Origin of the sequence: Streptomyces sp. NPDC000983 (assembly GCF_040299205.1) — a bacterium.
Taxonomy (GTDB): Bacteria; Actinomycetota; Actinomycetes; order Streptomycetales; family Streptomycetaceae; genus Streptomyces.
In genome coordinates, this window is the sequence record NZ_JBEPBM010000020.1 from 70633 (window position 1) to 127591 (window position 56959).

General features: G+C 71.7%; 48 protein-coding genes, 1 other RNA gene and 1 riboswitch (2 of these 50 running past the window's edge). Of the genes, 19 read left to right on the forward strand and 30 right to left on the reverse strand.

The window, feature by feature from the left end; genetic code table 11:
- From ABT296_RS23125 to ABT296_RS23155, 7 genes are all read right to left on the reverse strand, one after another.
- On the reverse strand, positions 1-437 hold the 5' portion of the coding sequence (locus ABT296_RS23125; protein WP_351930267.1) for a hypothetical protein. It extends 361 nt beyond the left edge of the window; the window shows 437 of its 798 coding nt (coding positions 1-437); it begins with the start codon at positions 435-437; the stop codon falls past the left edge of the window.
- Positions 438-529: 92 nt separating this feature from the next.
- Positions 530-946, reverse strand: a complete 417-nt coding sequence (locus ABT296_RS23130; RefSeq protein WP_351930269.1) for an aggregation-promoting factor C-terminal-like domain-containing protein — start codon at positions 944-946, stop codon at positions 530-532.
- Between the two features lie 334 nt (positions 947-1280).
- Positions 1281-2135 carry an ECF transporter S component gene (locus ABT296_RS23135; RefSeq protein WP_351930271.1) on the reverse strand — a complete coding sequence of 285 codons (855 nt, stop codon included), beginning with the start codon at positions 2133-2135 and terminating at the stop codon, positions 1281-1283.
- Positions 2132-3859, reverse strand: coding sequence for an ABC transporter ATP-binding protein (locus ABT296_RS23140; protein WP_351930273.1), 1728 nt, complete (start codon positions 3857-3859; stop codon positions 2132-2134). The genes ABT296_RS23135 and ABT296_RS23140 overlap by 4 nt, the downstream gene beginning before the upstream one ends.
- Positions 3856-5154 (reverse strand): energy-coupling factor transporter transmembrane component T, encoded by a 1299-nt coding sequence (locus ABT296_RS23145; RefSeq protein WP_351930275.1) that lies wholly within the window; start codon positions 5152-5154, stop codon positions 3856-3858. Before ABT296_RS23145 ends, ABT296_RS23140 begins: the two co-directional genes overlap by 4 nt.
- Positions 5147-5770, reverse strand: a complete 624-nt coding sequence (locus tag ABT296_RS23150; protein WP_351930277.1) for an SCO2322 family protein — start codon at positions 5768-5770, stop codon at positions 5147-5149. Before ABT296_RS23150 ends, ABT296_RS23145 begins: the two co-directional genes overlap by 8 nt.
- Positions 5767-6975, reverse strand: a complete 1209-nt coding sequence (locus ABT296_RS23155; RefSeq protein WP_351930279.1) for an SCO2321 family membrane protein — start codon at positions 6973-6975, stop codon at positions 5767-5769. Before ABT296_RS23155 ends, ABT296_RS23150 begins: the two co-directional genes overlap by 4 nt.
- A gap of 75 nt (positions 6976-7050) precedes the next feature.
- Positions 7051-7231, reverse strand: a riboswitch (cobalamin riboswitch).
- Between the two features lie 37 nt (positions 7232-7268).
- On the opposite strand from ABT296_RS23155, the gene ABT296_RS23160 reads away from it, so the two are divergent.
- A complete protein-coding gene (locus ABT296_RS23160; protein ID WP_351930281.1) occupies positions 7269-7931 on the forward strand; it encodes a phosphotransferase in 663 nt (220 codons plus the stop codon).
- A 152-nt stretch (positions 7932-8083) separates the two neighbouring features.
- On the opposite strand, the gene ABT296_RS23165 is transcribed toward ABT296_RS23160, so the two are convergent.
- Positions 8084-9109 (reverse strand): Strvi_7410 family MBL fold metallo-hydrolase, encoded by a 1026-nt coding sequence (locus ABT296_RS23165; protein WP_351930283.1) that lies wholly within the window; start codon positions 9107-9109, stop codon positions 8084-8086.
- A 131-nt stretch (positions 9110-9240) separates the two neighbouring features.
- Here ABT296_RS23165 and ABT296_RS23170 point away from each other — a divergent pair, with 131 nt between their 5' ends.
- Entirely contained in the window at positions 9241-10698 is a 1458-nt protein-coding gene (locus tag ABT296_RS23170) for an aldehyde dehydrogenase (RefSeq protein WP_351930285.1), read from the forward strand.
- A gap of 3 nt (positions 10699-10701) precedes the next feature.
- The gene (locus tag ABT296_RS23175) at positions 10702-10935 is read left to right on the forward strand and encodes a ferredoxin (RefSeq protein WP_351930287.1); all 234 of its coding nucleotides are present in this window, start codon (positions 10702-10704) and stop codon (positions 10933-10935) included.
- A 326-nt stretch (positions 10936-11261) separates the two neighbouring features.
- On the opposite strand, the gene ABT296_RS23180 is transcribed toward ABT296_RS23175, so the two are convergent.
- Complete coding sequence (locus tag ABT296_RS23180; RefSeq protein WP_351930289.1) at positions 11262-11933, reverse strand: TetR family transcriptional regulator; 672 nt, start codon at positions 11931-11933, stop codon at positions 11262-11264.
- Positions 11934-12153: 220 nt separating this feature from the next.
- On the opposite strand from ABT296_RS23180, the gene ABT296_RS23185 reads away from it, so the two are divergent.
- Genes ABT296_RS23185 through ABT296_RS23195 form a run of 3 tightly spaced genes read left to right on the forward strand, consistent with a single transcriptional unit; the run spans position 12154 to position 15346 of the window.
- Positions 12154-13524, forward strand: a complete 1371-nt coding sequence (locus ABT296_RS23185) for a glycosyltransferase family 4 protein (protein WP_351930291.1) — start codon at positions 12154-12156, stop codon at positions 13522-13524.
- Complete coding sequence (locus ABT296_RS23190) at positions 13518-14279, forward strand: class I SAM-dependent methyltransferase (protein ID WP_351930293.1); 762 nt, start codon at positions 13518-13520, stop codon at positions 14277-14279. Before ABT296_RS23185 ends, ABT296_RS23190 begins: the two co-directional genes overlap by 7 nt.
- Positions 14276-15346 carry a prenyltransferase/squalene oxidase repeat-containing protein gene (locus tag ABT296_RS23195; RefSeq protein ID WP_351930295.1) on the forward strand — a complete coding sequence of 357 codons (1071 nt, stop codon included), beginning with the start codon at positions 14276-14278 and terminating at the stop codon, positions 15344-15346. Before ABT296_RS23190 ends, ABT296_RS23195 begins: the two co-directional genes overlap by 4 nt.
- Before the next feature lie 2 nt (positions 15347-15348).
- On the opposite strand, the gene ABT296_RS23200 is transcribed toward ABT296_RS23195, so the two are convergent.
- From ABT296_RS23200 to ABT296_RS23225, 6 genes are all read right to left on the reverse strand, one after another.
- Positions 15349-15639, reverse strand: coding sequence for a hypothetical protein (locus tag ABT296_RS23200; RefSeq protein ID WP_351930297.1), 291 nt, complete (start codon positions 15637-15639; stop codon positions 15349-15351).
- Positions 15640-15676: 37 nt separating this feature from the next.
- Positions 15677-16684 carry an LLM class F420-dependent oxidoreductase gene (locus ABT296_RS23205; protein ID WP_351930299.1) on the reverse strand — a complete coding sequence of 336 codons (1008 nt, stop codon included), beginning with the start codon at positions 16682-16684 and terminating at the stop codon, positions 15677-15679.
- Positions 16685-16786: 102 nt separating this feature from the next.
- A complete protein-coding gene (locus tag ABT296_RS23210; protein ID WP_351930300.1) occupies positions 16787-17575 on the reverse strand; it encodes a DUF5336 domain-containing protein in 789 nt (262 codons plus the stop codon).
- A 158-nt stretch (positions 17576-17733) separates the two neighbouring features.
- Positions 17734-18681: an N-acetylmuramoyl-L-alanine amidase gene (locus ABT296_RS23215; protein ID WP_351930302.1), complete on the reverse strand. Its 948-nt coding sequence runs from the start codon at positions 18679-18681 to the stop codon at positions 17734-17736.
- A gap of 22 nt (positions 18682-18703) precedes the next feature.
- Positions 18704-19354, reverse strand: a complete 651-nt coding sequence (locus tag ABT296_RS23220) for a class I SAM-dependent methyltransferase (protein WP_351930304.1) — start codon at positions 19352-19354, stop codon at positions 18704-18706.
- A gap of 92 nt (positions 19355-19446) precedes the next feature.
- Positions 19447-21186 carry an MFS transporter gene (locus tag ABT296_RS23225; RefSeq protein ID WP_351930306.1) on the reverse strand — a complete coding sequence of 580 codons (1740 nt, stop codon included), beginning with the start codon at positions 21184-21186 and terminating at the stop codon, positions 19447-19449.
- Between the two features lie 184 nt (positions 21187-21370).
- Here ABT296_RS23225 and ABT296_RS23230 point away from each other — a divergent pair, with 184 nt between their 5' ends.
- From ABT296_RS23230 to ABT296_RS23240, 3 genes are all read left to right on the forward strand, one after another.
- Complete coding sequence (locus ABT296_RS23230) at positions 21371-22804, forward strand: MFS transporter (RefSeq protein WP_351930308.1); 1434 nt, start codon at positions 21371-21373, stop codon at positions 22802-22804.
- 63 nt (positions 22805-22867) lie between these two features.
- On the forward strand, positions 22868-23407 hold the full coding sequence (locus ABT296_RS23235) for a SigE family RNA polymerase sigma factor (RefSeq protein WP_351930310.1): 540 nt from the start codon (positions 22868-22870) through the stop codon (positions 23405-23407).
- Positions 23407-24225 (forward strand): hypothetical protein, encoded by an 819-nt coding sequence (locus tag ABT296_RS23240; RefSeq protein ID WP_351930312.1) that lies wholly within the window; start codon positions 23407-23409, stop codon positions 24223-24225. The genes ABT296_RS23235 and ABT296_RS23240 overlap by 1 nt, the downstream gene beginning before the upstream one ends.
- A gap of 42 nt (positions 24226-24267) precedes the next feature.
- Here ABT296_RS23240 and ABT296_RS23245 read toward each other — a convergent pair whose 3' ends face one another.
- Together ABT296_RS23245 and ABT296_RS23250 are read right to left on the reverse strand one after the other, a co-directional pair.
- Positions 24268-24900, reverse strand: a complete 633-nt coding sequence (locus ABT296_RS23245) for a response regulator (protein WP_351930380.1) — start codon at positions 24898-24900, stop codon at positions 24268-24270.
- Between the two features lie 5 nt (positions 24901-24905).
- Positions 24906-26354 (reverse strand): sensor histidine kinase, encoded by a 1449-nt coding sequence (locus ABT296_RS23250; protein ID WP_351930314.1) that lies wholly within the window; start codon positions 26352-26354, stop codon positions 24906-24908.
- A 266-nt stretch (positions 26355-26620) separates the two neighbouring features.
- Between ABT296_RS23250 and chsH3 the strand changes: the two genes are divergently transcribed.
- The 3 genes from chsH3 to ABT296_RS23265 are packed head-to-tail and all read left to right on the forward strand — an operon-like array spanning position 26621 to position 29553.
- Positions 26621-27478, forward strand: a complete 858-nt coding sequence (gene chsH3, locus ABT296_RS23255) for an enoyl-CoA hydratase ChsH3 (RefSeq protein WP_351930316.1) — start codon at positions 26621-26623, stop codon at positions 27476-27478.
- Positions 27479-27514: 36 nt separating this feature from the next.
- Positions 27515-28591 carry a Zn-dependent alcohol dehydrogenase gene (locus ABT296_RS23260; RefSeq protein ID WP_351930318.1) on the forward strand — a complete coding sequence of 359 codons (1077 nt, stop codon included), beginning with the start codon at positions 27515-27517 and terminating at the stop codon, positions 28589-28591.
- Complete coding sequence (locus ABT296_RS23265; protein ID WP_351930320.1) at positions 28588-29553, forward strand: 3-oxoacyl-ACP reductase; 966 nt, start codon at positions 28588-28590, stop codon at positions 29551-29553. The genes ABT296_RS23260 and ABT296_RS23265 overlap by 4 nt, the downstream gene beginning before the upstream one ends.
- A 76-nt stretch (positions 29554-29629) precedes the next feature.
- On the opposite strand, the gene ABT296_RS23270 is transcribed toward ABT296_RS23265, so the two are convergent.
- Both ABT296_RS23270 and ABT296_RS23275 read right to left on the reverse strand, forming a co-directional pair.
- Positions 29630-29785 (reverse strand): hypothetical protein, encoded by a 156-nt coding sequence (locus tag ABT296_RS23270; RefSeq protein ID WP_351930322.1) that lies wholly within the window; start codon positions 29783-29785, stop codon positions 29630-29632.
- A 143-nt stretch (positions 29786-29928) separates the two neighbouring features.
- A complete protein-coding gene (locus tag ABT296_RS23275; RefSeq protein ID WP_351930324.1) occupies positions 29929-31113 on the reverse strand; it encodes a hypothetical protein in 1185 nt (394 codons plus the stop codon).
- A 198-nt stretch (positions 31114-31311) separates the two neighbouring features.
- Here ABT296_RS23275 and ABT296_RS23280 point away from each other — a divergent pair, with 198 nt between their 5' ends.
- From ABT296_RS23280 to ABT296_RS23290, 3 genes are read left to right on the forward strand one after another with little or no spacing between them, the layout of a single operon-like run.
- A complete protein-coding gene (locus ABT296_RS23280) occupies positions 31312-32151 on the forward strand; it encodes a Nif3-like dinuclear metal center hexameric protein (RefSeq protein ID WP_351930326.1) in 840 nt (279 codons plus the stop codon).
- Complete coding sequence (locus ABT296_RS23285; protein ID WP_351930382.1) at positions 32148-32891, forward strand: zinc ribbon domain-containing protein; 744 nt, start codon at positions 32148-32150, stop codon at positions 32889-32891. Before ABT296_RS23280 ends, ABT296_RS23285 begins: the two co-directional genes overlap by 4 nt.
- Positions 32892-32929: 38 nt before the next feature.
- Positions 32930-34606, forward strand: coding sequence for a bifunctional RNase H/acid phosphatase (locus ABT296_RS23290; protein ID WP_351930328.1), 1677 nt, complete (start codon positions 32930-32932; stop codon positions 34604-34606).
- Here the strand turns inward: ABT296_RS23290 and ABT296_RS23295 are convergent.
- The gene (locus ABT296_RS23295; protein ID WP_351930330.1) at positions 34581-35213 is read right to left on the reverse strand and encodes a bifunctional 4-hydroxy-2-oxoglutarate aldolase/2-dehydro-3-deoxy-phosphogluconate aldolase; all 633 of its coding nucleotides are present in this window, start codon (positions 35211-35213) and stop codon (positions 34581-34583) included. The genes ABT296_RS23290 and ABT296_RS23295 overlap by 26 nt on opposite strands.
- 82 nt (positions 35214-35295) lie before the next feature.
- Entirely contained in the window at positions 35296-36078 is a 783-nt protein-coding gene (gene yaaA / locus ABT296_RS23300) for a peroxide stress protein YaaA (protein WP_351930332.1), read from the reverse strand.
- A 76-nt stretch (positions 36079-36154) separates the two neighbouring features.
- Between yaaA and ABT296_RS23305 the strand changes: the two genes are divergently transcribed.
- The 3 genes from ABT296_RS23305 (at position 36155) to rnpB (ending at position 38724) form a co-directional block, all read left to right on the forward strand.
- Positions 36155-37591 (forward strand): RNB domain-containing ribonuclease, encoded by a 1437-nt coding sequence (locus ABT296_RS23305; protein ID WP_351930334.1) that lies wholly within the window; start codon positions 36155-36157, stop codon positions 37589-37591.
- A 117-nt stretch (positions 37592-37708) separates the two neighbouring features.
- Positions 37709-38287, forward strand: coding sequence for a Uma2 family endonuclease (locus ABT296_RS23310; protein WP_351930336.1), 579 nt, complete (start codon positions 37709-37711; stop codon positions 38285-38287).
- Between the two features lie 33 nt (positions 38288-38320).
- An RNA gene (gene rnpB / locus ABT296_RS23315) (RNase P RNA component class A) lies at positions 38321-38724 on the forward strand.
- A gap of 256 nt (positions 38725-38980) precedes the next feature.
- On the opposite strand, the gene ABT296_RS23320 is transcribed toward rnpB, so the two are convergent.
- Both ABT296_RS23320 and ABT296_RS23325 read right to left on the reverse strand, forming a co-directional pair.
- Positions 38981-41242: a UvrD-helicase domain-containing protein gene (locus ABT296_RS23320; RefSeq protein ID WP_351930338.1), complete on the reverse strand. Its 2262-nt coding sequence runs from the start codon at positions 41240-41242 to the stop codon at positions 38981-38983.
- A complete protein-coding gene (locus ABT296_RS23325; RefSeq protein WP_351930340.1) occupies positions 41239-48300 on the reverse strand; it encodes a DEAD/DEAH box helicase in 7062 nt (2353 codons plus the stop codon). Before ABT296_RS23325 ends, ABT296_RS23320 begins: the two co-directional genes overlap by 4 nt.
- Before the next feature lie 270 nt (positions 48301-48570).
- Between ABT296_RS23325 and ABT296_RS23330 the strand changes: the two genes are divergently transcribed.
- The gene (locus tag ABT296_RS23330) at positions 48571-49611 is read left to right on the forward strand and encodes a beta family protein (RefSeq protein WP_351930342.1); all 1041 of its coding nucleotides are present in this window, start codon (positions 48571-48573) and stop codon (positions 49609-49611) included.
- Between the two features lie 47 nt (positions 49612-49658).
- Here the strand turns inward: ABT296_RS23330 and ABT296_RS23335 are convergent, their stop codons facing one another.
- The 7 genes from ABT296_RS23335 to ABT296_RS23365 form a co-directional block, all read right to left on the reverse strand.
- A complete protein-coding gene (locus tag ABT296_RS23335; RefSeq protein WP_351930343.1) occupies positions 49659-51113 on the reverse strand; it encodes a hypothetical protein in 1455 nt (484 codons plus the stop codon).
- Between the two features lie 18 nt (positions 51114-51131).
- Positions 51132-51644 carry an ATP-binding protein gene (locus tag ABT296_RS23340; protein ID WP_502977307.1) on the reverse strand — a complete coding sequence of 171 codons (513 nt, stop codon included), beginning with the start codon at positions 51642-51644 and terminating at the stop codon, positions 51132-51134.
- 115 nt (positions 51645-51759) lie between these two features.
- Positions 51760-53172 (reverse strand): CBS domain-containing anti-phage protein, encoded by a 1413-nt coding sequence (locus ABT296_RS23345; protein ID WP_351930345.1) that lies wholly within the window; start codon positions 53170-53172, stop codon positions 51760-51762.
- Between the two features lie 20 nt (positions 53173-53192).
- Positions 53193-54047 (reverse strand): hypothetical protein, encoded by an 855-nt coding sequence (locus tag ABT296_RS23350; protein WP_351930347.1) that lies wholly within the window; start codon positions 54045-54047, stop codon positions 53193-53195.
- 144 nt (positions 54048-54191) lie between these two features.
- Entirely contained in the window at positions 54192-55331 is a 1140-nt protein-coding gene (locus ABT296_RS23355) for an AAA family ATPase (protein WP_351930349.1), read from the reverse strand.
- Positions 55324-56532, reverse strand: coding sequence for a GmrSD restriction endonuclease domain-containing protein (locus ABT296_RS23360; protein WP_351930351.1), 1209 nt, complete (start codon positions 56530-56532; stop codon positions 55324-55326). Before ABT296_RS23360 ends, ABT296_RS23355 begins: the two co-directional genes overlap by 8 nt.
- Before the next feature lie 128 nt (positions 56533-56660).
- A protein-coding gene (locus ABT296_RS23365; RefSeq protein WP_351930353.1) for a DUF3761 domain-containing protein crosses the window boundary here: on the reverse strand, positions 56661-56959 show its 3' portion. It continues 238 nt past the right edge of the window; only the last 299 of its 537 coding nucleotides appear in the window; its start codon lies beyond the right edge, outside the window — the gene reads right to left on this strand; the stop codon is at positions 56661-56663.

A 56959-nucleotide genomic window follows, 5' to 3' on the forward strand; every position in this document is an offset into this window, starting at 1 on the left:
TCGAAGAAGCGGCCGAGGAATTCGAGCCAGTCCCGCCACTCGCACAGTGACGCGGCGACCCGGTCGAAGGTCTCGTCGGGGTCGGTGATCGAGTGCAGGGCGCAGCACCAGCCGCCGACCGGCCCGCCGCTGAGGTCCCCCTCGTCGTGTGACCAGCGCCATCCGGTGCTCCACGACCCGTACCGCGCGACGAGGTCCTCGGTCACGGCTCGGCACCAGTCCCAGCCCTCGTCGCGAGCCCACTGGCAGAGCTTCCGGTAGTCCTCGTACATCTCGTCGCGGTCCGAGGTGGCTCTCCGGGGCGGCCGCACGGGGAGTCGGCCCGCCGAGGCCAGGGCCCGGACGGTGTCATGTGCCGTCGCGTTGTCGAAGGGGTGCGTCGCGGGGTCGACCTCGGGCCAGGTCAGGCCGTAGGGGAGCAGCTCCATGTCCACCACACGGATGTTCCACGACGCGAGGGTGCCTCGGCAACGAAAAAACCGCACCGTGCGTGCACGGGTGCGGTCAGTTCGTCGGTTCGGCGGTCGGCTCAGTACCAGCCGTTGGCCTGCCAGAAGCTCCAGGCGTCGCAGGCGCTGCCGTAGCGGTCCTTCATGTAGTCGACGCCCCACTCGATCTGGGTGGCGGGGTTGGTCTTCCAGTCGGAGCCGGCGGAGGCCATCTTCGAGCCGGGCAGGGCCTGGACGAGGCCGTACGCACCGGACGAGGCGTTGGTGGCGTTCACGTCCCAGCCGCTCTCGTGCTCGACGATCTTGGAGAAGCACTGGTACTGGGCCGAGTTGCCGATCATCTTCTTCGCGGTGGCCTGGGCGGAGGAGGCGCCGGTCGTGGCGGCCTGCGCGGGCGCCGCGGCGAGGAGGGAACCGGTGGCGACAGCGGCCACGGCGGCACCGGCGAGGGCCTTCTTCGGGGAGGCGATGCGGCGAATGACGGAAACGGCGGACAAGGCGGGGACCTTTCGTCGGGGACGTTGCGGCCGCCGCACATCCCGACCACGCGGTGCGTGGGGGACATGCGTCGGCGCCGAGGCCCGTGGGCTTGTCGGCGCCGTGCGACGTCATCCAGAGAAGCAGCCGGGGGCAGGGTCCGCAATGACCGCTTTTGCTAGTTGTGGTCGTATGTGGGGTACATGTTTCTCCTGTGGCGTGGCTCTCGGAGTGCAGGTCAGGGGCCCTTATGGCGTGGACATGGCGTCCGAAATGTCCGACTAAGTAGGATCGTAGGTGATGTGGGTCATGTGGGGTGCTTCACCGAGGTGCTGACAGCCCGTCCGCGTCGCCTCACGCAGCGGGGCCGTCGAATGTGACGGGGGCCTCGAACGCGGCCCTGCGCGTCGCCCGGCGCAGCGCCTTGAGGATCGCCGGGCCGAGGGTGAGCGTGAGGACCACGGTGACCAGGGCCCGCCCCAGGTCCCAGCCGAGCGAGGTGGCCAGGCAGTACGCGACGAACCGGGCCAGGTTCTGCGGCAGGTCCGCGTCCGGGTCGTAGGCGATGTTGGAGGACAGCTCGCCCAGGAAGGGCCAGCCCGCGAGGTTCGTCATCGCGCCGTAGACGAACGCGGCGAGGAAGCCGTACGTCGCGATCATCAGCAACTCCGCGCGGCCCCTCAGCCGGTCCGGGCCGGGGAGCAGCCCGGCGCCCATCGTGAACCAGCCCATCGACAGCATCTGGAACGGCATCCACGGCCCCACCCCGCCCGTGAGCAGCGCGGAGGCGAACATGCTGAGCGCCCCGAGGACGAACCCGAAGCCCGGTCCGAGGACGCGCCCGCTCAGCAGCATCAGGAAGAACATCGGCTCGATGCCCGCGGTGCCCGCGCCGAGCGGCCGCAGCGCCGCGCCGGTCGCCGCCAGCACACCGAGCATCGCCACCGCCTTCGGGCCGAGGCCGGACTCGGAGATCGTCGCCGCGACCACGGCGACCAGGAGGACGAGGAGCGCGGCGAAGAGCCAGGGCGCGTCCTGGGCGTGGGCGCTCGCCTGGGAGTCGGGCGACGCGATGAGCGGGCGGCCGATCACGGCGAGGCCGATCGCGCTGACCAGGGTCAGGGCGGCCAGGGAGCGCGGGCCGAGGCGGATCGGGCGCGCCTGGCGCGTCGGGGGCGGGGGCGGGGGCGGTGTCGGTGTGGTGGTCATGCGAGGGCCCGTTCGACCTGGGTCACGGTCAGCCAGTGCTGGGGCGCGAGGATCTTCGTCACCTGCGGGGCGAAGGAGGGGGAGGACACCACCACGTCCGCGGTCGGACCGTCGGCGATGATCTCGCCCTCGGCCATCAGCAGCACCCGGTGCGCCAGCTCCGCGGCCAGCTCCACGTCATGCGTGGCCAGGACGATCGCGTGGCCCTCGGCCGCCAGCCCCCGCAACACGGTGACCAGCCGGGCCTTCGCCGCGTAGTCCAGGCCGCGGGTCGGTTCGTCCAGCAGGAGCAGGGGCGGCCGGGCGGTCAGTACGACGGCCAGGGCCAGCGCCAGGCGCTGGCCCTCCGACAGGTCCCGGGGGTGGGTGTCGTCGGCCACGCCGGGGAGCAGCTCGCCGACCAGGGCACGGCAGGTGCCGGGCTCGGCGTGCGCGTCGGCGTCGGCGGCCGCGCACTCGGCGGCGACGGTGTCGGCGTAGAGCAGGTCCAGGGGTTCCTGCGGGACCAGGCCCACATGGCGGACCAGTTCGGGGGGCGGGGTGCGGTGCGGGGTGACGCCGCCGACCCGGACCGTGCCCCTGATGGGTTCGAGCAGGCCCACCAGGGAGGAGAGGAGCGTGGACTTCCCGGCGCCGTTGCGGCCCATCAGGGCGACCGTCTCGCCGGGGCCGACGGTCACGTCCACCTTGCGCAGGGCCCGGACGCCGCCGCGGGTCACGGCGAGGCCGCTCACCTCGGCGGCGTACGCGGAGTCGGGGACGGCGGCCCGGGGTGCGGGCGTACGGCGGAACCAGCGGCGGGGGGCGGGGGGCGCGGTGGGTGCGGGGAGCCGGGGGGCGTCGGGGTTGCCGGGTTCGCCGGCCGGGGCGACGGCGCTGTCGGGCTCGGCGGCCGGGTCGGCGGCGGACCCGGCGAGCCGTTCCCGCAGGGCCGCCGCCCGGCGCCGGGCGTCCCGCACGGTCAGGGGGAGTGGCGTCCAGCCCGCAAGGCGGCCCAGGTCCACCACGGGCGGGGTCACGGGCGAGACCGCCATCACCTCCGCCGGGGCGCCGAGGACCGGGGCCTCGCCGGGCGCGGGCAGCAGGACGACCCGGTCGGCGTACTGGATCACCCGCTCCAGGCGGTGCTCGGCCATCAGGACCGTCGTGCCGAGGTCGTGCACCAGCCGCTGGAGCACCGCGAGGACCTCCTCCGCCGCCGCCGGGTCCAGGGCCGAGGTCGGTTCGTCCAGCACCAGGACCCGCGGGTGCGGGGTGAGCACCGAGCCGATGGCGACGCGCTGCTGCTGGCCGCCGGAGAGGGTGGCGATGGGCCGGTCGCGCAGACCGGCGAGGCCGAGCAGGTCCAGGGTCTCCTCGACCCGGCGCCGCATCACGTCCGGCGCCAGGCCCAACGACTCCATGCCGTAGGCGAGTTCGTCCTCGACCGTGTCCGTCACGAAGTGCGAGAGCGGGTCCTGGCCCACCGTGCCCACCACGTCGGCGAGTTCGCGGGGCTTGTGGGTGCGGGTGTCCCGGCCCGCCACGGTGACCCGGCCGCGCAGGGTGCCGCCGGTGAAGTGCGGGACCAGACCGCTGACGGCACCCAGGACCGTGGACTTGCCGACCCCGGACGGGCCGACGAGCAGGACGAGTTCGCCCTCCGGGACCTCGAAGTCGATGTCCCGGACGGTGGGTTCGGTACGGCCGTCGTACGTCACGGAGACGTTCTCGAAGCGGATCACGACGACTGCTCCTTCGGTTCCTTCGGGGCGGCGGTTCTTGGCGGCTCGGTCCCGGCCGGTGAGGTTCTCGTCGACTCGGCCGCCACCGGTGAGGTTCTCGGGGCCGCGGTCGCGGTGGGAGTCGCGGGGGACACGGTCGTGGTCGGAGCCGTGGTGGCCGCGGTCGTGGTCGGAGCCGTGGTGGCCGCGGTCGCGGTCGGCATCGTCGGCGCCACGAACGCCGGGAGCAGGCCCAGCAGGATCGCCGCCGCCGGCCACAGCGGCAGCGTCGGCGCGGTCAGCGGAAGCACGCCCGGCTCCAGGCCGGCCGGGTCGGTGGCGGCGGCCGCGAACATCAGCGCGGCGACGGCCACACCCGAGCCGCTGACCAGCCACGCCCGCGCGTCCCACGGGTCCGGCCGGTACCGGGTCCGGGTGGCCCGGCGCCCGCCCAGGCGCAGGCCGACCAGGGCGGCGGCCACCCCGGCCAGCAGCAGCGGCAGTCCGTAGGCGCCGCCCTCCGCGGTGAGGACGCCGTAGGTGCCGGCGCAGACGCCGAGGAGTCCGCCCAGGGTGAGGGCGGTCGTGGTCCGGCGTACCGCGGGAGGCACGTCGGCGGTACGGCCGTACCCCCGGGAGTCCATCGCGGCGGCGAGGGCGACGGAGCGCTCCAGCGCGCCCTCCAGGACCGGCAGGCCCACCTGAAGCAGGCCCCGCACACCGTTGTCCGGGCGGCCCCGCAGGCGCCGGGCGGCGCGCAGCCGCTGCACGTCGGCGATGAGGCTCGGGGCGAAGGTGAGCGCGACCACGACGGCTACACCCATCTCGTACAGCGCCCCCGGCAGGCACTTGAGCAGCCGGGCCGGGTTGACCAGCGCGTTCGCGGCGCCGACGCAGATGAGCAGGGTCGCCAGCCGCACCCCGTCGTACAGGGCGACGAGCAGGCCCTCCGCGTGCACCCGGCCGCCGAGCCGGATGCCCTGCGCCCAGTCGGGCAGCGGGATCTCCGGGAGCGTGAACAGGGTGTGGGTGCCGGGGATGGGTGAGCCCAGGAACACGGCGAAGACGAGCCGGATCAGCAGCACGGCGAGGGCGAGCTTGACGAAGGCGCCGTAGGAGCGGGACCAGGGGGTGTTCTGGCGGCACGTCGCCACCACGTACGCGGACGTCGCCACGAGCAGCGCCAGCAGCACGGGGTTGGTGGTGCGGGTGGCCGCCGCGCCCAGGCCCAGGGCCCACAACCACCAGGCGCCGGGGTGCAGTTGCGCCCACGGCCGGGGGGCGAGGGTGCCCGTCCCCCCGGCGCGGTCACGCATGCCTGCGCCGGCGTGCCTGCCAGAGCGCCGCCGCTGCCAGCGCCGCCACTCCCGCGACGCCCGCCCACAGGCCGAGGGCCGGGTCGCCGTCGTCCTCGCCCCTGCCCTTGTCGTCCGGCGACTTCGCGATCTGCTCGCCGCAGCCCTGGGCCGGGTAGCCGTCGATCGCGCAGAGCAGGGCGTTGGAGTCGTACCGCAGGGGCTTCGCCACCTGCGCCAGGGCCTCGGCCGTGGTGGCGTCCTCGGCCAGCCGCGCGCACAGCGTCCGCGGCCTCGGCGGGGTCTCGCCCGACGGCGAGTCCGCCTTCGTGCCGAAGTCGATGACCAGCGCCACCCGCTTCTCGCCGTCCCGGGCCGGCGTGCGCGCGCAGATCACGTCGAAGTCCGCCGCGCCACGCGGCTGCGCGGCCTTCGAGGAGTCCTCGCTGAGCGTGAACCGGAAGCCCTGCACGTCGCCGTCCGAGGGGACCGCCATGGACGGCCCCTGGGTGGCGTAGGTCCACGAGGAGCCGTCGCGGTCCCAGAAGGACCAGTAGCGGTAGGTGGCGGCCTGCGCCGGGGCCGCCGTCCACACCACCAGCGCCGCGAGCAGCAGGGCGCAGGCCCGGCGGATCACTGCCGCTTCCCCTTGTTGCGGCCGCTGATCAGGAAGCCGACGCCGATACCGGCGACCGCGCCCACGCCGATGATCCACCAGACGCTGACGCCGTCCTCCTCGGCCTTCTTCCCGTCCTCGGACGCGGCCTTCGTCTGCGTCTGCGGCTTCGGGCCGGTCGCGTTGAGCTCGCGCACCAGGTCCGTGCCGCCGAAGTCGCGCGGGTCGGCGCCGGCGGCCCGCGCCGCGAGGATCAGCTGGGCGTACGCGGCGGGACCGCTCTGCTTCGCCCAGTCCGCGGAGTTCTCCTCCAGCCAGGCCAGCGGCTTCTGCGTGGCCTTCGGACCGCCGGTCACCGCGAGCGCGACGACCGCGTCGGCGGTGTTGCCGAAGTCGGGCTGGTCCTCGGCGCCGGGCAGCACCGACATCAGGTGACCGTCCTTCGCCATCGCCCCGGCCAGGTAGGAGGCGCCGTTCGCGGCGGACCGGTCGGGGTCGGAGTCCTCGGCGGTGGCGCAGGTGAGGTCGGTGTCGCCCGCGGCCTTCGCCGACACCATGCTCAGGCCCTTCATGCCGACCACGGCCGCCGCCGTCGCGTCCGCGTTGGCGGCCAGCTCGCCCTTCTTGTCCGGCTGGTAGGCGAAGGCGCCGCCGTCCTCGCAGGACAGGGCCAGCCCGCGCAGCGCGTCGTACGGCGACCTGCCGTCCTTCACCACGGTCTCGGGGTCCTCGCCCACGGCGCTCAGGGCGCCGACGACGATCGCGGTCGAGTTGGCGTCGCTGGCGCCGCCGGGCGTGTAGCCCCAGCCGCCGTCCTTGTTCTGCACGCTCTTGAGCCAGGTGACCGCCTTGACGGCGTCCTTCCTGTGGTCGCCGTCCCCGGCCAGGGACAGGGCCTGTGCGGCGGCGGCGGTGCTGTTGGTGTCGACCATCAGCTTCGCGTCGCAGTCCTTGGCGGGCTCGGCGCGGAAGGCCGCGAAGGCCCCGTTCGCGCACTGCTGCCCGAGCAGCCAGTCGACGGCCTTCTCGGCGGGCGTCACATCCGACCGGTACTGGGCGAGCAGCGCCAGCGACTGGCGCCAGACGCCGTCGTACGTCGGGTCGGTGGTGCCGTACAGGCCGGACGGTATCGCCACGGACGGCGACGGGGACGCGGCCAGGGCGGGCGTGGCCAGGCCGATCACGGCGGTGGCGGCCAGGACCGCGGCGCTGCGGCGGACGTTCATGATCGGCGGGTGCCTCTCCCTGAAGGGAGCCGGGCAGCACGGGACGACCCCGGGCGGCTCGGCTCCGCAGACCTCGACGGTGCCAGCGCACCGGCGGGTCGCCGGCGCGCGTGAGCCGTTCACGTGCCGTACGGAGCAGTCCGGCTCGCAGCCAGAGGCTGCTCACGGTTGCGGGTCAGCGCCGGATTTGCACCGGCTTCCCCCCGTACGGGTGTAGTGACGACGGCGCCACTCTACCGGCCCGTAAACAAACACCTGAGGGGAGGCTGCGCGCGGGGGACGGGTTCCCCGCCATGGGGATCTCGGGGAACCCGGGCCGACTGATCGGTTCGGGGCGCGCGTCGGACGTGTACGAGCTCGGCGAGGGGTGGGTCCTGCGCCGGGACCGCGAGGAGTACGGCGACGGGGTCGCGGAGGCCGCCCTGCTGGGGCGCCTGCACGCCCTCGGCCACCCCGTGCCCCGGGTGCGCCCCGCCGACTGCACCCGCACCGAGCTGGTGATGGAGCGCCTGCACGGGCCGACGATGCTGGAGGCATTCTGCGCGGGGCGCATCGGTCCGCGGGAGGCCGGCGAGACCCTGGCCCGGCTGCTGCGGCGGCTGCACGCGCTGCCCGGCCGGGTGATCCACCTGGACCTCCACCCGGACAACGTCCTGCTCACCGCCGACGGCCCCCACGACATCGACCGGACCAACGCCGAGGAGGGCGAACCCGCCCTGGACCGGGGCATGTCGGCGCTGATCCTCGCCCAGGTCGCCGTCGTCGACGCACAGCTCTCCGAGCCGGTACGCGCGACACCCGCCGCGCTCCTCGCGGACCCCTCGGACCTCACCGGGCGGGCTCTGGGCGAGGCCCGTCGCCGACGTGCCGCCAACCCCACCATGACGGCGCGGGAGGTCGAAGCGCTGGGCGAGGCCGAGCAGTTGGTGCGCTCCTTCACGGACGGGGAGCGCTGACCGGAGTCGGACAGCGGGCAGCGCGATCGGACTCGGCCCGAAACCGGGAGCGCTGCCCTGAGCCGGGCCGAAACCGGGAGCGCTGCCCTGAGCCGGGCCGCGACCTGGAGCGCTGCCCGGTCTCAACCCGCGACCTGGAGCGCTGCCCGGTCTCACACCGCCACGTACGTCACCGGGTCGCTGCCCGTGACCGCTTCCGCGCGGCCCAGCTTCACCAGTCGGCGCAGGTGGGACTCGGCCTCCGACACCGCGATGTTCCGGGAGCCGTAAGGGATCTGCTCCCAGGGCCGGTTCCACTCCATGCGCTCGGCGAGCCGCCAGGGGGTGAGGGGTTCGGCCAGCAGGGCGAGCAGGCCGGTGAGGCGCTCCTCGTGGTGGTCGAGCAACTCCCGTACGCGCGCGGGCGCGTCGGTGAAGGCGTGCTGGTGCGCCGGGAGCACCTCGGCGGGGGCGAGCCGGCCGACGCGCTCCAGGGAGTCGAGGTAGTCGCCGAGGGGATCGGTGACGGTGGTGTCGTCCGGGTCCTCGTACAGGCCGATGTGGGGTGTGATGCGGGGGAGGAGATGGTCGCCCGAGAACAGGCGGCCGCGGCCCGGGAGTTGGGCGGGATGCTCCTCCTCCAGGTGCAGGCAGACATGGCCCGGGGTGTGGCCCGGGGTCCAGATCGCGCGCAGCCGGCGGCCCGGGAGGCCGAGGAGTTCGCCGGGGACGATCTCGCGGTCCGGCAGGGCGGGGGTCAGGCCGGGCAGGGTGCTGCGGCGGGCGCCGCGCAGGGGTGCCACGTGCTCCTCGGGGGCGCCGGCCGCGGTGAGCTTCGCCGCCATGTACGTGAACCAGCGCTCGGGCTTGGCGGACCGGGTGCGGCGCACGATCGCGGTGTCCGCCGCGTGCATCGCGATCCAGGCGCCGGACGCCTCACGGACCCGCCCGCACAGGCCGTGGTGGTCGGGGTGGTGGTGGGTGACGACCACCCCGTGGACCTCCTCGACCGCCGTCCCGCAGTCCGCCAGCCCCTCGGCGAGGGTGTCCCAGGAGGCGGGGTCGTCCCAGCCGGTGTCGATCAGCACCGGGCCCCGGTCGGTGTCCACCACGTAGACCAGCGTGTGCCCGAGGGGGTTGTCCGGGATCGGGACCCGGACGGACCGTACGCCCCCGCCGTGATCGTGCGTGTTCGTCATCTGCCCTCCGCCTCGCGGCCATTGCTCACTATAACTAGAACTGGTATCAGTTCTGAAGCACCGTCAGAAATCAAGCAGCGCAACGGATCCGACCAAGGAATCCCGCTTCGGCTCCGCAGGAGGCGTCGGCCATGACCGAGCTCGTGGAACACGGACAGCTGTTCATCGGCGGGGAGTTGACCGACCCCCTCGGCAAGGACGTCATCGAGGTCATCTCGCCGCACACCGAGGAGGTCTTCGGCCGCGTGCCGCACGCCTCCACCGCCGACGTCGACCGGGCCGTCGCCGCGGCCCGCCGGGCCTTCGACGAGGGGCCCTGGCCGCGAGCGAGCCTCGACGAGCGGATCGAGGTCGTCACCCGCATCAAGGACGCCATCGCGATACGGCACGAGGAGATCGCCCGCCTGATCTCCCGCGAGAACGGCTCCCCGTACTCCTGGAGCGTCCTCGCGCAGGCCCTCGGCGCGATGATGGTCTGGGACTCGGCGATCACCGTCGCCCGGAACTTCCCCTACGAGGAGCACCGCGACGGCGTCCTCGGCCGGATCCTCGTCCGGCGCGAACCCGTCGGGGTCGTCGCGGCCGTCGTGCCGTGGAACGTCCCGCAGTTCGTCGCCGCCGCCAAGCTCGGGCCCGCGCTGCTCACCGGCTGCACGGTCGTGCTCAAGCCGTCCCCCGAGTCGCCGCTGGACGCCTACCTCCTCGGCGAGATCGCCGCCGAGGCCGGGCTGCCCGAGGGCGTGCTGTCGATCCTGCCCGCCGACCGCGAGGTGAGCGAGTACCTCGTCGGGCACCCCGGCGTCGACAAGGTCTCCTTCACCGGCTCGGTCGCCGCCGGCAAGCGGGTCATGGAGGTGGCCGCCCGCAACCTGAGCCGGGTGACGCTGGAACTGGGCGGCAAGTCGGCCGCGGTCGTGCTGCCGGACGCGGACGTGGAGTCGGCGGTGGCCGGGATCGTCCCGGCGGCCTGGATGAACAACGGCCAGGCGTGCGTGGCCCAGACCCGGGTGCTGCTGCCGCGCTCGCGCTACGACGAGTTCGCCGAGGCCCTCGCCGCCGCCGCGAACGCCCTCGTCGTCGGCGACCCGCTGGACCCGGCGACCCAGGTCGGCCCGCTGGTGGCCCGGCGCCAGCAGCAGCGCAACCTCGACTACATCCGCATCGGCCAGGAGGAGGGCGCCAAGATCCTCACCGGCGGCGGACGGCCGCCCGGCCTGGACCGCGGCTGGTACGTCGAGCCGACCCTCTTCGGCGACGTCGACAACTCCATGCGGATCGCCCGGGAGGAGATCTTCGGCCCGGTGATCTGCCTGCTGCCCTACGGCGACGAGGCCGAGGCGGTGCGGATCGCGAACGACTCCGACTACGGGCTCAGCGGCAGCGTCTGGACCGGCGACGTGGAGCGCGGCATCGACGTCGCCCGCCGGGTCCGTACCGGCACCTACTCCGTCAACACCTTCAGCCTCGACATGCTCGGCCCCTTCGGCGGCTACAAGAACTCCGGTCTCGGGCGGGAGTTCGGGCCCGAGGGGTACGGCGAGTACCTCGAGCACAAGATGATCCACCTGCCCGCGGGCTGGGAGGCGTAGCGGATGGGGGACCGCTGGCACGTGGAGGTCGACCGGTCCGTCTGCATCGGCTCGGCCCAGTGCGTCCACCGGGCGCCGGACGGCTTCCGCCTCGACACCGCCCGCCAGTCGCACCCGGCCGAACCCGACCTGGACGCGGGCGAGGGGCTGCTCGCCGCGGCGGAGAACTGCCCGGTGGAGGCCATCGCGATCACTCTGGCGGGGACCGGCGAGCCGGTCTTCCCGCCGGAGGAATGAGCGCCGGGAGAGAAGGATCCGGCACAGGAGGTCCGGCGAAAGAGGTCCGCGGAAATCCGAGGGCTCTTTATCCGGCAAACTGTTCTATTCTGGACGTAGGCCTACGAGGCGAGTGAGGGAGTCCGAACCGGAGTAGCCGACTCGGCGGAAAGCGGTCAGCAGCGCTTACGCCGTTGCCGACGTCGACGGTCCGGGCTGAGAGGCCGGAAGGCGGAGTTGGAGCCCGACGGCGACCCCCAGCACCTGATCCGGGTCATGCCGGCGCAGGGAACCCGTCTCGTAGGTCCTTTTCCGTGCGCGGAGGGTGGGGGATGCGCGGGCCGCCGTCAGATGTGCGGGTCCGTCGGGGCCACTGGTTCCGTCGGGGCCGTCAGGTCGATCAGGCGGCACACCGTCTCGATGTCGATCTTCACCTGGGCGATCGACGCCCGCCCGGACAGCCAGGTGATCAGCGCGGAGTGCCAGGTGTGCTCGATGACCCGGACCGCGGAGAGCTGCTGGGGCGTGGGGTTCGCCTGGCCCATCGCGTCCAGGATGATGACGGTCGTCTGCCGGGACACCTGGTCCACCTCGGGCGAGACGCTGCGGTCGGCGAAGGTCAGCGCGCGGACCATCGCGTCGGCCAGGTGCGGCTCGCGCTGCAGGGCGCGGAAGGCGCGCATCAGCGTCTCCGCCACCCGCTCCGCCGCGGTGTCGCCCGCGGGCGGCTTCTTCCGCAGCGTGCCGTGCATGTGCTCCAGCTGGTCCTGCATGGTCGCGACCAGCAGATGGATCTTGGACGGGAAGTAGCGGTAGAGGGTGCCGAGCGCCACCTGGGAGGACTCCGCGACCTCGCGCATCTGCACCGCGTCGAAGCCGCCCCGGCTGGCCAGCTGCGCGCTCGCGTGCAGGATGCGGCGGCGGCGGGCCTCCTGCCGCTCGGTCAGGGGCGGCGAGGCGGTCCGCGCGATGCTCGCTTCCACGTTGTCCCCCTTTTTCGCCCTGGCTTGCGCAGGCATGGATCCCGTCCGTGGCGGTGGCAGTGACAGTCGGTGAGGGTGTGCGATCAGACAGCATGCCAGGGCCTCGGCCGTGGCGTGAATCACCTGATCCCCCGCTCACAGGGCCGCTACCTGCCGGTAGATTCGGAGCCTGTTTGAACGATCAAGTCTGTAACTTGTTCTAGATTAGCGTCCCGTCGTAATGTCGCGGGACCGTGCAGGGAGAAGGGGGCCCGGAGTGACCGCTGAGGCCAGTCGGACGGGTTCCTCCACGGAGCCCGCCGCGGACGGCGAGCGAGCTCTCGACATCGCGCTTCTCACCTATAAAGGGAACCCGTTCTGCGGCGGTCAGGGCGTCTACGTCCGCCACCTCTCCCGCGAACTGGCGCGGCTCGGCCACCGCGTCGAGGTCATCGGCGCCCAGCCCTACCCCGTGCTCGACGAGGGCGTGCCGCTGACCGAGCTGGCCAGCCTCGACCTCTACCGGCAGCCCGACCCCTTCCGCACCCCGGGCCGCGGCGAGTACCGCGACTGGATCGACGCCCTGGAAGTCGGGACCATGTGGACCGGCGGCTTCCCCGAGCCGCTGACCTTCTCGCTGCGCGCCCGCCGCCATCTGCGCGCCCGCCGCGGCGAGTTCGACGTCGTCCACGACAACCAGACCCTCGGCTACGGCCTGCTGGGCGACGTGGGCGCCCCCCTCGTCACCACGATCCACCACCCCATCACCGTCGACCGGCAGTTGGAGCTGGACGCGGCCGAGGGATGGCAGCGCCGGTACTCCGTGCGCCGCTGGTACGCCTTCACCCGGATGCAGAAGCGCGTCGCGCGCCGGCTGCCGTCCGTCCTCACCGTCTCCGGCACCTCCCGCTCGGAGATCGTCGAGCACCTGGGGGTGCGCGAGGAACGGGTGCACGTCGTCCACATCGGCGCCGACACCGATCTTTTCTCGCCGGATCCGTCCGTCGCGCGCATCCCCGGCCGGATCGTCACCACCTCCAGCGCCGACGTCCCCCTCAAGGGTCTGGTCTTCCTCGTCGAGGCGCTCGCGAAGGTGCGTACCGAGCACCCCGACGCCCACCTCGTCGTGGTGGGCAAGAAGCCCGCCGAGGGCCCGGTCGCGCAGGCGGTCGAGCGGTACGGGCTCGAGGGCTGCGTCGACTTCGTCAAGGGCATCTCCGACGCCGAACTCGTCGACCTGGTCCGCTCGGCCGAGGTCGCCTGCGTGCCCTCGCTCTACGAGGGCTTCTCCCTGCCCGCCGCCGAGGCCATGGCCACCGGCACCCCGCTGGTCGCCACGACCGGCGGCGCGATCCCGGAGGTCGCCGGAGCGGACGGGGAGACCTGTCTGGCGGTGCCGACCGGCGACGCGGGAGCGCTGGCCGCCGCGCTGAGCCGGCTGCTCGGCGACCGGGGACTGCGCGAACGGCTCGGCCGGGCCGGACGCGAACGGGTGCTGGAGCGCTTCACCTGGGCCCGCGCCGCCGAGGGCACGGTCCGCCACTACCGCGAGGCCGTCGCCCGCTCCGCCCGCGGCCCCGTGCCCGCGGCGCCCCTGACCCCGACAAGTGCAACCGGCGTCTACCCCGAAAGCAGGGCCTCGTGCTGACCGTCGACTTCTCCCGGTTCCCGCTCGCCCCGGGCGACCGTGTGCTGGATCTCGGCTGCGGCGCCGGCCGGCACGCCTTCGAGTGCTACCGGCGCGGCGCCCAGGTCGTCGCGCTGGACCAGAACGCCGAGGAGATCCGCGAGGTCGCCAAGTGGTTCGCGGCGATGAAGGAGGCCGGCGAGGCCCCCGAGGGCGCCACCGCCACGGCCATGGAGGGCGACGCGCTCGCGCTGCCCTTCCCCGACGAGTCCTTCGACGTCGTCATCATCTCCGAGGTCATGGAGCACATCCCCGACGACAAGGGCGTCCTGGCGGAGATGGTCCGGGTCCTCCGGCCCGGCGGCCGGATCGCCATCACCGTCCCGCGCTACGGCCCCGAGAAGGTCTGCTGGACGCTCTCCGACGCCTACCACGAGGTCGAGGGCGGCCACATCCGCATCTACAAGGCGGACGAACTGCTCGGGAAGATCCGCGAGGCGGGCCTGCGGCCCTACGGCACCCACCACGCGCACGCGCTGCACTCGCCGTACTGGTGGCTGAAGTGCGCGTTCGGCGTCGACAACGACAAGGCGCTGCCGGTGCGGGCGTACCACAAGCTGCTGGTCTGGGACATCATGAAGAAGCCGCTGGCCACCCGGGTCGCCGAGCAGGCGCTCAACCCGCTGATCGGCAAGAGCTTCGTCGCCTACGCGACCAAGCCCCACCTGCCGCGGCTGTCCGAGTCCGCCGCGACCTCCGAGGCGGCCGCCAAGTGACCACTCCCCGGACAGAACACCTGGTCCTGCCCGGGGTCCTGACCGCCGGGCAGGCCGCCGCGACCGTCGCCGGAATCCTCGCCGTGCAGCGGGAGGACGGCGCCATCCCGTGGTTCCGGGGACACCACCTCGACCCCTGGGACCACGTCGAGGCGGCCATGGGCCTGGACGCGGCCGGCGAACACGACGCCGCCGAGCGGGCCTACGACTGGCTCGCCCGACACCAGAACACCGACGGCTCCTGGTACGCGGCCTACGCCGACGGCGCCCACGACGACGTCACCGACCGCGGCCGGGAGACGAACTTCGTCGCCTACATCGCGGTGGGGGTGTGGCACCACTACCTCTCCACCGGCGACGACACGTTCCTGGACCGGATGTGGCCCACCGTCTACGCGGCGACCGAGTTCGTGCTGCGCCTCCAGCAGCCCGGCGGCCAGATCGGCTGGCGGCGCGACGACGACGGCACCCCGACCGCGGACGCCCTGCTGACCGGGTCCTCCTCGGTCCACCACGCCCTGCGGTGCGCGCTCGCCATCGCCGAACAGCGCGAAGAGGCCCAGCCGGACTGGGAGTTGGCCGCGGGGGCGCTGCGGCACGCGATCCGGCGCCACCCGGAGCGGTTCCTGGACAAGGACCGCTACTCCATGGACTGGTACTACCCGGTGCTGGGCGGCGCGCTGACCGGCACGGAGGCGAAGGCCCGCATCGAGGAGTCCTGGGACCGGTTCGTCGTCCCCGGACTCGGGGTGCGGTGCGTCGTCCCCAACCCGTGGGTCACCGGCGGCGAATCGGCCGAACTCGCCCTGGCCCTGTGGGCGATGGGCGAGTCCGACCGGGCGCTGGAGATCCTCCAGTCCATCCAGCATCTGCGCGACGACGACAGTGGCCTGTACTGGACGGGCTACGTCTTCGACGACGACGCGATCTGGCCGCTGGAGCTGACGACCTGGACGGCGGGGTCCCTGCTGCTCGCGGTCGCCGCCCTGGGCGGCCACGAGGCGACCTGCCGGGTGTTCGGCGGGGAGCAGCTGCCGAGGGGACTGGACCCCGACTGCTGCGTCTGAACTCAGTGGCGGTGGACCCGGTTGGCGATGGCGTGGCCGACGAACAGGTACACCACCGCCGCCAAGCCGTATCCGGCGACGACCCGCGCCCACGCCTCGTCGAACGTGAACAGGTCGTAGGACCAGCCCGCGAGCCAGTGGGCGACGTCGTGGACGAACTGCACGAAGTCGTTGCCGCGGTTGGCGTCGAGCAGGTACATCAGAATCCACAGGCCGAGTATGAAGGCCATGACGTCGGCGACGACCGCGATGATCCGGCCTGCCGAGGTACCGTTGCGATATCGAGAGGACATGACGGTCGGGTTGCCGGTCGTGGCCGAATGAAACGCGTCACGCGTTGAGTTCGGCCAGCACCCGCAGGGTCTCGCGGTCCGGGGCCAGCGCCAGCAGGTCCGTCACCGGGCCCTCGCGCCACGCCTGGAGCCGCTCGGCGATCCGCTCGCGCGGGCCGACCAGCGAGATCTCGTCGGCGAAGGCGTCGGGGACGGCGAGCACCGCCTCCTGCCGGCGCCCTTCGAGGAACAGCCGCTGAATCCGGCGGGCCTGCTCCTCGTAGCCCATGCGGGCCATGAGGTCGGCGTGGAAGTTGCGGGCCGCGTGGCCCATGCCGCCGATGTAGAAGCCGAGCATCGTCTTCACCGGCAACAGCCCCTCGGCCACGTCCTCGCAGACCTGTACCCGGGCCATCGGCGCCACCAGGAAGCCCTCCGGGAGGGTGCCGGGCAGGGCGTAGGCGTCGGGGCGGGTGGGCGACCAGTACAGGGGGAGCCAGCCGTCCGCGATACGGAGGGTCTGGGCGACGTTCCTCGGGCCCTCCGCGCCGAGCAGCACGGGCAGTTCGGGGCGGAGCGGGTGGGTGATGGGCCTGAGCGGCTTGCCGAGCCCGGTGGCGCCCTCGCCGCGGTAGGGCAGGGGGTGGAAGCGGCCGTCCACCTCCACCGGGCCCTGGCGCCGCAGCACTTGCCGTACGACGTCCACGTACTCCCGGGTCGCGGTCAGCGGCGAGGCCGGGAACGGGCGGCCGTACCAGCCCTCCACCACCTGCGGGCCGGACAGGCCGAGGCCGAGCATGACGCGCCCGCCGGAGAGGTGGTCCAGGGTGAGGGCGTGCATCGCGGTCGCGGTCGGTGAGCGGGCCGCCATCTGGGCAACGGCCGTACCCAGCTTGATCCTTGAGGTCTGCGCGGCGATCCAGGTCAGCGGGGTGAAGGCGTCCGAGCCCCAGCTCTCCGCCGTCCACACCGAGTCGTAGCCCAGCCGTTCCGCCTCCCGGGCCAGCGGAACGTGGTCCGGGGAGGGGCCGCGACCCCAGTAGCCGAGCGCGAGACCGAGCCGCATGCCTGCCTCCTGACGGTACGTCAGCCAAGGGAGGCGACTGTACGACAGCGGCCCCTCACCGGGAAGGGTGAGGGGCCGCCGTCGTGCTACGGCTGGTGCGACTCAGCCGCGCTGGATGCCGCTGGTGTCCTGGAGGACACCACGACGGCCGTCCTGCGTCTGCGCGATCAGGTTCTGGCCGCGCTGCTCCACGGCCAGGTACCAGGTGCCGGGCGCCAGTTCGGCGATCGGCGACGGGGAACCGTCCTCCGCGAACAGCGGGCGCGGCACCGGCACCGCGAACCAGAACGGGGAGAAGTCACCGGCCGGGGCCGGCGGCTGCGGCTGGCCCGGCTGCCCGCCGAACGGAGGCTGACCGCCCTGCGGCTGACCGCCGAACGGCTGCCCCGGCTGCGGCTGCGGAGCGCCCGGGTACCCGTAACCACCCTGCGGCTGACCGCCGTACGGCTGCGGCGCGGCCGGGCCGGGGGCGGGCAGGAGGGGAGCCTTGAGGGCGGGCAGGAGCGGGCCGGCGATGGCGCCGCCCGCGAGGAGCAGGGCCGCGATGAAACCGAGGATGAGCGCGCCACCGGCGGAGACACCCTCGGGAACGTCGACGAGGGTCCAGAACAGCACCCAGGTCGCGAAGACGGTGAACGCCGTGCCGACCGTGCCCAGGTCGAGGCCGGCGACCTTGCGCGGGGCCGGCAGCAGGCGGTTGACGACGATCAGCGCGGCACCGATCACTCCGCCCAGGTAGACGCCCATGCCGGTGTACAGGTTTTCCCACGCGCTCGGGATGTCGCCGCCGAAGCCGTCGACGGAGTACATGTCGAGGAAAGACGCAATGAAGAGCAACACCGCTGCTCCGATCACCACGCCGTCGCCTCGAGTGAGGGAGCGGATATTCACTTCAGGTCCTTCGTAGGTCGTCTCGTCATCGGTAGAGGCGTCGCTCTCACCCTGTCGCCGTCTGGCCCCGGTGTGAAGCGCGGGGGTGGCCCCTCATCGTAGGAATGACCTTATCCTCCATACGATCAGGCTGTCCGCCCCGATCAGCGCGCTGATCGTTACCCGCGCAGGAAACTCACGATTCCCTCAGAGATCCCTTGCGCCGCCTTCTGCCGCCACGCACCGCTGGTCAGCTGTGCCGCGTCCTTGCTATCGCGCATGTTGCCGCACTCGATGAACACCTTGGGAACCGTTGACAGATTGAGACCGCCGAGGTCCTTACGCGTGACGAGACCGGTGCCGTCGCCCACGTAGTTGGAGGGCGCGCTGCCGGTGACCTTGACGAAGTTGCCCGCGATGCGCTCGCCGAGCTCCTTCGAGGGCGCCACGATCGGACGGGTGTCCGCGGAGCCGGAGTTCACCGCGCCGGGCAGGATGACGTGGAAGCCGCGGTTGCCGGTGCCGGAGCCGTCGGCGTGCACGGAGACGACCGCGTCGGCCTTCGCCTCGTTGCCGATCCGGGCCCGCTCGTCGATGCAGGGCCCGTAGGGACGGTCGCCGTCCTGGGTCAGCTTCACCGTCGCGCCCTGCTTCTCCAGCAGCGTGCGCATCCGGTGGGCGACGTCGAGGGTGAACTCGGCCTCCGCGTAACCGGCGTTGGTGGTGGTGCCGGTGGTGTCGCACTCCTTGAGGCCGGTGCCGATGTCGACCTTGCGGTTGATCTCGGCGGTGTGCTCGAAGTTGGCGGGGTTGTGGCCCGGGTCGATGACGACGACCTTGCCCTTGAGCGGCCCGGAGACGGCGGACGCGGAAGGTGTGCCGCCGGTGGGGCCGGGGCTCGGCTTCTCGTCGTCGCCGGACGAGGGCGACGCGTCGGCGGAGGGCGCCGTCGCCGAGGGGGATCCCACGGCCGCGCGGTCCGAGCTGCCCGAGCCGTCCGTGGTGCCGAGTGCCTCGTACACCACCCAGCCGAGCAGCGCCCCGGGCACGAGCGCGGCGAGGGCCACGGTCAGGGGGCGGCGCCGGGGGCGGCGGGGCGGATCGAATTCAGGGCCTGCGTACGACACGTCAGCGACTCTAACCGCGCCCTCAGATCCCCGCCCCCGTTCGCCGCAGCACGCGCAGCGAGCCGGTCGCGGAGACCTCGGTGAACGCGCCGGAGGCGAGGGCCCGGAGGTAGACGCGGTACGGGGCCTGGCCGGTGAACTCGTCCACCGGGTCGGGGAACACGTCGTGGATCACCAGCAGTCCGCCTTCGGCCACATGGGGCGCCCAGCCCTCGTAGTCGGCGCCGGCGTGCTCGTCGGTGTGCCCGCCGTCGACGAAGACCAGGCCCAGCGGGCCCGCCCAGACCCGGGCCACCTGCGGGGAGCGGCCCACCAGCGCCACCACATGCTCCTCAAGGCCCGCCCGGTGCAGGGTGCGGCGGAAGGTGGGCAGCGTGTCCATCAGACCGATCTCGGGGTCGACCGTCTCCGGGTCGTGGTACTCCCAGCCGGGCTGCTGCTCCTCGCTGCCGCGGTGGTGGTCGACGGTGAGCGCGGTCACACCGGCGGCGCGGGCCGCGTCGGCGAGCAGGATCGTCGAGCGCCCGCAGTACGTGCCGACTTCCAGCAGGGGCAGGCCGAGCCGTCCGGCGTCCACGGCCGCCGCGTACAGGGCCAGGCCCTCGTCCGCGGGCATGAACCCCTTCGCCGCCTCGAACGCGGCCAGGATCTCGGGCTGGGGAGCCGGGGCCATGGGGGCGCCCTTTCGGTCGTACGGGTGTCTCGGCGCCCCATGCTGCCGTACCCCCCGACAGCGGGACTACCGGGGGGTACGGCGGGGCGGGGTCAGCCGGCGGGGACGGTCTCGCCCGGCAGGGAGAGGTCCATCTCGATCGGGCCGGCCCCGCCCGCGTGGGTCGCCGAGGAGGCGTGCGGGCCGTGGCCGTCGGCCTTCGCGGCCAGGACGTAGGAGCCCCGGGCCGGGACCGGGAGGGCGTAGCTGCCGTCGTCCGCCGAGACGGTGCCGCCCGCCCGGCGGCCGCCGCCGTCGATCAGGGTGACCCGGGCGCGGGCGACCGGGGCGCCGTCGGCGTCCAGCACCCGGCCCCGGAAACCGCTCAGGACCTCCTCGGCGCGGGCCAGTCCCGCCTCCTCCTCGCTGCTCGCGCGCAGCCTCGGCGCGCGGTCCGGCTTCGGCAGGAACAGGGCCAGCAGCAGGCCGATCGCCACGGCGCCGGTCGCGATCAGGAAGGAGACACGGAAGCCGTGCATGGTCGGGACGTCCACGCCGTTCACGGTGTTCGCCGTGTTGGCCAGCACCATGCCGATGACGGCGCTGGAGACGGACGTGCCGATGGACCGCATCAGGGTGTTCAGACCGTTGGCCGCGCCCGTCTCCGACGCCGGGACCGCGCCGACGATCAGCGCCGGGAGCGAGGAGTAGGCGAGGCCGATGCCCGCGCCCAGCAGGATCGCGATGACGAGGGACTGCCAGGCGGCGCTCATCAGGCCGAGGCCCGCGCCGTAGCCGACGCCGATGATCAGCAGGCCCAGGACCAGGGTGAACTTCGGTCCGTGCTTCGCCGACAGACGGGCGTAGACGGGGGCGGTGAACATCATCGTCAGGCCCAGCGGGGCGACCAGCAGGCCCGCCGTCACCATCGACTGGCCGAGGCCGTAGCCGGTGGCGGTGGGCAGCTGGAGGAGCTGGGGCAGGACCAGGGAGACGACGTAGAAGGAGACGCCGACCATGATCGAGGCGAGGTTGGTGAAGAGGACGGCGGGGCGGGCCGTGGTGCGCAGGTCGACCAGGGGCGCTTTCACGCGCAGCTCGTAGACGCCCCACAGGAGCAGTACGGCGACGGACGCCGCGAACAGGCCGAGCGTGGTGGCGGAGGCCCAGCCCCAGTCGCTGCCCTTGGTGATCGGCAGCAGGAAGAGGACCAGTCCGGCGGAGAGGCCGAGGGCGCCCGGCAGGTCGAAGGAGCCCTCCGCGCGCATCGGGGACTCCGGTACGGCGAGCAGGGTCAGGGCGATCGCCAGCACGCCGAGGCCGGCGGCGCCGTAGAACAGTGCGTGCCAGTCGGAGTGCTGGGCGACCAGGGCCGCGGCGGGCAGCGCGAGTCCGCCGCCGACGCCGATCGAGGAGCTCATCAGGGCCATCGCCGAGCCGAGCTTCTCGCGCGGCAGCATGTCGCGCATCAGGCCGATGCCGAGCGGGATGGCGCCCATCGCGAAGCCCTGGAGGGTGCGGCCGACGATCATCGGGAGCAGGGCGCTGGTGACGGCGCTGACCAGGGCGCCGACCACCATCACGGAGAGGCTGAGCACCAGCAGGCGGCGCTTGCCGTACAGGTCGCCGAGCCGACCCATGATCGGGGTGGCCACCGCGCCGGAGAGCAGGGTGGAGGTGAGGACCCAGGTGGCGTTGGAGGGGGAGGTGTCCAGCAGTTGCGGCAGGTCCTTGATGACCGGGACGAGCAGCGTCTGCATCACCGCGACCACGATGCCCGCGAAGGCGAGAACGGGGACGACGGATCCGCGGGCCGTTCTCACGGTGGGCTGCTCGGGCGGAGGGCGTGTCATGTGTAGCTTGAACTCGGTGTGCCCGAGCAACTATTCCGTTGTTTCGGCCTCCTAATGAAATCTTGACCTTCTCTTGGGCCGCGCCCCCGCCCGCCGCGCCCCCGCCCGCCGGGCTCCGGCTGAGGCGTACGTCTCACGGACCGGGCCGAAATCCCGATGCCAGGAGCGTCGGGCGGTTGAGAACATGACAGGCATGCTCGAAGCCGCCGACGTCACCCGAGTGCCCCGCCGTACCGCGCCCCCCGCCTGGCTGGTGGTGGCGCTCGCCTGCGCGGGCCAGTTCCTCGTCGTCCTCGACGTCTCCGTGGTGAACACCGCCCTCCCCGCCATGCGCACCGGCCTCGCCCTGAACGAACAGGGTCTGCAATGGGTGGTCAACGCCTACGCCATCGCCTTCGCCGGGTTCATGCTGCTCGGCGGCCGGGCCGGTGACCTCTACGGACGCAAGCGGATGTTCCTGGTCGGGCTCACCCTGTTCACCCTGGCCTCCCTCGGCGGCGGGCTCGCCCAGGACGACTGGCATCTGCTGCTCGCCCGGGCCGTACAGGGGCTCGGCGCGGCCGTGCTGGCCCCGTCCACGCTGACCATCGTCACCGCCGCGGTGCCCGAGGGGCCGGCCCGGGCACGGGCCATCGCCACCTGGACCGCGGTCGGCGCGGGCGGCGGCGCCGCGGGCAGTTTCGTCGGCGGGCTCCTGGTCGAGCTGCTGTCCTGGCGCTGGGTACTGCTGATCAACGTGCCGGTCGGCGCGGTCGTCCTGTTCGGCGCCGCCCGGTACCTGGCCGAGAGCCGCGCCGGGGACCGGCGCCGGCTCGACCTGCCGGGCGCGGTACTGGTGACGGCCGGACTCGCCACCCTCGCCTACGGGGTCTCGCAGACCGAGGCCGCGGGCTGGACGGCGCCCGCCACCCTGGTGCCGCTGGCCGCCGGACTCGCCCTCATCGGCCTCTTCGTCGCCGTCGAGGCACGTACGGCCGCGCCGCTGATGCCGCTCGGACTGCTCGCGCGGCGCTCGGTTTCCTCCGCGAACGTGTCGATGTTCCTGTGCGGCTTCGCCATGTTCTGCCTGTGGTTCTTCCTGACGCTGTACGCGCAGAACGTGCTCGGCTACTCCCCGCTGGAGGCCGGGCTCGCCCTGGTGCCCAGCTCGGTGGCCGTGATCGTCGGCTCCAAGGTCGCACCCCGCTTCATGCCCCGGCTCGGCGCCCGCGCCCTGGCCGTGCTCGGCACGCTCGTGGCGGCGGCCGGCTTCGCCTGGCAGTCGACGATGACCGTGGACGGCTCCTACCTCACGGCGATCCTGATCCCCGGCGTCCTGATGATGTTCGGCGCCGGACTCACCACGACCCCGCTGGCGTCGCTGGCCATCTCGGGAGCGCCCCCGCAGGAGGCGGGACTGGTGGCGGGCCTGGTCAACACCTCCCGCACGATGGGCGGTTCACTCGGCCTGGCGGTCATGTCCACCCTCGCGGCGAGCCGCACCGAGCACACCGCGGGCACCAGGGCGCACGCCCTGACGGAGGGCTACGCGCTGGTCTTCCGCGCGGGTACGGCGGTGCTGCTGGCGGGGGCGCTGCTGATGCTGGTGTGGCTGCCGCGGGGCAATTCCTCGGAGTGAGGCGGGGGGAGAGGCAACGGTTCGGGTCCCCCATGGACTCCTTATTTCATCAAGGAGGTGCCCATGGGGGAACGGACACGGGCTCGGGACGCGGAGTTCCAGAGCTTCGTCACCGGCCGCTGGCCGCGGCTGATGCGTACGGCATTTCTCCTCACGGGGGAGCAGCACGCCGCTGAGGATCTGGTCCAGACGACGCTCGAACAGGTCTACGTGGCCTGGCGCAGAGTCGGCTCGGCCGACGAACCGGAAGCCTACGTCCGGCGCGTGATGATCAACGCGCACGCGCGCAGGCACCGCAGGCGGCTCAGGGAGTTCCTGGCGCCGAAGGACGACTCCGGGCTGGTGCGCGAGATCGCCGACTCCGGCGACCGCATCGCCCAGGCCGACGACCGCAACGCCCTGCTGGCGGCGCTCGCCGAACTGCCGCCCCGGCAGCGGGAGGCGGTGGTCCTGCGGTACTGGGAGGACCTGACCGAGACACAGACGGCGGCGGCGATGGGCTGTTCCGTCGGCGCGGTGAAGAGCAACGCGGCCAAGGGGATCGCGAAACTGCGCGCCATACCGGGCCTGGCGGAGACGGTGACGTACGGAGGGCGGATGTGATGAGCGCGGACCGGGAGACGAACCTCGACATGACCCACAGGGACATCGCCCTGATGCTGGCCGAGGCGGCGGACGAGGTGGAGATCGGTATAGCCCCCACCCAGGCGGTGATCCGGGGCGGCCGCTGGCGCAGGGCGCGGCGGTGGGCCGTCGCGACGGTGACGGCGCTGGTGATCGCCGGGACGACGGGGGCGGTGGCCGTGGCGGGGCTGCCCGGAACGGGCGGCGACCGGGGAGCGACGGTGGCGAACGCTCCGGCCGGACTGCTGGAGCCCCGCTCGATCGTTGTGGCGATGGGCCTGGAAGCGGGCACCGCGTGGAATGTGACCGTGGACCTGTGGACGGCGCCCGAGGACGGGGAGCAGGCACGGGCCCAGCTGGCGGCGATGGACGAGCGCGGGATGCGGCCGGACGGCGTGGACACGGCGTCCCAGCTCATCTACCGGAACGCCTACTTCGTGATCCGGACGTACGGGGACGCGCGCGAGGAGATCATGCAGAACGTCGTCAACCCCTACGAGCGGTATCCGGCGGGCTCGCTCGCGGTCGTCCCGCTGGACCCCGAGGCCCCTGACCCCGAAGGTCCGGAGCGTCTGGTGGTCGGTCAGGCCGTCAAGGACTCACTCGGTGTCGCGTGCATCTGGACGGACGGCACGAGAACCGAGACGCGCCGGATGGGCGAGGGCAACATGATCGGTTCCGACGGAGCCGTGTTCGCCTCCGTCGAGGGCTCTCCGGTGAACTGGTTCGTGTGTCTGGCACCGAAGGGCAAGACCTACGAGGACTCGACGCTCATGGCTCCGCTGCCGGCGAACTAGGGACGCACGCGAACGCTGCACCCGAGGGTCGCATCCGAAGGGCTACACCCATCCCTGCTGTCGGGCCGCCCGCAGGGCCTCCGCCCGGTTTCGGGTGCCTGTCTTGCCGATGGCCGAGGAGAGGTAGTTGCGGACCGTGGACTCGGAGAGGTGGAGTCCGGCCGCGATGTCGGCGACCGTCACACCGTCCGCGGAGGCGCGCAGTACGTCGCACTCGCGGGCGGTGAGCGGACTGGGGCCGGCGCTCAGGGCGGCCGCCGCCAGCGCCGGGTCGATCACCGTCTCGCCGGTCAGGACCCGGCGGATCGCCCCGGCCAGCTCCTCCACCGGGCCGTCCTTCACCAGGAAGCCCACGGCGCCCGCCTCCATGGCCCGGCGCAGATAGCCGGGCCGGCCGAAGGTGGTGAGGATCAGCACCCGGCAGTCGGGCACCTGGTCGCGCAGGTCGGCCGCGGCGTCCAGGCCGCTGCGGACCGGCAGTTCGATGTCGAGGAGGGCCACGTCGGGACGGTGGAGGAGCGCCGCGTCCACGATGGCGTCGCCCGAACCGACCTGGGCGACCACCTCCAGGTCCGGCTCCATGCCCAGCAGTAACGCCAGGGCGCCCCGCATCATCCCCTGGTCCTCGGCGAGCAGCACCCTGACCGACTTGGCGGGACGGTGGTCCCGGGGCATCTCGTTCACGGCCCAAGCGTAGGCCGCGCGGACCCGGTCGGCGGGGTGTCGGAGGAGTGTTCTCGCAGGTGGTGGGTGAGGGAGCGGGGGAGGGTGGAGGCGATGGCCGCCAACTCCCGCTCCGGTGCGGGCAGTTCCGCGGTCACGGTGAAACCGCCGTTCTCGCCGGCCTCCGCGCCCAGCGTTCCGCCCGCCGCCGAGATCCGCTCGCTGAGCCCCGGCAGGCCGGTGCCGCCGACGGCCGTGCCGCCCCCTCCCCTCCCTCCGGCCGACCGTGTCCCCGGCCGTCCGGGCCTTCCGTCGGACCGTCGGCCGGGTCCGTCGTGCCGCTCGCCGGATCCCTCGGGACGCCCTTCAAGTCCGTCGGCCGGGCCGACGACCGTCGGGGCGGCCGGCTCTCGCGTCGGGCTCACCCGGGCTCCCCTCCCTCCGGCCGGGTTGTGCCCCGGGCCCACCGGGCCGCTCGCCGGGCCACCCCCGTGCCCGTCGTCCGACACCCGTAGCCGTACCGATTCCGTGTCCCGGGAGAGCGTGATCGTGCAGTGGTGGGCGCCGCTGTGCCGGAGGACGTTGGTCGTCGCCTCCCGGACGACCCACCCCAGCAGGGCCTCGGTCCGAGGGGGCAGGGGGAGGTCCGGGTGGTCCAGCGTCACCGTGATCCCCGCCGCCGTCAGCGCCGAGCGCGCGCGGTCCAGTTCGGTGGCGAGACCGCCCGCACGGTACCCGGTGACCGCCTCGCGGATCTCGGTGAGGGCCTGGCGGCCGACCGACTCGATGTCGGTGATCTGGAGCACCGCCGCGTCGACGTCGTGCGGGGCCAGCCGGCGGGCCGCCTCCGACTTGACCACGATCACCGAGAGGGTGTGGCCGAGCAGGTCGTGCAGATCGCGGGAGAACCGCAGCCGCTCCTCCTCCACCGCGCGCCGGGCCAGTTCCTCGCGGGCGGCGCGGAGTTCGCGTACCGCGTCGGACAGGGAGAGGATCGCCGCCGTCACCATGGCGGAGATCGCCGTCGCGTAGACGGTGTCCAGGCCGCCCCAGCCGTCCCGCAGGACGCAGACCACCCCGGCGAGCACGGTCACCGCGGCGCCCGCCACGCGCAGCCGGGGCATCCGCACCGCCGCACCCGTGGCCAGTCCGAGCAGCGGGAAGAACAGCAGCCAGCTGCCGCCGTAGCCGAGGCCCAGGGCGCAGGTCACCGCGGCCAGCAGGCCGAGCGCCGCCCGGGTGGAGAGGGACTCGCGGGTCCCGGGCAGGAAGGAGCGGACGGTCACGTAGATGTAGAGGGAGTTGAAGGCCAGCAGGCCGAGGCCGCCGATCCAGGGGTTGGACGCCTCGCCCCGGAAGAGGTTGGAGAAGGCGCCCATGCCCAGCAGCAGCCAGGGCAGCAGGGTGAGCCGGGTGGGAGGGCGCGTCCCGGCACCCTCGCCGCTCCTGCAGTGCTCGTGCGTCATCCGGCAACCCCCGTTCGCCTGGTGGAGCACTCAGCGTAGGAAGCGGGCACGCCGTCGCGGCAGGGCCCGCCGTACGGACTCGGGCGGTACAAATGTCACCGGAACCAGGTTCTCTGACGCACTGTCAGGAGTCTTCACAACTTCGGGGCGCTCGGCTATAACGAGGGCGCCGGACTGGAACGCGTTCTAGGTCCGCCCATGCGCGACCTCGGTGCGGCCGACGGTGCGGACGACCGCGCCGAGGTCTCAGACCCGTCAGGAGTCCCATGCCCATCGACGCAGCGAAGGCGCTGGCAGCGGAACCCCGCTCCGGGGAGATCGCCTGGACCACCAAGGACGTGCAGCTCTACCACCTGGGCATCGGCGCCGGAATCCCGGCCACCGACCCGGGCGAGCTGCGCTACACCCTGGAGTCCCGGCTTCAGGTGCTGCCCAGCTTCGCCACCGTCGCCGGGGCCGGCGCGCCCGGAGTCATCAGCGGTCTGTCGCTGCCCGGCATCGAGGTCGAACTGGCCCGCGTGCTGCACGGCGGCCAGAGCGTGCGCCTGCACCGGCCCATCCCCGCCGAGGGCACCGCGACCACCACCTCGCGCCTGGCCGCCCTGTACGACAAGGGCAAGGCCGCCGTCCTCGTCCTGCGCACCGAGGCCGAGGACGGGGACGGCCCGCTGTGGACCAACGACTCCCAGATCTTCGTCCGCGGAGAGGGTGGCTGGGGCGGCGACCGGGGTCCGTCCGCCCGCCCGGAACCGCCCACCGGCGAGCCCGACAAGACCGTCGAGCGGACCCTGCGCGAGGACCAGGCGCTGCTCTACCGCCTCTCCGGCGACTGGAACCCGCTGCACGCCGACCCCGAGTTCGCCGCGCGGGCCGGGTTCCAGCGGCCCATCCTGCACGGGCTGTGCACCTACGGCGTCACCCTCAAGGCGGTCGTCGACACCCTGCTCGGCGGCGAGGCCGGCCGGGTGCGCTCCTACTCCACCCGGTTCGCCGGTGTCGTCTACCCGGGCGAGACCCTGCGCATCCGGATGTGGCACCGGGGCGACGAGGTCCGGGCCACCGTCACCGCCGTCGACCGGGACGACGCGCCCGTCCTCACCGACACCGTCGTCCAGCACAGCTGAGCCCGAGTCCAGCCCATCGCCGAGGGGAGCCGCACCATGCGCGCAGCCGTACTGCACGAGACCGGCCAGGACAAACTGGAGGTCCTCGACGACGTCGAGGCGGTGGGCTTCGGGCCCGGCCGGGTACGGATCCGGGTGCGGGCCACCGGCCTGTGCCACTCCGACCTGTCCGCGATGAACGGCGTACTGCCGCAGCCGGCGCCCTTCGTGCCGGGCCACGAGGGCGCGGGCGAGATCCTCGAAGTCGGCGAGCACGTCACCGGCCTGAAGCCGGGCGACCGGGTCGTCGTCTGCTGGCTGCCGGCCTGCGGCGCCTGCCCCGCGTGCCGGCGCGGCCAGAGCCAGCTGTGCCTGGCCGGGTTCATGAACGCAGGCACCCCCAACTTCAAGCGCCCCGGCGGCGATGTGTTCGGCTTCGCCGGCACCGGCACCTTCGCCGAGGAGGTCGTCGTCGACGCGGGCTGCGCCGTGCCGATCCCCGAGGACGTGCCCTTCGACATAGCCGCGCTCATCGGCTGCGGGGTCACCACCGGCCTCGGCGCCGCCATCAACACCGCCCGGGTGGAGGCCGGTTCGTCGGTCGCCGTCATCGGCTGCGGCGGCGTCGGCATCTCCGCCGTCCAGGGCGCCCGGCTCCGGGGAGCCGCCGAGATCGTCGCCGTCGACCCCGTCGCCGGCCGGCGCGAGGCCGCGCTGCGGTTCGGCGCCACCCGGGCCGTGTCGCCCGACGAACTCCCCGACGCCAAACAGGAGATCACCGCCGGAGAGGGCTTCGACTACGTCTTCGAGGTGGTCGGCAAGTCCGCCACCGCCCGCACCGCCTACGACAACACCCGGCGCGGCGGCACCCTCGTCATCGTCGGCGCGGGCGCGATGGACGACAACCTCCAGCTCAACATGTTCGAGCTGTTCTTCGACGAGAAGCGGATCCTGCCGTCCATGTACGGCGGCGGGGACGTCCTGCGCTCCTACGAACGGACCATCGCCCTGTGGCGGGCGGGCCGCGTCGACCTGGCCGGCCTGATCACCCACCGGGTGCCCCTGGCCGAGATCAACGAGGCCCTGGACCAGATGCGCACCGGCAGCGCCCTGCGCACCTGCGTAGAGCTGTGACGGCCGCGCCGCTGGAAGGGCTCGCCGCGGTCGTCACCGGCGCGGGCCGGGGCCTTGGCCGGGCCGAGGCGCTGGAACTGGCGCGGCTCGGCGCGGCCGTCGTCGTCAACGACTTCGGGCAGCCCGGCCGGGACGGCTCCGGCGCCTCGTCCGCCGGTCCCGCCGAGGAGACGGCCGCCGAGATCCGCGCCGCGGGCGGCCGGGCGCTCGCGCACGCCGGGGACGTCGCCGACTTCCAGCAGGCCGCCCGGCTGGTCGGCACGGCGATCTCGGAGTTCGGCCGGCTGGACATCCTCGTCAACAACGCGGGCATCCTGCGCGACCGCATGGTCTTCTCCATGACCGAGGACGAGTGGGACTCGGTGATCCGGGTCCACCTCAAGGGCCACTTCAACACCACCCGGTTCGCGGCCGCGCACTGGCGGGAGCGGTCCAAGGCCACGGGCCGGCCGGTGTACGGGCGGATCGTGAACACCTCCTCCGAGGCGTTCCTCGCCGGCTCCGCGGGCCAGCCCAACTACGCGGCCGCCAAGGGCGGCATCGTCGGCCTGACCACGTCCACGGCCCTCGCGCTCGCCAAGTACGGCGTCACCGCCAACGCCATCTGCCCGCGCGCCCTCACCCGGATGACCGAAGACGTGTTCCAGCGCCCCGCGGCCGACACCGGAGCCGGCAACGGAGCCGGCGCCGAGGGCCTCGATCCGCTGGCGCCCGAGCACGTCGCCCCGCTCGTCGGCTACTTGGCCTCACCCGCCGCCGCCCGGGTCAACGGGCAACTGCTCGTCGTGCACGGCGGGATGGTCGCGATCGTCGAACGGCCGCGGGTGCGCGCCCAGTTCGACAGCAAGCAGGACACCTTCAGCTACGACGAACTCGACGCCGTACTCACCGCGCACTACGCGGACCGGCCGCCGGGGGAGACCTTCGCCGCGGCGGAAGTGCTCGGGCTGAAGCGGACGTAGCACCCTTGCCGGCCGGCCCGGGCACGAAGAAGGGCCCCGCCCGCACCGAGATGCGGACGGGGCCCTCTGCCCGGGTTCAGGCCGCCGTGCCGGCCGGCTGCTCCACCGGCTTGCGGTGACGGCCCTGCGGGGCCGCCTCGCCCTCCTGGGAGGAGACCGGACCACGATGCCTGCCGTGACCTGCGTTCTCCTCGGTCCCGGCAGCCGGCTGGGTCGTAGTGGCGTTGCTCATCGGAAGAAATTCACCCCGTAGACAAGATCTTTCAGACAGCCGGGAGAGCTTACCGGGCCCACCTCGGCCCCGTTCCAGCCGCACACGCCAACCGCCACCACTTCGTTACAAGCGGTGTCCGGACACCGCCTGCCGAGGCGCCGCTACTTCGCGACCAGGCGCGCCAACGGGGCCTGCTGCAACGGCACCGGACGGGGTGCGACGGGCTCCGGGTCCACAGCTGGGCCCGCACCGTCCGGGGCCGGATCACCCGAAGCGTCCTTCCCCTCCCCGGCGGCAGTCCCGGCGGGCGTCCCCGCGGCCCCGAAGAACGCCGGCGGCACCCGCTCCACACCGCACGGCACCTCGTCCGTGGCGTACGGCAGCCGCAGCTCGCCGTCCCGCGTCCACAGCCCGGCGCCCGTCAGCCACCCCTCGGGCGCCGCGAGATGACGCAGCTGCCGGTCGGCGGGCCGCCACACCCCGACCCAGGCGCCCGGCGGACCGGCCACGCTCAGCGCCACCCCGCAGCTCTCCGGTGTCAGCACCTGCCCCGGCTGGATCGCGAACGGCGTCACCGAGCTGCCCGGCACCCGCAGGCACTCCGGGAACCGCACCGGCAGCGTGCTGCCCAGCACCCCCCACCCCAGCCGCGGCGCCCGGCCCGGCTCCGGCGCGTCCGAGCCGATCAGCAGCAGCCCGCTGTCCGGGTCGGCGAGCAGCAGCCGGTCGTCGCTGTCCGCCGCGATCTGGAGCAGCGGCGACACCTCGCCCCCGCGCTCCAGGTCCACCACGATCGCCTTGGTCCGCCCGCCGACCTCCCGGTCCAGCGCCAGCATCCGCCCCGCGCGGTCCAGCCACACCCCGCCCGAGCAGCGCCCCGGCAGCTCGGCCACGTGCTCCGGCCCGAAGGCGCCGCCCGCCACCAGCCACACCGCGCTGGTGTGCCGGCCCACCGCGAGGGCGTACGCCCGGCGCCCGCACGGTGCCGGGGGCAGCAGCCGCAGCCGGGTGTCCGCGTCGGGGCACGCCACCGCGCCGATCAGCAGCTCACCGGTGCCCGGTCCGGTCGGGTAGAGCAGGCTGAAGACATGCCGTCCGTCGGTCGGCCGGTGGATCAGCACCCGCCCGTCGCCCATCGGCTGCACCTCGGTACCGGGCTCCTCCGGCTGGTTGCCGGGCAGCGGCACCGCGTACGGCTCGGGTCCGTCCAGCGTCCAGCGCTCCGGGAACCAGCAGTCGCCGTCCAGGGCGAGACGGGCGCCGTAGGCGCCGTCCGCGGTGATCGCGCACTGGGCCCGCGGCGTCCCGGACTCCGGAGCCGCGGGTTCGGTCGCACAGGCCGTCATCGTCTGGTCACCTCCGGCGACGAAGCTAGTTTTCGCACGCACAGACGGGGGACCGGCAGGCTTCCGCTTCACACATAAGGGTGGCCAAGAAACGATTCGTCTGAGGGAACGGGGGCGCGTGTGCTGTGCGGGAACCGTGACCGGCGGCGGACCCCGCGACGGTTCTGCGGCACAGAGCAGGCAGGTAGCCTTTTCCCCGTGCCCCGTCTGTCTGAAGTCATCGCCGCGCTGGAGAACCTGTGGCCCGCCGAGCGGGCCGAGTCCTGGGACGCGGTCGGCACCGTCGTGGGCGACCCCGACCAGGAGGTCACCCGGGTCCTGTTCGCCGTCGACCCGGTCCAGCGGATCGTCGACGAGGCGGTGGCGCTCGGCGCCGACCTCCTCGTCACCCACCACCCGCTCTACCTGCGCGGTACGACGACGGTGGCGGCCTCCCACTTCAAGGGCCGCGCCGTGCACACGCTGATCAAGAACGACATCGCCCTGCACGTCGCCCACACCAACGCGGACACCGCCGACCCGGGCGTCAGCGACGCGCTCGCCGGCGCCCTGGACCTGCGGGTCGTACGGCCCCTCGTGCCCGACCCCACCGACCCCACCGGCCGCCGCGGCCTCGGCCGCGTCTGCGAGCTGGACCACCCGCTGACCGTGCGCGAACTCGCCGCCCGCGCCGCGAAGCGGCTGCCCGCCACCGCGCAGGGCATCCGCGTCGCCGGCGACCCCGACGCGACCGTCCGCACGATCGCCGTGAGCGGCGGCTCCGGCGACAGCCTCTTCGACGTCGTGCGCGCCGCGGGCGTCGACGCCTTCCTCACCGCGGACCTGCGCCACCACCCGGCGTCCGAAGCCGTCGCCCAGAGCCCGCTGGCGCTGCTCGACGCGGCGCACTGGGCCACCGAGTGGCCCTGGTGCGAGCTGGCCGCCGCCCAGCTCGACGAGATTTCCGACCGTCACGGCTGGGACCTGCGCGTCCACGTCTCGAAGACGGTCACCGACCCCTGGACCAGTCACTCCCCTTCACCTGGAGCCCCCAACTGAACGCCGCGCCCGCCGACCAGATCCGACTTCTTGACGTCCAGGCCCTCGACGTCCGCCTCCAGCAGCTCGCGCACAAGCGCCGCTCGCTGCCCGAGCACGCCGAGATCGAGTCGCTGACCAAGGACCTCACCCAGCTGCGCGACCTGCTGGTGGCCGCGCAGACCGAGGAGAGCGACACCGCCCGCGAGCAGACCAAGGCCGAGCAGGACGTCGACCAGGTCCGCCAGCGCGCCGCCCGCGACCAGCAGCGCCTCGACTCCGGCGCTGTCACCTCCCCCAAGGACCTGGAGAACCTCCAGCGGGAGATCACCTCCCTCGCCAAGCGCCAGGGCGACCTGGAGGACGTGGTCCTGGAGGTCATGGAGCGCCGCGAGTCCGCCCAGGAGCGGGTCGCCGAGCTGACCGAGCGGGTGGGTTCGGTGCAGGGCAAGTCCGACGACGCGACCGCCCGCCGCGATGCCTCGTTCGAGGAGATCGACGGCGAGGTGGCGTCCGTGACCAAGGAGCGCGAGGTCGTCGCGGCCTCCGTCCCGGCGGATCTGCTGAAGCTCTACGAGAAGCTGCGCGAGCAGGGCGGCGGCATCGGCGCGGCCAAGCTGCAGGCGCGCACCTGCCAGGGCTGCCGCCAGGAGCTGGCCATCACCGAGCTGGCCGAGGTCCGCTCGGCGGCCCCCGACACCGTGGTGCGCTGCGAGAACTGCCGTCGCATCCTGGTGCGTACGGCGGATTCGGGTCTGTAGGCCTTCTCGGTGTCGGCCGGTTTCTGAGGAGCTTGGGCGTGCGGGAGTTCATCGTCGAGGCGGACGGCGGGTCGCGGGGCAACCCGGGGCCCGCGGGCTACGGCGCGGTCGTCAGCGACGCGCGGACGGGGGAGACCCTCGCCGAGCGCGCCGAGTTCCTGGGCGTGGTCACCAACAACGTCGCCGAGTACCGGGGCCTCGTCGCGGGGCTGCGAGCCGCCTTCGACCTCGACCCGACCGCGTCGGTGCATGTTCGGATGGACTCCAAGCTCGTCGTGGAGCAGATGTCGGGCCGCTGGAAGATCAAGCACCCCGACATGAAGCCGCTGGCCATGGAGGCGTCCCGGGTGTTCCCACCGGAGCAGGTCACGTACGAGTGGATCCCCCGCGAGCGCAACAAGCACGCGGACCGGTTGGCGAACGAGGCGATGGACGCGGGGACGTCGGCCGTACCGGCCGCCTCTTCTTCCGGGGCTGTGGCCGGTGCGGCCGGGGGTGCCGACGAGGCACCCGCGGCCGCCGGAGTCGGGGGCGGCAGCAGTGCCGGGGCCCGGGCTGAGACCGGTTCCGGGGCTGAGACCGGTTCCGGGGCTGAGGTGGACGCGATCCGCGCCGCTGCCGCGACCGCCATCCGTGCAGAGACCGCTGCCCCTGCCGATGGCCCTGCGCGTGCCGAGGTCGGCACCCGTGCCGGTGCCGGTGGCGAAGCCATCCGCGCCGGGGCCGGTGCCGCGGTCGGGGTGGGCGCTGAGCCCGCTGCGGGAGCCGACGCCGGTGCCCGCGCCGAAACCGGCACTCGGACCGGGGCCGGTATTCGCGCCGACGCCGGTGCTCGCGCAGCGGCCGGCCCTCCTGCCGAGACCCCTGCGCGTGCCGAGGCAGGCACCCCTGCCGGGGCCGCTGAAGGCGCCGAGACCGGCACTCGTGCCGGGACCGCAGGCCGTACCGGGACCGTTGCCCCCGCAGGGACCGCTGCCCCCGCCGGCACCCGGACCCCCGCCGGCACCCGGACCCCCGCCGGCACCCGGACCGACGCCGACATCCGGGCCGCGAAGACCGTCGCCGCGCCCGGCTGGGCCCCCGCCGACATGGGTGCGCCCGCGACCTTCGTGCTGTTGCGGCACGGGGAGACCGCGCTCACCCCGCAGAAGAGGTTCTCCGGGAGCGGCGGCAGCGACCCCGTGCTGTCCGAGATCGGCCGGGGCCAGGCCGACCGGGTCGCGGCCGCGCTGGCCCGGCGCGGGACGATCCAGGCCGTCGTGGCCTCGCCCCTCGCCCGTACCCGGGAGACCGCCGGTGCCGTCGCCCGCGTCCTCGGCCTCGACGTCACCGTCGATGAGGGCCTGCGCGAGACGGACTTCGGCGCCTGGGAGGGCCTCACCTTCGGCGAGGTCCGCGACCGCTACCCCGACGAGCTCGACGCCTGGCTCGCCGACCCCGGGGCCCGCCCCACCGGCGGCGGCGAGAGCTTCGCCGAGACCGCCACCCGGATCGCCGCCACCCGCGACAAACTGGTCGCCGCGCACGCCGGCCGTACGGTGCTGCTGGTCAGTCATGTCACGCCGATCAAGACCCTGATCCGGCTCGCCCTGGGCGCCCCGCCCGAGTCCCTGTTCCGGATGGAACTCTCCGCGGCCTCCCTGTCGGCGGTGGCGTACTACGCCGACGGCAACGCGAGCGTGCGGCTCTTCAACGACACCTCGCACCTGCGCTGAGCCCGGCCGCGGCCCGCGCCAGCGACTCGACGCGGGCCCAGTCCCGGGCGGCGACCGCGTCCGCGGGAAGCATCCAACTGCCGCCCACACAGCCCACGTTGGGCAGCGCCAGATAGTCCGGCGCGGAGTCGGGACCGATGCCCCCGGTCGGACAGAACCGCGCCTGCGGCAGCGGCCCGGACAGCGACCTCAGATACGCCGTCCCGCCCGCGGCCTCGGCCGGGAAGAACTTCATCTCCCGCACACCCCGCTCCAGCAGCGCCACGACCTCCGAGGTCGTCGACACCCCCGGCAGGAACGGCACCCCGGACCCCCGCATCGCCTCCAGCAGGCAGTCCGTCCACCCCGGGCTGACGAGGAACCGCGCCCCGGCCCCGACGGCCGCGTCCACCTGCTCCGGCGTGATGACGGTCCCCGCCCCCACCACCGCCTCCGGCACCTCGGCGGCCACCGCCCGGATCGCGTCCAGCGCCCCCGGGGTCCGCAGCGTCACCTCGATCGCCGGCAGCCCCCCGGCGACCAGCGCCCGGGCGAGCGGCACGGCGTCGGCGGCGTCCTCGATGACGACGACGGGAACGACGGGGGCGAGATCAAGCACGGAGGTCATGGCGACATCCTGCCGCCGAGCCACAACATGCGCAAAGGGCGTTGCATCCTACGCAACGCCCTCCCCGTTCTCTCCGCCCCGGTCAGTGGATCTCGTCCACCAGCACATCCAGCGACCAGGCGGTCCCCGCCTTCTTCGGGGCCTCCGCCTCCACCACGTACCCGAGGTCCCGCAGCGCCTCCACCAGCTCCGCCGGCCCCGCCGGCCGCACACCGCCCGCGAGCAGACTCCGTACGATCCGCCCCTTGGTCGCCTTGTTGAAGTGGCTGACGACCTTCCGGGTCGGCGCGTGCAGCACCCGCACGCTCGCCGTGCGCCCGGCGATCTCACCCTGCGGCTTCCAGGCCGCCGCGTACGCCGACGACCGCAGATCCAGGACCAGCCCGTTCCCGGCGGCCTCGGGCAGCGCCGCCGCCATCGCCGTACGCCAATGGGCGCCCAGCGCCCCGAGCCCCGGCAGCTTCACGCCCATCGAGCAGCGGTAGGAGGGGATCCGGTCGTTGACGCGGACCGCACCCCACAGTCCGGAGAACACCAGCAGCGAGCGGACCGCCCGCTTCTTCGCCGGCGCGTCGAGGGAGGCGAGGCCGAGAGCGTCGTAGAGCACACCGGTGTAGATCTCCCCGGCGGGCCGGGCGCCGGCCGTGCGCAGCTCCACGTTCTTGGCGACCTCGCCCCGCAACCCCTCGCTCAGCCCGAGGACCACACGCGCCTTCTCCTCGTCCCCGGCACACAGCTCGACGAGTTCATCGAGGACGGCCGTACGGGCCTCGGTGAGCCCCGGCAGCGACAGCGACTCCAGTTTCAGCGGTGCGCCACGGCCGGAGGATGCCTTGCCCTCGGAGGGCGGCAGCAGGACAAGCACGGGTGGATCTCCTTCTGTAGAGCTCGGCCACAGCGTACGGCGTGCCGCCCGGCAGCCCCCGACCTACGCTCGCTGTATGCCCCGTCGCCACATCCGCGTGACCGGCACCCCCGAAGCCCCCCTCCGGGCGGCCCTCACCGCGTTGCGCGCCGAACTCGACATCCCCGAGACCTTCCCGCCCCAGGTACTGGCCGAGGCCGAGCGGGCGGCCCGGGACCCCCTGCTGCCCGTGACGGACGCCACCGACATCCCCCTCTTCACCCTGGACCCGCCCACCTCCACCGACCTCGACCAGGCGATGCACCTCTCCCGCCACGGCGGCGGCTACCGCGTCCGGTACGCGATCGCCGACGTGGCGGCCTTCGTGACCCCCGGATCCGCGCTCGACGCCGAGGCCCACCGCCGCGTCACGACCCTCTACTTCCCCGACACCCGGATCCCCCTCCACCCCGCCCTCCTCAGCGAGGGCGCCGCGAGCCTCCTCCCCGGCCAGACCCGCCCCGCGGCCCTGTGGACCATCGACCTCGACGCCGACGGCCGCCCCCTCGCCGTCGACGTCCGCCGCGCCCTGGTCCGCAGCCGCGCCAAGCTCGACTACACGGCCGTCCAGAGCGAGATCGACAGCGGCACGGCGGAGGAGCCGCTGGCCCTCCTCAAGGAGATCGGCCTGCTCAGACAGACCCTGGAGATCGACAGGGGCGGCATCTCTCTCAACGTCCCCGAGCAGGAGATCACCGAGCGGAACGGCACGTACGCGCTGCACTTCCGCGCACCGCTCCCCGCCGAGGCCTGGAACGCCCAGATCTCCCTCCTGACCGGCATCGCGGCGGCGGACCTGATGCTCGCGTACGGCACGGGAGTGCTGCGCACGCTCCCGGCGGCCCCCGACGGAGCGGTCGGCCGCCTGCGCCGCACCGCGACCGCCCTGCACATCGACTGGCCGCACCACGTCTCGTACGCGGCCCTGGTGCGCTCCCTGGACCCCGCGCTCCCGCGCCACGCCGCGTTCCTCCAGGAATGCACGACGCTGCTGTGCGGCGCGGGCTACACGGTCTTCCGCGACGGCGCCCTCCCCGACATCGTGACCCACTCCGCGGTCGCCGCCCCCTACACCCACTGCACGGCCCCGCTGCGCCGCCTCGCCGACCGCTTCGCCACGGAACTCTGCCTGGCGTCCGTGGCGGACGACCCCCCGCCTGACTGGGTCCTCGCCGCCCTCGACTCCCTCCCCAAGCAGATGGCGGAGGGCTCCCGCAGGGCCGGCGCGGTCGAGCGGGCCTGCGTCGACCTGGTGGAGGCGGCCCTGCTGAAGGACCGCGTCGGCGACGTCTTCGACGGCTGCGTGGTCGACATCGACGACCACGAACCGACGGTCGGCACGGTCCAACTGGAAACCCCGGCGGTGATCGGCCGCCTCGAAGGCACGGCCCCGCTGCCGCTGGGCGAGCGGGTACGGGCCCGCCTCACCCAGGTGGACCTGGGCACGGGCCGGGTACGGTTCGCGCCGGCTTAGGGGCGGGGGTGAGGGGGCGTGCCACGATCGGGGGACGAGCTCCCGATCTCCCGCACACGGGTCACCCCGATGGTCGAGTCTGACCAGCGACCGAGTTCTTCACGGGAGGGGCGCGACATGACCGCCATGTCCCACGGGCCGCTCACGCAGGCAGAGATCCTGCTCGACGGCTTCCTCGCCCTGGGCACCCCGGACGGTTTCCGGGCGGAGCTGATCGAGGGGGAGATCGTTGTGACGCCGCCGCCGGACGGGGATCACGAGGACTGCATCGCGTTGATCGTGAGCCAGGTGATCAGAGGCTCCCGAACCGAGATGCAGTTCTCCGGGAACAAGGGCCTGAGGCTGGGCAACGCCGACGGCCGACCCGCGGATCACGTCATCCCGGACGGCACGTTCGCCCCTCAGGACCTGAGGCTCTACCGAGGCGCGGGCTCGTGGATGCCCTGCGAGGGAGTGGCCATGGTCCTGGAAGTCACGCCCACCAAGCCGCGGGCCGACGGCGAGGCCAAACGCCGCTCCTACGCCCGAGGCGGCATCCCCCTCCACCTGCTGATCGACCGCGACGCCTCGTCCATCACGCTGTTCAGCGCCCCGAAGGGCGACGACTACCGCGAACTCCACACCGTGCCCTTCGGCAAGCCGGTCACCCTCCCCGCCCCCTTCGCCTTCGACCTGGAGACGGCGGACTTCCTCTGACCCGTGGGCCGGTACCATGGTCGACACGGCAGACGAGCCGGGCGGGCGGCCGCGTGGAGTCCCCTCACAGGGGTTCCCCGAGGAACGTCCGGGCTCCACAGGGCAGGGTGGTGGCTAACGGCCACCCGAGGCGACTCGCGGGACAGTGCCACAGAAAACAGACCGCCGGGGGCCTTGGCCCTCGGTAAGGGTGAAACGGTGGTGTAAGAGACCACCAGTGCCCAGGGTGACCTGGGCAGCTAGGTAAACCCCACCCGGAGCAAGGTCAAGAGGGAGCGCCCCGGCGCTCCTGCGCGGACGTTCGAGGGCTGCCCGCCCGAGTCCGCGGGTAGACCGCACGAGGCCGGTGGCAACACCGGCCCTAGATGGATGGCCGTCGCCCGGAGTTCCGCGAGGAACCCCGGGAACAGAACCCGGCGTACAGCCCGACTCGTCTGCCGCCAAGGGCCCATGACCAGGGAACAAACTGGTCAGGGGTCCTTCTACTGGGTCGAGAACTTGGTGGAGCCCCGGTCCGTACCGGTTCAAACCGGATCTCACGGATGCGAGCGAGACACGAAGGTAGCCAAGCGGGCCTGTACCCGGCTTGTTCGATGAGGGAAGCCTGGGAGGCCGTTACTTTCGGACCAGAGCGCGACCGACCCTAGCTTCCCCCGTGCCAACTCCTTGAGGCTATCCGCCGCTGCGCACCGCTCAGGATGGCAGACGACGCAGGAACGGACTCGGGGTGCCGTGCCAGAAGATGTCGAGGCTGTCGCGTGCCCGGGTCACCGCCACGAACAACAGGGATCGCGCCCGCTGGAGTTCCCTCCGGTGGCGGGCTGGGTCCAGTTGACGCAATCGGTTGACCTGTTCGCGGGGGACCAGGCCGTCGCTGACGCCGGCGATGATCATGCGCTGGTACTCCAACCCTTTGAACCGGAACATGGTCCCGATGTGGACTCCGGGCTCGCCCCGGGCGCCGTCGGCGCCGATCTCCAGGGCCCGGATGCCGTGTTCCCCGAGTGTATGTCCCAGCTCACTCGCCATCACATTGGTGGGAACACAGATGGCGATCTGCTCGTGTGCGATCCGCTCTTCCGGGTGGGCGTCCCAGGCCAGGATGTGTGCGGCGATCGATTCACGTTCCGTCTGCCAGTCCGTGCACGGGTGCATGCCGGGTGCGCTGCCGCTGAGCACGGAACGGTATCCGGCGAGGGTCTCCGAGTTCCCGTCGAGGTCGTCGTACGTCTCCTCGCCCAGCATCTCCAGCGCGGAGCGCAGGATCTGCCGTGTTGTGCGATAGCTGAGACTGAGCTTTGCGGACCGGCCCCGGATGTTGATACCGAGACTGCCCAGCGTCACCTGGTTCTTGTAGATGCGCTGGTGGGTGTCACCCACCAGAAACAGGTCGTCCGAGTCGCGGGCCGTCATGGCGCGCAGCATTTTCCAGTGAGCGGGGCGCAGGTCCTGGGCCTCGTCGACCACGATGTGCCGGTACCGGTAGCGGAGCCAGCCACCCGAGCCGTCCTGGAGGTGGATGTTGTCCAGGCCGCCCGCTTCCTCCCGCTGCCGTTCGATGGCGCGGATGCGCTGCTCGCGCCCTATTTCCAGGCGGGCGGCCCGTTCGGCGACCTGGTCCCACGTCTGACGCCCGAGCCGGTCCAGACGCTGCGTGAAGCGTTCGGCGAGCTGCCAGATGGCGGCCCGTTCAGCCCGGCCGATGTTCTTGCCGCGTCCTGCCCGGCGGGCCCGGAAGTAGTCGGTGCGGGTGCCGACGGCCTGTCCGAGGATCACCTGCGTCCACTCGTCGTACAGGAACTCCGCATCCCAGCCGCTCTCGCCGAGTTCGTCGAGCATCGCACGCCATTCCCGGACGGCCTGGCTGTCGTCGATGGTCTGCTTGCGGCTGCCGGGCTCGGCTTCCCTCACGACGCGTAGCGCGAGCTGGTCGACGTGGCTCACCTCCACCCGCGACAGCAACTGCTCGCCGCCCAGTTCCAGGAGGCGGGAGCGCAGGTCGGCAGCGAGATTCTTGTTGTAGGTGGTCAGCAGCACCGGCTTGCTGTGACCGGACGGCAGCTGGGACACGAGGTGGCGGACGCGGTGCAGGGCGACGATGGTCTTCCCGGTGCCTGGGCCGCCACCGACCCGCACGGGACCGGAGTACCGGCGCTCGACCAGCTTGGACTGAGCAGGGTGGAGAAAGACCTTCCAACGGCCGAAGTCCCCTGCCTCCAAGGCCTCGCGCAGCGCGTCGTCGGACGTGGTGACAACGGTGGCCGGCCGTTCGGCTGCCGTCTGGAAGTCCTCGGTGTCGACAGGCTCCGGAGCGGCGACGGGGGCGGTGACCTCGTCCAGTACCTCTTCGAAGGGCTTTCCGTCGTAGAGCGCGAGCAGGACTTCCCCGGTGAGCTGCGGCGCGTATTCGATCAGACCAAGGAGTTGTTCATCGGTGGTGAGTGAGCGGATGACCGGAACCAGGGGCTCGGCCACGCCCAGTTCGATCAGCTGCCCGTCGGTCCAGGCGGCGAACAGCGGTTCAGGAGCGGGTGGTTGGGCTTCGGCAGGCGGAACCGGGGCGGACGGGGCGGCGGGCGACGGCTCCTGCGGCGGGATGCGCCGCAGCACGCTGTCCTCCACCACCTGGAGGTCGACGTACTCGATGCCGCCGGTGACGGTGTTGATTCCGTACGCCAGCCGGTCGTAGACCTCCTTGCGGTGTTTGACCGAGACGATGAGCCAGTCGTCCTCGGCCAGTCGGAGCAGGAGGGCGCGGTACTCGTCGTTGATCCGAGCGGACCAGATGCGGCTGTCGCCCTTGAGCTGCTTCAGCTTGAGCCCCGGGGTCCGGGGGTTTTCCTTGAACTTGTGCTGGAAGTCGAACAGCGCGCCCTTGACCGTGCGCGGGAGCCGGAGGATCTCCTTGTCAGCCTTGTCGAGCAGGCGCAGCGTCACGCCCCCGGTCCTCGTCATGCCAACTCCCCGTTTCCGTTGTCGTTCTTGTCGTTCTTGTAGTTCCTGGTCGTGCCGACTTCCGGCCGCCCGGCTCCCCTTTGGCTGCCGTCGCTTGTCCGCGCGGCAAGGTTGTCGAGGCGTCCGGCGATCTCCTCCGCGGTCCATTCGCCCGCCGGACGTACGTCCCAATGGGCGGCGGCGAAGGCACGGTCACGGTCCCGTGCCTCGTGATCCGGCTCGTCGGGCGTCCCTTGCGGCGCCAGCACCACGCCGAGCCGGGCGGCCGGCCAGGCCAGTTCGGCCTGCCAGCCGTGTTCGTCGAGTTCGAAGCCGTCCTCAGGCGCGGGAACGCCCAGGTCCGCGAGCGCGTGAGCCAGTTCGGCCAGGCCGGCTTCGTCGGGGTCCACGTACTCCAGTACAGAGTCCCAGGCGCCGTCCCGCCGGGGCCGGCTGTCGGACGGCGGTTGCTCGGTCGTTCTCGTCGGTACCGCGGGCAGTCCGGCGGTCACGGCGACCGGTGGCAGGCTGTCCGGGGCCCGCTGAGGCTCGCCGTTGACGACTGGCGTGACCCGCGTCGAGGACAGCCACCCCTGGCCGCCGGTCACGGTCAGCACATCGGCGGTGAAGCCGTCGAGCAACGTGGTCGTCAGCTGGGCGCTGTCGCCCCCGCCGTGCTCCAGGAACTGCAGCACGTTGCTCCAGTACAGCCAGGCCTGCCAACGCCTTTTGTGGGTCTTCTCCTCCGTGACGGCTTGGGCGCTGTCGTCCAGGAGTGTCAGCCCCGTCCAGGTCGGGGGCCTGTGCCGCACGTCGGCGACCAGGACGAGGCGGCATCCGGACCTGTCCGTCGCCGCGAGGACACGCACGGGCCCCTTCGGCTCGTCGACGACGCCGTCGCGCAATGCCGCCTCGACGGCTCGGCCGACCGCTTCCGCCCCGACCGGTGCGTCCCGCAGGCCGGGCGCGCCGATGAGCCCGGCCACGGTGGCTTCGGCGCGATGGTGCCACCGTCGCGCGTCAGGGTCACGAAGGTAGGCGAGCAGCAGCTCGGCCGGGTTGACCCAGACGGTTTCCGACAGCTCTCCGGGTAGCCCACCCCGGGTCTGGGCGTAGTAGGAGCGCGCCCGGTCCTGCGCGGTCCGGTCGTACGGAATCCACACCGGATCGACGGGGGCGACTCCGGCATAGCCGGTGTCGCGGACGCGGAGCCGCCACTCCTTGACGTCGTAGTACGTCAGTTGGAACACCCTCAGCCCGTCGGCCCGCAGCCGTGCCCGCTTCGTTGCGTCGTCCGCGAGACGGTTGTGCTCGGGGCTCGCGTGATACCGGTATCCGTCCAGATAGACGGCGAGCCGTGGTCCGGGAGCGTCGAGCCGCTCGAAGAGCACGTCGGGCCGGGTGCCGTCCAGGACGCGCTGCTGCGAGACCCGCCAGCTCACGGTGGCTCCGTCGCCGGTCGTCAGCCGCAGATCCAGTGCCCGGGTGCCCGCCGGGGTGGTGTACGTGTTCGCCGCCGCACGGGACTCCGGCTGCTTGGCCCACTCCTCCAGGGTGTCGACGAACATGACCTCCAGGTCGCTCTCCGCCTGCTGTTCCAGCGGGATCTGGCGGGTCGTCGAGACCGGTGAGGTCCGCCAGCGCTCGCCATCGGCGCCCAGCAGTTCGTCCAGCATGGACTGGACTTCGCGGCGGGAGACCCGGTCGTAGTCCGACGGGGGCACCCTGCGCAGGAGGCACTGGTGGCAGCCGTCCAACTCCTTCTGCTGGCACGGGCAGTTCTCGATGACCTCGCGTGCCTTCAGCAGCACCTCGCGGAACCCGGCCGCGGATGCCAGCCGGTGCAGATAGCCGGTGCCGCCGGGCAGCCGGTCGTAGACGACCAGGAAGCGCCGCGGGAAGTCGGAGCCGAGCTGGTCCGGACTGTCCGGCATCGAGGCTGCGGCGATCTCGATGTGGTCGGGGTCGCCGCCGTAGCGTGCCGCGATACCGGCGAACAGTGCCGCGGTGAACGAGGCGAGCCGCTCCCGGGCCCGTGTCACCGAGGCGGGCAGCAGAATGCGTACGGCTTCCGTGGTCAACTCATGGGCCAACAGGAGCGGTACGTCCTGACCCGTCCCTCGCCTGCCGCCGTCCCCGGAGCCCTGAGTGCGTCGCCGGGGACACCACAGCAAATGGTGGGCACTACCCCTCGTGGCAGCCGCCCCCGATTCGGTCAGTGCGTGCTGCGACTGGTCCACGACCGGTCGGCCGTCCGCCGTCGCGCCGCCGCAACTCGTGCAGACGTAGAACGGGTTGATCCGGACGTCCTCGCCCGCCAGCGGAACCGTGGAGCTGCCGTCCTGCCGGTCGAGTCCCAGGTTCAGCGTTCTGATGACGGCCCGGCGGGAGAAGTCCACGCCGAAGGTCGCCGTGTCGTGCCGCCAGGAACCGGTCGCCAGGTGCGCGGGGTCGATGTCCACGGTGGTGATGACCGCGTACTGCCGGCGGGCGCGCTCGTCGCGGTCGTCGCGCACCCGTGCGTCGTCCCGCTTGTCGCGTGCCACGACCCGACGCGGCTTGAGCACGTACTGGACACACCCCGCGTCCGCGATCTCCCGTCCGTCACAGCGCGGACAGGGCGTGGTGTCGGTCTGGGCGTCGCGTGTGCGCGCGTAGCCGCAGGCCGGGCACAGTCGCCACACCGACCAGGCCCGCCGTTCCGGGCTGCCGATGTCGAGGGCGCGCACCACGTGCTTGTAGCCGTTGACGTAGAAGCTGTTGCCCGGGGCGAGTTCGGTCAGGGCGATCTTGCTGGAGCGCTCGTAGTCGCGGGTCTCGCTGCGGTAGACGCGAGGCGTACCGGCGGGGGTGCGGTGTTCCTTCGGCGCGTCGGTCCCGCCGGGCGTCTGGGCGGTTTCGTCGGTGTCCGAGGGGACCTCGGACCAGTACAGCGTGGCCTCCAGCTGCGTCGTGGTGTCGGCCAGGCTGTAGTTCGGCAGGAGACCCAGCTCGACGAGCGTGCCGTGCGCGCTGGTCCGGCTCAGGTCCCGCAACAGATCGCCGGTGCTGCGACGCTCGGCGAGCAGCTCCCGCCGTTCGCGGTCCTGGACCTCGTCCGTGCGGGCCAAGGAGTCGACAGCCTCGTCGATGGCGGCGATCCTGCGCCGCAGTTCTTCCCGCCGTCCCGTCCAGTCCTCCTCCGCCTCCTGGAGCGCGCGCACGATGCCGCCGTTCGCGTACTCCCGGAGCGCGTCGGAGGCGTGCGCGGACACCCCGGCGTCGTCACCGTCCCGCGCGGGAGAGTCCCCCGGGCCTTGCACAGGGGACCCACCCTCAGGGAACAGGGCCAGGAACTGCTCGACGAGTGTCGCCCCATGCGTCTGTGCGGCATCCGCGAGGTCCTGGCACCAACCCGTCGTTCCGAAGAGCGCGGACGCCAGCCGGGGCACCGGCTGCAACTGCTCGCCGTCCGCGGTCCTGAGCCCGCCCCGCGCGGCGAGATCCAGGAGCCACGCGGTGTACTGGCGGCGCAGGATCTCCACCGCCGACAGATAGCAGCCCGGCGGCACGATGTCGCCCGCGATCATCTCTCGAGGCTGGTCCAGGTAGTACAGGTCCCGAGCCCGGCGTCCGCCGAACGCGACGACCAGCGCGTTGCCCGTCTTGCGTCCCGCGCGACCTGACTGCTGTACGTAGTTCGCGGGCCCCTTCGGCAGCGAGCCGATCAGGACGGCCGACAGGTCGCCGATGTCGATGCCGAGTTCCAGCGTGGGTGTGCAGGACAGGACGTTAGGGTCGGTGTAGTGCGTGCCGGCCCGGAAGGTCCGCTCGACCTGCTCACGCTGCGCACGGGTCAGCATGCCGGTGTGCTCGGCCGTCACGACACGGAAGGTGCCACCGGTCAGGTAGAGCCGCCGGTAGTAGTCGTTCGTGTAGTCCCGCTCCTGCAGGGCACCGAAGCCCGCCCCGGTGACGCCTCCGCTGCCGCCGCCCGGTTCGGACGGTGCCGAGAGGCGCATCCCTGGTTGCGGCGGTGTCAGATACCCCTTGCACCGGTAGCGCGGGCACGGATGGCCGTACCAGCGAGTGCGCCGCTCAGGGGGCACGACCTGTTGCCAGCCGCAGTCCTCGCACGCCACGAACGCCTTGTTGACGATCGAGTCGTCCAGCAGGCGGACCTGGATGTGGCCGGGCTGGAGACCGTAGACGCGCGTGGTGCGGTCCTTCGCCGTCCGCACGCTGAGCACGTGCTCGTCGGCCAGGGCGGGCAGCAGTCGGCGGAGGTACTCGGTGGCCCCGGCGGCGTCCAGCCCCAGACAGCGGCGGGTCCAGTCCTGGAACCAGGCCTGCCGACCGGTGACCACGTCGAACTCTGTCCTGTCCTTCTGGCCGTCCAGCAGAAATCTCGGCGGGGCGACCCCTTCAGGGAACGCGGGCATGCCGTCCGGTCGCCGCCCGCTGATGAGGAACCGGTCGGCACCGGCCTCCCGCATCCACTGTTCCAGCCACCGGTGCCGGACCGCGCCGCGCAGCCGCAGCCGCTCCAGAAGTCCACGCACATAAGCGAGATACCGCTCGGGTGTCGGGAGTCCGCCTGTCATCACCATCTGGCCCGGCAGCGCGAGGTGCAGATCACGGGCGAGGTCGGTGACCCGCTCAGGGTTCTCGACGACGACCTCGGCGGCGGCCGTCCGCGTGAGCTCCAGGGTGCGACCGAGCCGTGACCGCAGCCCGAACTCCATGACCGTGGCGAACGCCAGCCGTTCACCGATCAGCCGCCAGGTACGGGCGTCTCCGGTACCGCGCCCCGACAACACCCGGTCGACACCCGGCTCGTCGTGCAGATCCGGCGGTACGACGGCGGCCAGCGCCTCGGGGTCGTCCACGGAGTCGAGTACGTTGCCGATCAGGTCGTTGAGCGCCGTCGCCGCGCCCGAGTCGTCGAGGTTGTGTGCGAGCAGCGACCTCAACGAGAACTTGTACGAGGCGTTGGCGACGTACCCGGCGCGGTGCGCGGCGTCCTGAGTCGAGTCGTTGAACAGCAGCGTCTTGCGTTCCTCCGGGACCAGCGCGATGTCCCCGCCCGTGAAGAGCTGGGTGACCGTGGCCGAGGCGAGCGCCGCCTGCGCCGTACCGAGGAACCGGATGCTGTTGTCGGTGTTGCACGCCGGACAGCGGTCGTCCTTGGCCGCCTTGTCGGCGGACTTCTTGTCGAGGAGCGCGAGCGTGAACCAGGCATCCACCAGGTCCCCGTCGTCTCCCGCCGTCGGTAGGCGGTAGGTGCCCTGGGCCCCGTCGAGTACCACCACGGAGAGCGGATCGACGCCACTGCCCGCGGGCAGTCGCCCGGCCGGCGCGTCGAGTGCCTGGCGCCGTTCCGGCTCGGTCGCGGAGATGAAATAGCGGATGCGCCGCTTGTCACGGCCGACACCGGCCCGCCAGATCCGGTCCTGTGCCATGACGAGCTGCTGCGGATCGGCCTCCGGGGACAGCGCGGCCCAGCCGGATCGCCCGCACGCGCGACAGTAGACGGCGGGCAGATGCACCTGCGCGGGCCGCACCGCCGTATCCGTGCCTGCCAGGGGCTGCGGCCGGTTCGCCCCGCCCGAGAACCCGTTGCCCGAGGAGGCCCCGTCTTCCTCGTCCGAGGGGGGAGCCGCGGCCAGGGCAGCGCGCCGCGCCTGCGCGCGGTCGTCCTCGTACCAGCGGAACTCCGGTGTCCTGCCGACCCCACGCAGCACACGCGTCACCGGCCGCACCCAGAGGTGGGCCTCGACGTGCAGCAGCGGACGCGGACGCCGTTCGTCGGAGTCGGGGTCCCGGGCGGCGGACAGCAGGGCCACGAATCGGGACAGGGCTTGCAGCACCAGCTGCGGATTCTCCCGGGCGGTGCGCCCCCAGGCGTATCCGAAGCGCGCGAGCCGGTCCCGCAGACCCCACTCGTCCAGCGGCTCCCCGTCGAGCAGCGCGAGCACGCCTTGCGTGAAGTCGTGCCGCTTCAGCAGACGGCCGATACGGAACGCGTCGAGGCCCTGTCGCCCCAGCATGCGGGCGGCGAGCCCGTCCAGGTCCAGCAGGTCCGGCTTCGCCTCCACGCCTGCGCCCCCCGACACCGCGATGACCTCCTGCGGAGTGGGCGGCTCGGGAAGCGCGTAGTCGACCTCGCCGGTGAACTCCTCGGCGGTCATCCGCTCCTCGCCGATGACCGCGTCCGTCGTGAACGGCATGCCGAACACCTGCGCCGCCACGTCCAGGATGCCCCCGGCCGGCGTGCCCACCCGCCCCGCGCCGAGCGTCGCGGAGGTCGCCACGGGGCAGATCCGCCCCAGCGGCCGGTCCGGCCGCGTCACGCCGACCGCCGTCGCCAGCCGGCGCAGCAGCATGGCCACGTCGGTGCCCTGCGCGCCGTCGTAGGTGTGGAACTCGTCCAGCACGACGTACGCGACGTCCGCGCCTTCCCACAGGGCCCGGTCCTCACCGCGCTGCAGGAGCAGGTCCAGCATCTTGTAGTTGGTGATCAGCACGTCCGGCGGGGAGACACGCATCTCCTCACGCCGGGTCATGACCCGCCGGAAGTCGGTGTCCGGCCGGTCGCCGATGTACAGACCCGCGGTCACCTGGGCGAGGTCGGTCGCGGTCAGGTAGTCGCTGATACGGCCCGCCTGGTCGGTGGCCAGCGCGTTCATCGGATACAGGAGTACGGCCTTCACACCGCGCCGCCCGAGAGCCTTCTGCCGTCGGCAGTGGTCGAGCACCGGCACCAGGAACGACTCGGTCTTGCCGGAACCCGTGCCGGTCGTCACGAGCGTCGGCTCGGCTTCCCTGCCGCCCAGAGTGCTGAGCCGCTGCCATGCCCTGGCTTGGTGCCGCCAGGGTGTGAACTCGGGCCGCCACTCCAGATGCCGTTCCCACCCGTCGTCCGCCTTGTGGAACGGCGTCCTGATCCGCAGATACGGGCCCCGGAAGATCCCCGACTCCGGGTCCCCCAGAAACCGCTCCAGCGCCCGCCGGGTGTCGTCGTCGGCCAACGCGTAGGTCGTCGTGAGGTACTGCGTCAGACTGCCCCGCAGCTGCGCGGCGGCCAGAGTGGGTTTCACGACGCTCCCCTTCGTCTGTGGATCCCGAGACGCTTGCGTGGCAGCGGTCGCCTCGTGTGGTGCGGATCAACCGTATAGCGCAGGTCGGACAGTGTGTGAGGGGACGGGTACACCCGCGGTCCGGGTGATGCGGCGCAGACCCGCTGTCGCATCGGACGTACCCAGCCGCGAACCGGTGGCTGATTGGCGCCCTTTCCGGCCCCGGCCAATGGTTTCACCCTGAAGGAAAGCAAGGAAACACCGTGCACGGGCAGCGCCGAGGGGGACGCCATGTCCGTACCGCTGTACGTTCCCGTCCTGCCGACCAGGCCGCACGCCACGGCCGCCTACCGTGAGCTGACGCCGGACGTACAGCGCCGGGTCGCTCCCCTGTGGACACTGCCTCCCCGCCCCGGCATGCTGCCGAAGCCGCTGGCCGAGCGGATCGGCAAGGACGCCGACGGCGTCGCCGCCGCACAGCGCCACGGATCCGCGTGGTTGGACGCGCCGTTCGCCGACGCCACCGAAGCCGCGGTCCTGGCCGAGGCTCTCACCCTCGACTGGTGGGACCACCGCAACCTGCGGCCCGTAACCGGACCCGGACGCCCCGTCACGCAGCAGTCACTCGCCCTCGCCGTGGCTCGGCGACGCGAGGACGTACTCGGTATCCGCGTGCGTCTCCCCGGCGAGTGGAACGACGGCACAGCCTCGGGCGTCAGCGAGTTGCTGGACCGGCTGCCCGCGAACCACCCGGCCGCCCTCTTCCTCGACCTCTGCACGGTCCTGCCCGACCGCTCCGAAGCCGCCAAGGAGACGCTGCGCGCCCTGGACGCCCTGATCCCGCTCACCTCGTGGCGCACCGTGACCGTGGTGGCGGGCGGCTTCCCCGAACCGCCGGCCGACTTCCGGGAAGGCGCCCCGTACGAGGCCCCGCGCACGGACTGGGAAACCTGGCACGAAATCCAGCACGGCGAACGCCTGTACCTCCCGCGACTCCGCTACGGCGACTACGGAATCCACCCCGCCACGTACGTCACCCAGACCCCGCCCGCGCACGGCGGAGGACCGCCGTGGGGCATCCTCCGCTACACCACCGCCCGCTCCTACCACCTGTCCAAGGTGCCGCACGGCAAACAGTACGACGAGGCCAACAGGGAGGCCGCGCGCTGTCTCACCAGGCTCGCGGACTTCCGGGGCGCGGAGGCGGGAGCAGGAGAGAAGTGGTTGCGCGACCGGACCGAAGGCTCAGTCAGCATCGGTAACCACTCGACGTGGAACAAGGTGGGCAACATCCAGCACATGAAGTTCGTGGTGCGGAGCCTTGGCCTGTGAGCGTTCCCGAGCCGAGCCGAGTCGGACCGGCTCGAGACTGCCAAGCTTTATGCCTCGGGGAACGTCTGCTGACCGGGCATGGGTGCGTAACGACGCTGCCTGCGCAAGCGGTTGGCGAGCGCCTTGTCGTACCCCTGAGCGTGGTTGCGCTTGTGCCGCTCCTTGACCGTCTCGCGCAGCGGGCCCGTGGCCCTCTCGACGGCGAGGACTACAGACATCTTGTCCTCCTCGGCCCGTTGCGCACCAATCGCCGCGAGTTCCTCGATCGTTGTGCCGACGGTGCCTACCAACCCATTCTTGATGAGCGTGGTGAACTCGGTGTTCGTCAGATATCGGTCGATCTGGGGGTACCCGAGCAGCCGTCCGCCATTGGGGCCCCGTGTGACATCGTCTTCCAGCAGTAGCCGCACGTACGGTACAGGCAGATACATACCGGGCGAGGGGCCTGGGTTGATGGTTTCCGTCAGGGGCCAGTAGGAGAGCTTCACAAAGCATGGATCAGGGCCGAGCCGCCATTCGTGGGGAAGACCCGCTGGGCGGCTGAGGGCGGCCACACGCTCCAGTCGGTCCAGCTGACTCAGCAGTTTCTTGTCAACACGAATCCAGCGATTTCCGGCCTCGTGAGGCAGGCGTTTGTACTGCACCAGCACGAAGCTCTGCGTCAGCTCGTGGTAGAAAATCAGGTCGGTGCCGAGGCGAGCTTCGACCGGCGATGCGTTGACGTTTGCGATTTCGATTCGACGGCCGAGGTGTTCGAAGACTTGGATATCGCATCGAAAGGTGGAGCCGAGAGCGCCGCCAACATACGGAGGCCCCATGGACTGGAAGACGTCGTCTCCATCGAAGAAGTGATGCATGTCGTAGTCGAGTAGCGACGGTTCGTAGGGTTCGGCGATCAAACCAGCCAGAACCGGCGCGTGGATATCGGCTGGCCGGCGCCACGCGGCAAGCCGAGCAGGCGGAATCCCCACGGCTGCCATTGCCAGCCGGGCAGCTTCGAGTTGCTCCTGCCAAGAGGCGTCCTCGGCCCGCCCCAGCGGATCGAGGCGTTCTGGCTCGGCAGCCTCACCCAGAAAGTCGAGCAGTTGGCGCAGCTTCTCATTGTGCTGGGAGAGGGCCGAAAGAAGGGCTTCGGACGCGACGTCGTCGAGGATGGTGAATTCCCTACCCGAAGCGGCAAGGATCACGTTGCGGACACTGGAAGGCAATTTCTTTTCAATTGCCTGTAGCGAGACAGAGACGGGGCACTCACGTAGCAGTTCCATGTTGACCCGGGAGTCGACTGCGGCAACCTTCTCTCCTCGTGGCTGTCGCACGACTCCCAGCCAAACCAGCGGGGCCTGCCCGGCCGCGGACGACCGCTTGACGAGCAGGGTGATCTGCGGCTCGGAACCACTCGGCAAGGACTCGGCGGCGACAGTCTTGGTGAAGGACTGCTTCAGCCGTAAGTCCATGTCGATACGGTCAAGTTCCTTCTCGCTGAGCGCTATGACGTAAACCATGCACGGAGGGTACGCGAGTCATCGCGGCATCCCGAGGGCGGGCAAGCGGCTGGTGAGGGGGCAGTCCGTCTCCGCCCACACGGTCCTCCCGGGGCCCATCGCCCGGGGCTCGATGCCCCACCGGTCGGCCAGAGCGGCTACGAGCATCAGGCCACGACCGGTCTCGGAGTCACCGGGGGCCTCCCGCGGGGAGAACGGCGGCACGCGCTCCGCGCGCGTGTCGGAGACCTCCACATGCAGCGTCTCGCCGGTATCGACGAGTCGCACCTCGAAGTCGCGTCCCTGCACGTGCCCGTGGCGTACGGCGTTGGCGGCCAGCTCTGCCGTGATGAGAGTCAGCGTCTCGTTGACGGTGGACGTATGAGGGTGGCCCCACGCGTCGAGCCGGTCGGCGACCAGGCGGCGGGCGAGGCGGGCGCCGCGCGGAGTGGAGCTGAAGCGCATCGTGAACTCGGCGGTCGTGGCGCCCACTTCTGCCGCGTCATGTGTTGCGGCCGCCATCCTGGAGGTGGGCGAGTGCTTCCTGTTCATGGCGCCTACGCTGCCGGGCGCACACGGATGTGCCCAGGTCCGACGCGCACACAGCGAGCTGCCGTAGGCGACGGTGTGGGGCGTGTAGGCGGTGGTGTGCGGCAGGTCCCTGGATCTACTCCCCGTACTCCCGCAGCAGCTTGTTGAGGTTGCGGATCTTGTCCACGTCGCCCTTCGGCAGGGGATCGCTGCTGTTGAAGTGCATGACGTTGTTGCGGATTCTGCGGATCTCCTCGAGCCGGTCGATGAACACCTTGCGGTCGAGTGGCCATCCGAGCTGCTGCCACAGGTCGGGGTTCTCCAGTACCCGTTTGTAGTCACCGACGCTCATGTCGCCGAAGGAGGTGATGCGTTCTCCCTTCGGGTCGCAGAGCTTTGTGACCTCGGGCAGGGTGAAGGCGCCCGTGATGACCTGCCGCAGTCTGCGGTCCATCTCCCCGATCAGGAGGAAGTGCCCGGCCAGATCGCCGTAGGCCTGGGCCACATCGGCGGCGGTGACGATGCCGGCGATGGCGTTCCGCTGGTCACGGACGAGGACGAAGTCGTGTTCGGCCAGTGTGGGAAGGACATCGATCAGGTCGTGGTCGTAGCGCACGTCCCGGGCGTCCACGATGGCCTGGGAGAGATGGGCTCCGGGGTCGGCGTGCCGGGCACGCGCTATCGATTTCCATGAGACGGATCCCCGCAGGTTGTGCGGACCGGCGAGGACGGGCAGCTGAGAGAAGTCGTGGAGCACCATCAGTGTGATGACCTCCTCGAAGCTGGCGGTCGGCTTGACGCTGATGACACCGCCGAGGGCGGAGGGCAGGGTGCCTACGGTGAGCCCGGTCTCGCGTGATTCCTGTTCTTCGGACGGGCCGGTCGGCGCAGTGACGGACGCTGAAGACCCGGCGAGAGGAATGTCCTCGGCGTCCTCTTCCGCAGCCTTGACCAGCTGGACCGTGGCGGTCAGGGGGACTTTGTCGAACTCGGGTGAGGTGATGAGGCTGTGGTTGGCGAGTTCGGCCTCGATCTGTTCATTGACCAGTCCCCGGCCGGTCGCACCCCACCAGCTCAGCAGCTCCTGCACGGTGGGGGTGAACGGGCTGCCTGCCTCGGCCGACTCACGTGCCTGCTTCAGCCGGGCATGGCGTTCGCTGGGCGACAGCGACGTCTGTCGCTCCTCCTCCGGTTCCGTGGGCTCGACTTCCTCGGCGGCCCGGTCCAGCAGCTCCTGGCGCAACTGCGTCAGGAATCTGCCGTCGTCCACCTGCCACGCCTCCCACCCGTCGAACGTCCCGTACCCGACAGCGACCATGGCCGCCTTGGAAGGCGAGCGGAACTCCTCTCCGTCCGCCAGCCGGATCCATCCCCGGGACGTGACCGTGGCATCGTGCTTCTCGCCCATCCGGGGCCGTACGAACTTCAAGTGCTCGCCCTCTGCGAGCAGCCCGGCGCTGAGCAGGTCGGAGAGGGTCACCCGGCGTCCGTCCAGGAGGTAGCGGGCGCGGGACTGCGTTTCAGCGGGGTCGGCGGTGGAATCAGTCATGTCACCTGCGCCTGTCTGCTTCAGAGGTGGCGCCCGATGTGGGCGATGCGGATGGCCTTCTCGTCGTGAACAAGGCGGAAGTAGATGCGGCCGGCGCCCCGGTTGAGGTTTCCGTGCAACTGGAAGCACTCGTCCTTGCCGTTGTCCTCCCACATGCGGTCCTTGCGGGCGTTCTCGTGCTCACCTCGGATGTTCGGGGCTTCCCAGTGCGGTCCGGTGAGGGAAGCCGGGTCCCACTGGGCTGCGGTGGCCTCAAGCTGGCGCAACAACTGGCGGGCACCCTTGAACCATCGCGGGTCGAGGTTCTCCAGATCGTCCTTCACCCGGTCGAGGAACTGGAGGTGAGGGAAGAAGTCCGCTCGTCCCGACCAGAGTTCGGCTCCACTGGAGGCCCGGTCCAGTCCTTCCCGGAGGATCCACTCCTCGTGTTCGGTGAGGTGTGCCTTCTGGGAGGTGTGCCGGACCTGGTCCGTGTATTCGTCGGCGACGACGTCTCCGGGCTCGGGGCCCTCAGACAGCTCCTCGATGTCCAGATCCAGCCAGGCGGCGTCCCACTCCGGGGCCAGCGGGAGGCTGAGGGCGAGTCCGTCCGCCATCAAGGCCGCGCGAAGTCCATGGACGTCGACTCCCCTGAAACGGTGCCATATGTCGTCCCGTTCCTCCGTCGCCGCTGCGTGCAGAGCGGCAGTGAAGGTGACACAGCGGTCGCGCATCCGCTGGAAGTAGAGAGCTTCTTCCTTGTTGCGGGTGTCATTGCGCCACTGCGCGTAGTAATAGCCTCGCGCGAGCTCCGTCTCGTCGAACGGATTCTGTGTAGCGAGGCTGATGCCGCGCAGACGCTGTAACCGCTTCAGCACGCCGACGAAGGCGCGCATGCCCTTCGAGACCTCATCCGCTCCGCACTCGGACGCACAGGACTGTTCGTTGAGAAATACGTGCAGTGGCACGCCCCACCCCATTCTCGTTTCGCACCGATCACCCCGACCCCCCGGGGCGCTTCAATGACTCCGTGCTGCAGCTCAGTCGAGCAGTTGGTCGAGGGAGTTCTCCCACTCGTCGAAGAAGCCTTCGGGCCACTCGGAGAGTCGTCCCTCCGCCCCAATCACTGGGCTGACGACCTCCGAGGTCTGATCCTTGCGACGGAAGTAGTGCACTGCGGTCGCGTCGGTGCTGAGCAGCCCCTGCTTGACGCGGAGCCGCAGCCCGTTGAGCACGTGGTCGCTGTGCGTCTCCATCACGATCTGAGCACCGCTCGCCGCTGCCGCGCTCGCCAGGTACGCCATCCAGGTCTGACCCTGCGGATGCAGGTGTGCTTCCGGGTTCTCCAACAGGATCAACGTCCCCGGTTTGGCCGACAGGCAGGCAACGACGATCGGCAGGACGTACGTGAGTCCGAACCCGACGTTGGTGGGGCGGAAACTGTTGGAGGCCAACGCACCGGAGCCGAATCGATAGCTGAGGCGGACGGCATCCGTGCCGGCGATGTCCTCAGCCTTGAGCGTCACTCCCGGGCAGAGCTTCTGCATCCATGCCTGCGTCTGCCCGAGGAGACTGCCTGAGGAGGCGTCCGAGAGGATGAGCGGGTCTGCCGCGACTGGTTCGTCCTGGTGAATGCGCAGATAGTTGACGGTGTGCTCGCCGTGCGCACCGAGGAATCCGCGCGTGGTGACGGCGTGGTGCGAGCGGGGGTAACTGACCTGTGGCGAGACCCGGTCCGCCTTGAGGTACTGGAAGCCCGGCCCGAACAACGTCGGCAGCAGCGCGGCCGGTTCGACGAACGTCTCGACGATCTCCCCGTCCTGCTCCTGAAGCAGCTTCAGGTGGTCGGCCTCACGCTCATAGAGCGCTGTCCACTGCTCCGACCCTCCGTCCCCCCGTAGGGCGAACGTGATGTGCGGCCCCGTGTCGTCGTACGACTCATGCCGTACGTCCTGCCCGGTACCGAGCTGGACCAGCTCGTCGTTGAGGAGCAGCCCGGCCTCACGGTCGCCCACGGGGGCGAGGTCTCCCGACTCGTACGACTGTCGCAGCAGGGCCAGGGACTGGAGTACGGAACTCTTGCCGGAGGAGTTGAGTCCGGTGAGCAGGGTGAAGGGGGCCAGACGCAGTTCCTGGTGGGCGAACGCCTTGAAGTTGGTGAGAGTGAGCGACTCAAGCATCCGGGGACTCCAACACCTCTCGGAACAACTCCTTCATGGACTGGAAGCGGTAGTTGATCTTGTTGGCGTCGCCGGTGCCGGAGGAGATGGCGTCGTAGAAGGCCGGGTCGTCCATCAGCTTCTGGAACTTCTCCTGGAGGACCGGTGCCCGCGCGCTCAGGATGTCGATTTCCTCGGAGGTGCACCGCTCCACGATCACCGCCTGCGTTTCAAACAGGGCCTTGTTGATGGGATACCGGCGGCTGACTCCGCTGAACTGCTTGCGGAACGCCTGGTCTCCGAAGATCCGCCTGCAGTCCACCATCGTGAGATAGAAGCGCCGCTCCAGCCCTGTCAGCATGTCAACCGGCAGGGCGTTGATGCGATGCATGGCTTTGCGAAGGAACCCGTCGAAGTCCTGCGTGACGTACCGCTCGGGCGGAGTCATCGCGAACGCGAGGAAGCGCAGGCACAGTTCCCGCTCTGCCATGCGTGCGGGGGAGACGCTGCGAGCCGTCGCCGACAGGAAGAACTCGCTCTCCGCCAGTCTGGCCAGCAGCTTGCGCGCAGAACCGGGGATCAGCGCGTGTCGCAGTTCCTGCCGGGTGAGCGGCTGACCGCCGGTGTTGATCCGCGCGAAGATGTTGAACTTGGCCTCTTCGGGGGTACCCCGCCGGATCACCAGCACCGAGAGCTCGGTTTCCAGGATGCGGGTCTGCATCCGGCCGGGCAGGTCCTCGAAGTGGTTGCCGTCGAACTGGGTGAGGTACTCCAGGTTCCCCAGCCGAAGCGGCTCCAGACCGGCGACCTCGGGCTTGACGAATCTGACGATGGTGGTGAGCCGTTGCACTCCGTCGACCACGGACCAGGACTCGTCGTCCTCCTCTGCCACGTAGAGCGTAGGCAGCGCGATACGCAGCAGGAGCGACTCGATCAGTCGGCTCTGCGCCCTCTCGTTCCAGATACCGGACTTCCGCTGGAAGTCGGGCTGGAGGTCGATCAGGTCCCGCTTCAGCCGTTGGATGACGAGGTCGACCGTCGGGTTACGGGGATGGACCTCGATGAGCTCCGGGTCGAAGGGCGTCCGCCCGGCCTCACCGATGTCCTCGGCTTCGATGCCGGTACTGCGTCCGGTGTCGGTGAACTCGACCGGTGGCTCGTCCGCCTGGGATGACGTGTGCTCGACGGAGGGAACGTCCGGCGACTGTTCCGGCTCCGGCACGGGAGCGCTGCCGACCAAGATGTGCCCCTCTGCATACGTGCATGCCGCCCATGAATCGAACGTGTCCGTACAGTAGCCGATCGACTACGGGACGCGCCCTGCTTTCCACCCGTAGCCCCCGGCCGAACTCAGCGGCCGATACCGCCATGGTGGGAGCAGGTTCCGCGGCCGGTGGAGCCGGAGACCCAGCCGTCGCGGCAAACGGTCCCGGGGAGCGCGGGCATGGGCGTTGGAACTGCGAGGGTGGGCGGTGGAGTTGATGTAGCGGGCAGTGGTGGCAAGGTGTTGACGGCGGTCCAGCAGTTTCCTCGGTCACCGATCCAATGGGCCTGGGGTGCGGTGTCCGGGCACTCCCCGTACGGAGTGCCGGCCGGTACGAGGCCCTGTTCCACGAAGAGTTCCACCGCCGTGTCCAGAGCACTTGCGG

Bases quoted from the DNA above. Each gene is read 5' to 3' on its own strand.
- chsH3 (WP_351930316.1), top strand. From the start codon at position 26,621: ATGCCCATCGACGCAGCGAAGGCGCTGGCAGCGGAACCCCGCTCCGGG.
- ABT296_RS23245 (WP_351930380.1), bottom strand. From the start codon at position 24,900: ATGCCCCGGGACCACCGTCCCGCCAAGTCGGTCAGGGTGCTGCTCGCC.
- ABT296_RS23220 (WP_351930304.1), bottom strand. From the start codon at position 19,354: ATGGCCCCGGCTCCCCAGCCCGAGATCCTGGCCGCGTTCGAGGCGGCG.
- ABT296_RS23310 (WP_351930336.1), top strand. From the start codon at position 37,709: ATGACCGCCATGTCCCACGGGCCGCTCACGCAGGCAGAGATCCTGCTC.
- ABT296_RS23260 (WP_351930318.1), top strand. From the start codon at position 27,515: ATGCGCGCAGCCGTACTGCACGAGACCGGCCAGGACAAACTGGAGGTC.
- ABT296_RS23350 (WP_351930347.1), bottom strand. From the start codon at position 54,047: ATGCGCGCCTTCGTCGGCGTGCTGAAGCGGTTACAGCGTCTGCGCGGC.
- ABT296_RS23275 (WP_351930324.1), bottom strand. From the start codon at position 31,113: ATGACGGCCTGTGCGACCGAACCCGCGGCTCCGGAGTCCGGGACGCCG.
- ABT296_RS23345 (WP_351930345.1), bottom strand. From the start codon at position 53,172: ATGACTGATTCCACCGCCGACCCCGCTGAAACGCAGTCCCGCGCCCGC.
- ABT296_RS23270 (WP_351930322.1), bottom strand. From the start codon at position 29,785: ATGAGCAACGCCACTACGACCCAGCCGGCTGCCGGGACCGAGGAGAAC.
- ABT296_RS23330 (WP_351930342.1), top strand. From the start codon at position 48,571: ATGTCCGTACCGCTGTACGTTCCCGTCCTGCCGACCAGGCCGCACGCC.
- ABT296_RS23200 (WP_351930297.1), bottom strand. From the start codon at position 15,639: ATGTCCTCTCGATATCGCAACGGTACCTCGGCAGGCCGGATCATCGCG.
- ABT296_RS23225 (WP_351930306.1), bottom strand. From the start codon at position 21,186: ATGACACGCCCTCCGCCCGAGCAGCCCACCGTGAGAACGGCCCGCGGA.
- ABT296_RS23165 (WP_351930283.1), bottom strand. From the start codon at position 9,109: ATGACGAACACGCACGATCACGGCGGGGGCGTACGGTCCGTCCGGGTC.
- ABT296_RS23250 (WP_351930314.1), bottom strand. From the start codon at position 26,354: ATGACGCACGAGCACTGCAGGAGCGGCGAGGGTGCCGGGACGCGCCCT.
- ABT296_RS23160 (WP_351930281.1), top strand. From the start codon at position 7,269: ATGGGGATCTCGGGGAACCCGGGCCGACTGATCGGTTCGGGGCGCGCG.
- ABT296_RS23340 (WP_502977307.1), bottom strand. From the start codon at position 51,644: ATGAACAGGAAGCACTCGCCCACCTCCAGGATGGCGGCCGCAACACAT.
- ABT296_RS23335 (WP_351930343.1), bottom strand. From the start codon at position 51,113: ATGGTTTACGTCATAGCGCTCAGCGAGAAGGAACTTGACCGTATCGAC.
- ABT296_RS23175 (WP_351930287.1), top strand. From the start codon at position 10,702: ATGGGGGACCGCTGGCACGTGGAGGTCGACCGGTCCGTCTGCATCGGC.
- ABT296_RS23170 (WP_351930285.1), top strand. From the start codon at position 9,241: ATGACCGAGCTCGTGGAACACGGACAGCTGTTCATCGGCGGGGAGTTG.
- ABT296_RS23145 (WP_351930275.1), bottom strand. From the start codon at position 5,154: ATGCGTGACCGCGCCGGGGGGACGGGCACCCTCGCCCCCCGGCCGTGG.
- ABT296_RS23180 (WP_351930289.1), bottom strand. From the start codon at position 11,933: ATGCCTGCGCAAGCCAGGGCGAAAAAGGGGGACAACGTGGAAGCGAGC.
- ABT296_RS23155 (WP_351930279.1), bottom strand. From the start codon at position 6,975: ATGAACGTCCGCCGCAGCGCCGCGGTCCTGGCCGCCACCGCCGTGATC.
- ABT296_RS23305 (WP_351930334.1), top strand. From the start codon at position 36,155: ATGCCCCGTCGCCACATCCGCGTGACCGGCACCCCCGAAGCCCCCCTC.
- ABT296_RS23235 (WP_351930310.1), top strand. From the start codon at position 22,868: ATGGGGGAACGGACACGGGCTCGGGACGCGGAGTTCCAGAGCTTCGTC.
- ABT296_RS23320 (WP_351930338.1), bottom strand. From the start codon at position 41,242: ATGACGAGGACCGGGGGCGTGACGCTGCGCCTGCTCGACAAGGCTGAC.
- ABT296_RS23240 (WP_351930312.1), top strand. From the start codon at position 23,407: ATGAGCGCGGACCGGGAGACGAACCTCGACATGACCCACAGGGACATC.
- ABT296_RS23135 (WP_351930271.1), bottom strand. From the start codon at position 2,135: ATGACCACCACACCGACACCGCCCCCGCCCCCGCCCCCGACGCGCCAG.
- ABT296_RS23230 (WP_351930308.1), top strand. From the start codon at position 21,371: ATGACAGGCATGCTCGAAGCCGCCGACGTCACCCGAGTGCCCCGCCGT.
- ABT296_RS23205 (WP_351930299.1), bottom strand. From the start codon at position 16,684: ATGCGGCTCGGTCTCGCGCTCGGCTACTGGGGTCGCGGCCCCTCCCCG.
- ABT296_RS23295 (WP_351930330.1), bottom strand. From the start codon at position 35,213: ATGACCTCCGTGCTTGATCTCGCCCCCGTCGTTCCCGTCGTCGTCATC.
- ABT296_RS23355 (WP_351930349.1), bottom strand. From the start codon at position 55,331: ATGCTTGAGTCGCTCACTCTCACCAACTTCAAGGCGTTCGCCCACCAG.